Here is a 57671-nt window from a genome sequence, read left to right on the forward strand (position 1 = left end):
GATGTTACGCGGCAGACTCAGATCCATGAGTAGCAGCGCGTAGCCCGATGCGGCACACGCCTCGCGCGCTTGGCTCAACCCACCTGCCGTGATGACCGGCACTTCACTGCCCGTGGCCACGATCACCACGTCGGCCATCGCGGCTTCCACGTGTCGCGTTTCAAACGGCGCCGCCCGTCCACCGACAAACTTTGCGAGCTCCTTGGCCGTTTCGAACGTGCGGTTCACGATGACCAGATCGCGCGCGCCCAGCTTGTGCAGCTGCTTCGCCGCCCGCGCGCCAGTCTTGCCGGCACCGACCAGCAGACAACGCGCATTCTCGAGATTCCCGAAACGCTGATTCGCCGTGATCGCCGCCTCGGCTCCGACCGAATTGCGACCCGCGGTCAGCGATGTTTCCGTCTGTACGCGCTTCCCGGCGCGCAGTGCCGTCTCGAACAGGCGATGGAGGACCGGACCGGCCGAATGGCCGCGCGAGGCACGCTTGTATGCCGCCTTCAGCTGTCCGAGAATCTGTCCGTCACCAAGCACCTGCGATTCGAGCCCCGCCGCGATGCGCACCACGTGTCGGGCGGCGTCTTCACCCAGCCTTCGCGTAGCCGTCAGCAGTAACTCGGTACCTTCGCCGCGCGTGCGCATCCAACGGCGCGCCAGCGTCTGGACCGCACGGTCTACCACCTTCGGATCGTCGCTGTCCACCCACGCGTACAACTCGGTACGGTTGCAGGTGGAAATCAGCGCGGCTTCAGTGACGATCTCGCTGCGGGCCGTGCGGTACAACTGCGTGAGACGATCTTCCGATAAATGGAAGCGTTCACGAGTAGCGACGTCGGCCTGACGGAAATCGATCGCGATCGATATCAGCATCGGAGTGCGGACTCGGGGCTGGAGCTCACGCGGTCGCGAGACCGGTGAGATGCGCGAGATTCTTGAAGAAGATTCTCACGTGAGCGAGTGGCTTGGCCTTCACCAACTGCTTGTTCATGTAACCGTCGAAGGTGAGCTGCTGCACATCCCGATCGCGACAGATCGCGACAAAACGTTCGCGGCGGTTGTCGTTGCGATACCAGAACGTCTGCATGATGTCGAGCACGGCGAACACCGGTCCATGCATGCGCATGAAGCGCCGACGCGCCCCACGCAACGCCTTGGCATTGCCCGTCGCCAAGGCCGCCAACACGGCCTCTGCCGCGAACCGGCCGCCGGTCATCGCGTAGAATATCCCTTCGCCACTGGCTGGCGCTACCACGCCAGCCGCATCGCCCGCCAACACCACGTCGCGGCCGTTGTCCCACTGCGGCAGCGGCTTGATCGGGATCGGCGCGCCTTCCTTGCGGAGGGTCTCCACCTGATCGAGACCCGTCTCTTGACGCAGCTTCGCCACCGCATCCTTGAGGCCGAAGCCCTTCTGAAGCGTGCCGGTGCCGATGCTGGTGGTCGCGCCATGCGGGAACACCCACGCGTAGAAGTCCGGCGACAGCGGTGCCTGGTAATACACGTCGCACCGCGCCGCTCCGAAATTCTCCCCGCCGCCAGCCACCGGCGACTTCACGATCTCGTGATAGGCGAACACGTGCTTGGCTTTGTGCGAATTCGGGATGCACTGGCGTGCCACCGGGGAGAGCGCACCGTCGGCCCCGATGACCATCCGGGCGCGAACCTGACGCACCTCGCCACCGCGTGACTTGCCATCGGTGTAGCTGATCACGGGGATGCCGTCGGCACCACGCGCGAAGTTCGTGAACGTACCGACATGTCGCTCGGCGCCCGCTTGTGCGGCGCGTGTACGAAGCCATTCATCGAACACGTCGCGATCGACCATGCCGACGTATCCGTCACCCACGGGGATGTCCACCGTGCGCCAGGTCGGCGAAATGATGCGCGCCGTATCGATCCGCGCGACCATCAGGGATTCAGGCACGTTGAAGTCACGCAGCAGCTGCGGCGGAACGGCCCCGCCACACGGTTTCGTACGTCCCGCTCGATCCAGGAGCATCACCGAACGGCCCGCCATCGCGAGCTCGTGCGCCGCGGTCGCGCCGGCGGGGCCGCCACCGACGACAAGGACGTCATACACGTCGAGCTGTGGCACATCGTTCATATCAGATTTCTCCTGCGAAGAGACGCTCGCGGCGCATGCTCGCGCCTTGGACCTTGCTCATCACTGCAGCACCGCTGGTAACAGCGCTGCGCGCTCGCGGAACACGTCGTTGGCTCGCTCGCTCGATGCACTGCGCAGCGCGAGAAACGCGGACGCGGCGAACAGCACGGCCTCGACGCTGAAGACGGCCAGATACCCGCGCAGCGGGGAGTCGAGCACCACGGTCGCCGTGTCCACGCCGACCGCGCCCGCCATCGTCCCCGTCGCGTAGGCCAGCGCCTGCGCGGCGCCGAACACGCCCAGACGTAGCCCCGCACGCCCATCCGTCTTGTCACCCGTCAGGGCCATCATGGAGCCGATCGCCCCAATTGCGAACACCCCGTTCGCCAACCCAAGCAGCATCACGATGGCCGTGAACATCCGCACATCGCCCAGCACCGGCGAGGCCGCCAACGCGACGTAGGTGACGGCCGACGCCAGGCAGCCCGCCGCCGCCCAATGCCGAAGCTGGCCACGACGGGTGGCCAGTAGGGCCGTCACGATCATGCCGATCAGGACGCCACCATGGTGCATACCGGAGAGTCGGGTGCTCTCACCAGGTGTCATGCCGAAGGCGATCCCAGCAAATGGCTCGAGGATGAGATCCTGTGCGCTGTACGCGAACATCGCAACGAAGACGAAGCTGGCAAACAGTCGGGCGGCCCGCTCGTTCCACACGGTGCGCAGTCCCGCCGAAAATGACCCGCGCGATGCCTCATCGCTCGCCGAGACGGACGCGACGGGACGCGCGCCACGCTCAACGCCGTACGTAGCGACCGCCGCGACCAGAAATCCGACCGCGCCGATACCACCGGCGATCTGGATCAGTCGGGTATACGAGAAGGGATCCAGTAACGTGCCCGAGATCGCTGCCGTGATGATGATGCCGCCAATCATCAGGATCCACGTAATCGCGGCCGCCCCGGCGCGTTGGGTTGGATGCGCACGCTCACTCATGAGCGCGAGGAGCGGCGTGCCCGCCGCACTCACGCCCGCGCCCAGTACAACGCTAGCGATCGACGCCAGCGCGATGCCGAGCGCCACGTTGGTCGCCATCACGGGAATACTGGCCGCCACACCAACACCGCCCAACGCACAGACCGCGAGGCCGCCCAGAATCCACGGTGTACGGCGACCACTGCGATCGCTGCCGTGTCCCAACCGCGGACGCAAGATCAATTGCACGCCGAAATGCAGCGCTACGAGCAAACCCGGCACGGTGGCCGGCAACGACAGCTCGACGACTATCACCCGATTGATGGTGGTGGTCAACAGCACCACGACGGCCCCGATCGCGGCCTGTACCAGCCCGAGTCGCGAGAGCTGCCACCAGCTCACTTGCTGGCCTCGGCAATGATCGGCAGCGTGCGCACCGCGAAGGCGGCGACCATCATGCCACTCACATAGAACGGGACACCCAACGCGCTCAGCCACAGTGCGCGTTCACGAGGCAACTGTACGAAGCGCCACATCATGATCGCCTGGACCAACGAGAGCAGGCCGATCGCGAACGCGTGCCATGGCCGGTTCCACGACCCCAGCAACGCGATCACTGCAGCCTGCGCCAGCAGCATGATCAGCGAGGCCACCCGAGCGGCGCCGTCAGCGCCGAGCAACACGGGCAGCGAATTCACGCCCATGCGCTGATCGCCCTCCATCGCCTTGAAATCGTTCAGCGTCATGATGCCGTGGGCGCCGATGCTGTACAGAGTGGCGAGCAAAAGGAGTGGCACGGGCGGCACCTGGTTGCCGAGCATGATGCCGGCACCAGTCACCCAAGCCAGACCTTCGTACGTGAAGCCGACGGCAGTGTTGCCGATCCAGCCGTTGCGCTTGAAACGGAACGGTGGCGCGCTATAGCCCCACGAAAAGAGTAACGCGATACCGACGGCGGACACACCGAACACACCCAGCGGCAGCGCAACGAGCAGGCACAGCGCGGTCCAAAAGATGGCGATCGCGAGACCCCACTGACCGGGAACACGCCCCGACGGAATCGGGCGGTTCGGTTCGTTGATTGCGTCGACGTGCCGATCGAACCAGTCATTGACAGCCTGGCTGGACGCGCACACCAGCGGCCCCGTGATGGCGATGCCGAGCGCCAGCAGGGGGATGCGCTCGCTCAGTGGCACACCGGCGGAAATCGCACCGCACGTGAACGCCCACATCGGAGGGAACCACGTCACCGGCTTGAGCAACGTCAGGATCGCTTTGGGATCCGGGCGCGCTGGCGCAGACTGTACAGAAAAACTGACGCTCATAGGCGTCTAGTTTAGTTGACAGTACGCAATTGCGACAGAGCAAAGTTGAGTCAGCATCGAGGACCGATCCGTTCTCAGCTTACCGGGGGGTCTTCGCCGCCGCCGGGCGCCACCAGTCGGTGACGTCGGAGCTTCACGTAGAGGCTCTGTCGGCTCACCCCCAGCACCTCGGCGGCCGAGGTCCGGTTGTCATTCGTGAGCTCGAGTGCGGCCTCGATAAAATGGCGTTCCACCAGATCCACCGTGTCCCGCACCAGATCCCGAAGCGAGACTCGCCCAACCAACGTGGTGAGCTCTTCGACGGCGCGGGTGAGGTCCCGCGCCCCCTGCGGGGTGGCGGCCAGGCGCCGGCCGATGTCGCGTACGGTGAAGCCGACGCAGGGCTCCTCTCCCTCGGGTGCCCAAACGGCCGACACCTCGACCTCGCTCTGGTTGCCGTGGGTGCCACGTGCCGAGGTCGCCATGAGGCGGACCACGCCGTTCTTCTTGAGCATGCTCGTGAAGACCGGGAAGTCCGCGCCAGGGCGTCCTATGTAGGTGGCGAACAGCGTCCCGCGCACCTGCTCCTCGCTGGCCAGTCCGGCAATGTCAAGGAAGGCGCGATTGGCCGTGAGGACGTATCCGTCGAGGTCCGTGACCACGAACCCATCGGGCGAGCGTTCGATGAGGTCGATGACCCGCAGGGGCGAGTTGGCCGCTGCGCTGACGGTCGGTGCGACATCAGCGGTCGACAGGCGCACCAGCAGTAACGTGGCCGACTCTTGCCGGAAGCAGGACGCCGACGCGTGATACGATCTGCCGCCGGTGGCCATCGAAATCAGCACGTCGCCAGCCCGTCCTGCGCTCCGTGCGGTGACGGTGAGCTCTTCGAGCATGCGCGCCCCGGCGGTGTCCGTCCCGAACGGGAAAGCGCGACCGATCAGGCGGTCGGGGGAATCCCCGAAGACCTGTCCCGCCGCCGTGTTGGCATCGAGCACCTTGAGGGTGCTGGCGTCGATGACGAGAATGGCGTCGCTGGCGATCTGGAACAGCAACCGATAGCGCGTTTCCACGTGGCGGAGCCGCCAGTAGTCGCGCTCCATGGCCTGTTGCGCTTCAACCAATCGCTGCTGCAAGGCCGAGACGTGCCGCATGTCGCGGCCGACGGCCACCAAGCTACCGTCCCGGCCAAGCCGGAGCGCGGTATAGGAAACCGGCGCGTCGGCCCCATCGACCAGCAGGTGGTTGACCTGACGCCGCTTGGAGATCCCGGACAATTGGGCCTCCTTGAGGAGCGTGTCGATCTTGGCCCGGGTGTCGGGGGTGACGGTGTCGGTCCACGGCCGCCCAATCCACTCGGAGGCGGCGTCGAACTGGGTATCGGCACCGGCCAGCGCGACGTCACGAATGACGCCCGCGCTGTCCATCACGAGGGCGATGTCCCCCGCTACGGCGAGAAGCGAAGCCGCGGTCTTGGCGTCTATCTCGCCAAACGCGGCGTCACTCGCGTCGAAGGGCGTCACTGAACTGGCCATGATCGCCTAATGCCTCCCTGAGCGGTGCGTCGGACGCGGCGCGCTGCGCGGCGTCAAGCAGCCTGCGGGCGATCTGCGGCGCCTCACGGGCGTCGCCAGCGATGGCATTGGCGCCCACCTGGTCGGCAAGGGTCGGGTCGTCACTGAAGACCTGACCGCCGACCATGCACTGCAGGTGCGGATTGCGCGATGCCGACTTGAGCCGCCGGATATCGCGCTTCAACAGCGGAAGCCGGCTTTCGCTGCCGACGGAGAAGCCTATGACGTCGAACCACTCGGTACCCACCATCGTTAGCAGATCGCTTTCGGACCACGGCGCTCCCACCAGGACACGCCATCCGTCGCGCAACAGAAACTCGCCTACCATGATAATACCGAGCGTGTGCTGCTCACCGGGAATGCAGGTGAGCAGCACACTCCCCACCGGCTCGCTGCGCGTCGCATCGGCCAGAAACACCTGGGAAAGGTCGCGCAACATCCGCTGCATGCGGCCCAGCGAGACGGTCACCTCGACGAAATCGCACTCGTCGTTATCCCACATCTGTCCCAGCCGCCGCGCCGACGGGGCCAACAAGTCGAGATAGACCGCCTCAACGGTGGCGCCTTCAGCCAGAATATCGCGAAGAAACTGGACGGCCCTGGAGTCATCCAAGCTGCGCACCGCGGCGACGAAACCGTCCACATCGCGCTCGGACAACTCGCGGGCCATCGCCATGGAGAGCGCCGGCGGTACCGGCCCGGCGCGATGACTCGCCAGCAGACGCGGCACGAGCTCGTTTTCTATCGTACGCTCGAGGCGCTCGGATCGACGGGGGGCCGTAGGCGATTCCATCACGTCGTGGCTGGTGCCCAGGCGAGGCGACACCGATCGGTGGCCGGGCGCGGCGGGCTGGAGGGAAGCGCCGAACATTGCCGCGTAGTCTCCTGGGCGCAAGAACAAAAACGGGATCCCAGACCTGTTCGAGTGATCTGGTGAGCTCACCTGTCTATTGTGTTACGGTCCGAACGGATTGTCAAGAAAGGTTGACGTAAACTTTTCTTGACAACTTCTGCGCCATTCCCTAATCTCGTGGCATCTGGGAACGCGAACCCCCGGTAGAGACGGTCAGATGACTATGCCCACCAACGCCTCGGACGCGCCCATCGCGCCCGCCGGCTCCCGTTCCTCGTCGCCTCAGGCGCCGCGGACCGGATTGTATACGCCCGAAGAACGCCTGCGACGTGATGCCACGCCGTGGACGCTCGTTCAGGGCATCCTTGCGCCTGTCCAGTTTCTGGTCATGGCCGTGTCGGTTGCGCTGGTCCTCCGGTATCTCAATACCGGAAATGGACTCGCGGCCGCGAACATCTCCGTCGTCATCAAGACGTTCGTGCTTTATACCATTATGGTGACGGGCGCGATTTGGGAGAAAGTTGTCTTCGGCAAGTATCTCTTCGCCGAGGCGTTCTTCTGGGAAGATGTGGTCAGCATGGGCGTCATCGCCCTCCACACCGCGTATCTCGCCGGCCTCGTGCTGCACTGGCCTCCGCGCACGCTCATGGTGCTCGCCCTCGTCGCGTACGGCACCTATGCCGTGAACGCCATTCAGTTCGTGCTCAAGCTGCGGGCCGCCCGTCTGCAGGAAGCCGACTCTCTTCGCCGGGCCGCGCTCGCATGAACACCGTTTTGGAACTCCCGGTCATTCGCGAGCGTGGTCAGCGCGAAGTCTTCTGCGGCCTCACCGGCATCGTGTGGCTGCATCGGAAAATGCAGGACGCCTTCTTTCTCGTGGTCGGCTCGCGTACCTGTGCGCATCTGGTGCAGTCGGCCGCCGGCGTCATGATTTTTGCCGAGCCGCGCTTCGCCACGGCGATTCTCAGTGAACGTGATCTGGCCGGCCTCGCCGATGCCAACGACGAACTCGATCGCTGCGTGAAGCAGTTGCTCGAACGGCGCCCCGACATCTCGACGCTCTTCCTCGTGGGCTCGTGTCCGTCGGAAGTGATCAAGCTCGACCTGCAGCGCGCGGCCGAACGGCTCAATGAGCAATTGATGCCGCGTGTACGCATTCTGAACTACTCGGGCAGCGGTATCGAGACCACGTTCACGCAAGGCGAGGATGCCTGCTTGCGCTGCATGGTGCCGCATCTCCCCGAGTCGTCGAGCGCCACGGCCGAACTCATGGTCGTCGGTACGATCGCCGACGTGGTCGAAGATCAGTTTAAGCGCCTGTTCGCGAAGCTTGGTATCGGACCGGTGCACTTCTTCCCGCCGCGGATGGCGCGCGATCTGCCTCCCGTTGGACCGAACACGAAGCTGCTGCTCGCCCAGCCGTTCCTGGGCGAAACGGCGCGCGCGCTCATCGCGCGCGGCGCCACGCTGCTGTCGGCGCCGTATCCGTTCGGCGTGAACGGCACGACCGCATGGCTCAAGGCGGCCACCACCGAGTGGGGCGTCAGCGACGAGCTGTTCACCAGCGTCACGGCAGCGCCGGCCGAGCGTGCGCGCGTCGCGCTGTCGCGCTACCGTCCGTGGCTCACCGGCAAGCGCGTGTTCTTCTTCCCCGATTCGCAGCTCGAGATTCCGCTCGCGCGTTTTCTGTATGAGGAGTGCGGTGCGGAGTTGGTCGAAGTCGGTACGCCGTATCTCGACAAGCTGATGATCTCGGCCGAACTCGAACGGCTTCCGGCCACCGCGCAGATCAGCGAGGGGCAGGATGTCGAGAAGCAGCTCGATCGCTGTCGCGAGGCTCGCCCCGATCTCACCGTGTGCGGACTCGGGCTCGCCAATCCCCTCGAGGCCGAGGGGCTGCGCACCAAGTGGTCCATCGAACTCGTGTTCTCGCCGGTGCACGGCTACGAACAGGCCGGCGATCTGGCCGAACTTTTTGCGCGACCGCTCGATCGCGCTCAGCGACTCGCGGTCTGAGGATGACGGCATGGAACTGACGCTCTGGACGTACGAAGGCCCGCCGCACGTGGGCGCGATGCGTATCGCGACCTCGATGACGGGCGTGCATTACGTCTTGCATGCGCCGCAGGGCGACACGTATGCCGATCTGCTTTTCACGATGATCGAGCGCCGTGATAAGCGGCCGCCGGTCACGTACACCACATTTCAGGCGCGCGACCTCGGTGGCGATACGGCGGAGCTGGTGAAGTCGGCCGTCCGCGACGCGTACGAGCGCTTCAAGCCCGATGCCATGCTGGTCGGCGAGTCGTGCACGGCCGAACTCATTCAGGATCAACCGGGATCGCTCGCGATGGGGATGTCGCTGCCGATCCCCATCGTGCCGCTGGAACTGCCCGCGTACTCCAAAAAGGAGAACTGGGGCGCCAGCGAAACGTTCTATCACCTCGTGCGCACCCTGTTGCTGCCGCTCGCGCCCGCGCCAGGTTCACCGCCGCGCGAAAGCGTGACCGCGGCGGCCACCCGTGAGCAGCGTCGTCCGCGCTGTAACCTGCTGGGCGGCACCGCCCTCGGCTTCCGCAATCGCGATGACGTGCGGGAAATCACGCGGCTGCTGCAGGACATTGGCGTCGACGTACACGTGTGTGCGCCGCTAAACGCCACGGTGAAAGACATCCGGGCGATGCCGCACGCCGACTTCAACGTCGTGCTGTATCCCGAAGTGGCCGACACGACGGCACGCTGGCTCCAGAAAACCTTCGGACAGCCCACGGTGCGTACGGTGCCGATCGGCGTGCTCGCCACCCGCGAGTTCGTGGAGGAAGTGGGCAAGGTCGCCGGCGTCGATGTGTCGGCGTTGCTCGAGCGTGAACGCGCTGGCACCGCGCAGGTGGATGCCAGCCGTTCGCTGCTGCCGTGGTATTCGCGCTCGGTCGACTCGACGTATCTCACCGGGAAACGCGTGTTCGTGTTCGGCGACGCCACACACGTCCTGGCCGCCGCCCGCATGGCGAAAGACGAACTCGGGTTCACGGTGGTCGGCATCGGCACCTACTCGCGCGAGTATGCCCGGCCAATTCGTGACCTCGCCGCCGCACTCGGCGTGGAAGCGCTCATCAGCGACGACTACCTCGCCGTCGAGCAGCGTGTCACCGAGCTCGCGCCCGAGCTGGTGCTGGGCACGCAGATGGAACGCCACATCGCCAAGCGGCTCGGTGTGCCGTGCGCCGTAATTTCGGCGCCGATTCACGTGCAGGATGTGCCGGCCCGGCACTCCCCGCAGATGGGCTTCGAAGGCGCCAACGTGATCTTCGATACCTGGGTGCACCCGCTCATGATGGGACTCGAAGAACACCTCCTGCACATGTTCAAAGACGACTTCGAGTTCAGCGACGGCGCCACGCCGTCGCATCTGCACGCGTCGCCGTCGGCCACGGCCGGCGAGCGGCCGGCACGCGAGGAATCGATGGGCGGTCAGCGCGTGACCCCATTTACCTCACGCGCGGCAATCGAACTCGAAGCGCCCGAAGCCGCGAGTGCTGTTGGATTTGCCGAAGAGGAAGACGAGACTGATGCGCTCGTCGCGGTCGCGCCGATGACCACGACGTGGTTGGCGTCGGCCGAAGCGGAGCTCAAGAAGATCCCGTTCTTCGTGCGCGGCAAGGTTCGTCGAAATACCGAGAAGTACGCCCACGAGAACGGTATCGCCGAGATCACCGTGGACACTCTGTACGAGGCCAAGGCATTCTATGGCCGCTAACAGCGTGGCGAAGCCCATCCCGATCCGCGTCGCGATCACGACGCTCGACGCGCACCTCGCCGACGCCTTCGGGCGCGCTGGCGCCGCGCTCGTACGTGAGATCCCGGGCCTTACGATCACGATGCATGTGGCGGCCGACTTCGGGAGCGATCCGCTGGCCGCCGAGCGGGCGCGACAGGACATCGCGCAGGCCAATATCGTGGTCTGCACGCAGCTCTTTCAGGAAGAGTATGCGAATGCGGTATACGAGGCGGTACTGGCGCGTCGCGATGCGGCCGACGCGGTGCTCTGCGCGCTGTGTACGCCGGAGCTCGTGAAATGCACGAAGCTCGGCAAGTTCGATATGAGCGGTGGGGAGTCGCGGTCACCGCTCTCGCCCATCAATCTGCTGAAGAAGCTCCGCGGTTCGCGTGGCGACGGCAAGTCGAGTGGCGAGCGGCAGATGTCGGCGCTTCGCACCCTGCCGTCGATTCTCAAGTTCATTCCCGGCACGGCGCAGGATGTGCGTGCCTACCTGTTGCTGATCCAGTACTGGCTGGCCGGCACGGCGGAGAACATTGAGCAGATGGTGAAGTATGCCATCGATCGATACGCCGATGGCCCGCGAAAGGCGCTGCGCGGCAAGTTGAATCCGCAGCAACCGCAGGCATACCCCGAAGTCGGACTGTGGCATCCCGCACTGGCGAATCGCGGGATGACGGAGCGCATGGAGGAACTGCCGCGTCATCGTGGCGCGGACGCGGGCACGGTGGGCGTGCTCGTCGGTCGGTCGTATCTGCTGGCCGACAACGTGGCGCACTACGCGGCGGTGGTTCGGGCCCTCGAGTCGAAGGGATTGCGCGTGGTGCCGGCGTTCGCATCCGCGCTCGATGCGCGTCCGGCCGTCGAGAAGTACTTCACGAACGGCAAAGGGCAGGCGACGATCGACGCCATGATCAATCTCACGGGCTTCTCGCTCGTGGGAGGTCCGGCCTACAACAACTCCGAAGCAGCGCAAGACGTACTCAAGGGCCTCGACGTCCCCTACATCACGCTGCAGACGCTCGAATTTCAGACCATTCAGGAATGGCGGAACGACGCGCGTGGCCTGAATCCACTGCAGGCCACTCTGCAGATCGCGATTCCCGAACTCGATGGCGCCATCGTGCCCACCGTGTTCGGCGGCAAGGGTGAACCGCAGCCCGGGAAGGCGGCGGCGTCGGAGCCGATCCCCGAGCGCGTCGACCGGGTGGCCGAGCGCGTCGCAAAATTGGTGGTGCTGCGTCGAAAGGAGCGCGCGCAACGCAAGATTGCGCTGATCCTCTTCAACTTCCCGCCGAACGCCGGGAACACCGGCAGTGCGGCGTACCTCGCGGTGTTCCCCTCCATGCAGCGCGTCCTCGCGTCGCTCAAGGAACAGGGATACACGGTTGACCTGCCGTCGAGCGCCGACGACCTCCGCGAGCGCATCACCGGTGGCAATCGGGAGCGCTACGGTGCGCCGGCCAATGTGCACACCACGATTCGCACCGACGACCATGTGCGTCGTGAGCCGTATCTGGCGGAGATCGAGAAGACGTGGGGCCCGGCGCCCGGTCGGCAGCTGTCCGACGGCCAGTCCATCCAAGTCATGGGGCTGCAACTCGGCAACGTGTTCATCGGCGTGCAACCGTCATTCGGATGGGAAGGCGATCCGATGCGGCTCCTCTTCGAAGGCGGCTTCTCGCCCACGCACGCCTTCAGCGCCTTCTACCGCTGGCTGCGTGAAGACTTCGCGGCCGATGCGATTCTGCACTTCGGGACCCACGGCGCACTCGAGTTCATGCCGGGCAAGCAGTCGGGACTCGACGACCGCTGCTGGCCCGATCGTCTGATCGGCGATGCGCCGAACGTGTATCTCTACGCGTCGAACAACTCGTCCGAAGGCACGCTGGCCAAGCGCCGCGGCAACGCCACGCTGGTGTCGTATCTCACGCCGCCGGTGGCGAATGCCGGCTTGTATCGCGGCCTGCTCGATCTCAAGAGCACGCTCGATCGCTGGCGCGCGCTCGATCAGACGAAAGCCGGTGACGCCTCGTCCTTGCGCGAGCTGATCCAGCAGCAAGCGGCCGCCGTCGAATTGGCCGACGCCGAGCCAGCGTGGACGGCGAGCGAGACGGATGCGCGCGTCACGACGCTCCGTGACCGGTTGCTGGAGCTCGAGTACGAATTGATCCCGATGGGTCTGCACGTGGTCGGTGAACCGATGACGCCCGATGCGCGCGCCGGTGTATTGGTGGAGATGGCGCGATCGGGGCGTCCGGAGTTGGAGCTGCCGCCGATCGGTGATACCGTCGTGGCGGGGCAGAGCACGCGTGCCGCCTCGGACGACACCGTGCAGGTGGTCGATCAGCTGGTCCGCGCCACGGTGCGATCGCTCGTCGAGAGCAAAGACGTGCGTTCCGCGATGCGCGTCGCGTTGAGCGCAGCCAAGGCGCAAGGCCTGCGCATCGCCGACGAACGCGCGCTCAAGCAGCATCTCGAGGCGCTTGGCGGCTTCGATGCCATGCTCAGCGAGGATCGTGAAGTGGCCGGTATTCTCCGCGCGCTCGACGCGCGGTATGTGTCGCCGGCGCCGGGCGGTGACTTGCTACGCAATCCGCAGGTGCTCCCCACGGGACGCAACATCTACGGCTTCGATCCGTACCGCGTACCGAGCGCGGTGGCCATGCTCGAAGGGCGCGTGCGCGCGGAGCAGCTCTTGGCGCGCTACGTGGCTGACAACGGCGCGCTGCCGGAGTCGGTGGCGGTCGTGCTCTGGGGCACCGACAACATGAAGAGCGAGGGCACACCGCTGGCGCAGGTGATGTCGCTGATGGGCGTGGTGCCGCGTTTCGACGCCGTCGGACGACTCACGGGCGCCCGACTGCTGCCGCTCACGTCACTTGGGCGTCCTCGCGTCGACGTGGTCGTCACGCTGTCGGGCATCTTCCGCGACCTGTTGCCGCTGCAGGTGAAGCTCTTGGCCGAGGCGGCGCTCATCTGCGCGCAGGCCGATGAAGACCCGTCGCAGAATTTCATTCGCAAGCACGCGCTCGAGACGATGCAGGAGACCGGGTGCGATCTCGCCACCGCCGCGCTACGAGTGTTCTCCAACGCCGACGGCGCGTACGGCTCGAACGTCAACTTGCTGATCGACACCGGCAAGTGGGAGAAGGAAGACGAGTTAGCCGATTTGTTCGTGCAGCGGAAGGGCTTTGCGTACGGCACCGACGGCCGTCCGTCGTGCCAGCCGGCGCTGATGAAGCGGGCGCTGGGGCAGGCGACCTTGTCATTCCAAGGGCTCGACTCCGTTGACCTCGGCGCCACCGATATCGATCAGTACGTGGAATCGCTGGGTGGCATGACGCGCGTGATCGCGCAGCAGCGTGGCGGCGAAGCGCCGGCCGTGTACGTGGGCGACTACAACAACGCGCAGGGCAAGGTTCGCACGCTGACCGAGCAGGTCGAGCTCGAGTCGCGCACCAAGCTGCTCAATCCGCGATGGTACGAGAGCCAGCTGGAGTACGGCTACGAAGGCGCCCGCAACATCGCCGGCCACGTGATCACCACCTTTGGATGGTCGGCCACGGGCGGGAAGGGCGCCGTGCCGGAATGGGTGTACGCCGAAGCGACGAAGACCTTTGTGCTCGATGATGCCATGCGCGAGCGTCTCGCCCAGGCGAATCCGGATGCCGCGTCAGGGCTCGCGCAGCGTCTGCTCGAAGCGAACGACCGAGGATTTTGGTCCCCCGATGAAGCGACGCTCGAGGCGCTGCGCAATGCGGCAGCGGACCTCGAAGACCGTCTGGAGGGGGTGTACGCATGATCTGCCATACGACCGGAGTAACACGATGACCGCGACACGACTGCCGATTCTCGACGCCGTAGGTGACGGCGAGGGTAGCCTGCAAGTGCACCTGGACGAGAACGCCAAGATAGACGGTGCGTTGGTCATTGCCGTGTACGGCAAGGGCGGCATCGGAAAGAGTACCACCTCATCGAATCTGTCGGCCGCGTTCTCGCGCCTGGGCAAGCGGGTGCTGCAGATTGGCTGCGACCCGAAGCACGACTCCACGTTCACGCTCACCAAGAAAATGGTGCCGACCGTGATCGATGTGCTCGAATCGGTCGACTTCCATTCTGAAGAGCTGCGCCCCGAAGACTTCATGTTCGAGGGCTACAACGGCGTGCAGTGTATCGAGGCCGGCGGTCCGCCAGCGGGCACCGGCTGCGGCGGCTACGTGACCGGTCAGACGGTGAAGCTGCTGAAGGAACATCACCTGCTCGAAGACACCGATGTGGTGATCTTCGACGTGCTCGGCGACGTCGTGTGCGGTGGCTTTGCCGCGCCGCTACAGCATGCGCACTACTGCCTGATCGTGACGGCCAACGATTTCGACTCCATCTTCGCGATGAACCGCATCATCGCCGCCATTCAGGCGAAGTCGAAGAACTACAAGGTGCGGCTGGGCGGCGTGGTTGCGAACCGTTCGAAGGACACCAACGAGATCGACCGCTTCAACGCGGCGGTGGGCCTCAAAACGATGGCGCACTTCCAGGACATCGATGCGATCCGCCGGAGCCGCCTGAAGAAGTGCACGATTTTCGAGATGGAAGATTCACCGGAAGTGATCGCGGCACAGGAGCAGTACATGCTGCTCGCCTCGCGCATGCTCGATGATGTGGTACCGTTGCCCGCGAATCCACTCAAGGATCGCGAGATCTTCGACCTCTTGGGGTTGGACTGATGGCCACTCGCCTCTCTCCTGAGGTTTCCACGAATCCGGGTCCGTCGTTCGACGGAGCGTCACCTGGGGGTTCGCACGCCACATCGGTGTCGTACCTCGAGCGGCGGGCCTGGATCGGGGAATATTTTGACCGCACGGCGGCCACCGCGTGGAAGACACTCACCTCCGATGCGCCGGTCTCCAAGATCCGGGCGTCGGTGCGCGCCGGTCGCGATCAGATGCGGCACACCCTGCTGGCCTGGTTGAGTCCCGACCTGCATGGCGTGCGCATCCTCGATGCGGGCTGCGGCACGGGTACGCTGGCGATCGACCTGGCCAAGCGGGGCGCCGAGGTGGTGGCGATCGACTTGTCGCCCACGCTGGTCACACATGCGCAGGAGCGTGCGGAAGCCGAAGGCGTCGACATCGATTTTCGAAGCGGCGATATGCTCGATCCTTCGCTCGGCACCTTCGATCACTTGGTGGCGATGGACTCCCTGATCCACTACGATCTGCCGGAAATGATCGCCGCACTCGGCACGCTGGCCCCGCGAGTTCGCGAGCGCATGCTGATCACCGTGGTGCCCGGTACGCCGTTGCTGGTGGCCCTGCGGGCGGTCGGGCGGCTGTTTCCGCGGGCCGACCGGGCGCCGGCGATCGTGCCGGTGTCGGAACGGGCGTTCCGGACGGGCCTTCTGGGCTCGCCCGTCCTCGATACATGGGGTATGGTTGGGACACGGCTGGTGGAGCGTGGATTTTATCGTTCGATGGCCATCGCGTTGCACCACAGTTCGTTGGGCGGCTCACACGCCCCGCGGCGCTGACGACATCTGGTTTCGAGGGAACGACGTGATCGACGGTTTCGGTTGGATACTGGCAGGGATCGGCGCGGCATCGGCCGGCGCGTGGTTCGTGATGCAGCGCAAGGTGGAGGTGGCGTGTACGATCGATCTCGAGTCGACCCACGATCATTTCCACGCCCATGTCGATCTGGACGGCGTAGAGGTCGATCCGGGAGATGAAGTGCTGGTCCACAATACGCCGACGCGCATTCCGTTCGGAACGCAGCGCACGTATGCCTCGCGGGCCACCGTGCATCGGGCCAGTTGGTTGCGTCGGCAGTTCGTGAAGCTGACCGGCGGCACCGAGCTCTACGAACTGTACGACGTCGGCTTCGAAGGCTGAGGAAACAGACCCACTTATGTACCCTACCGCCACCGAGTTGCCCGTTCGCGCGTATGACAACGTGAACGAGAGCACCAAGAACGCCCAGCAGGACGCGATCCTCAGTCCGAGGTTTTACACCACGGATTTCGCGAAGATCGACGCCCTCAAGATCAAGACCGAACACCAGCAGATGTGGGACGACATCCTCGCGGAGTTCCGTCGGGATCCCAACAAGAATCACTTCAAGCGCAACGAAGAATTCGACGTCGATCTCTCGGCCATGGATCCCGAACTGCGCGAGCAGTTCGTGGAATTCCTCGTGTCGTCGGTGACGGCGGAATTCAGCGGGTGCATTCTGTATGCCGAGATCAAGAAGCGCATCAAGAATCCGGAAGTGCGCGAGCTGTTCGGCTTTATGAGCCGTGACGAGGGACGTCACGCCGGTTTCATCAATCACACGCTGAACGATTTCGACGTGGCCGTCGATCTCAGCTTCCTCACGAAGGCGAAGAAGTACACGTTCTTCCAGCCGAAGTTCATCTACTATGCGACGTACCTCTCCGAGAAGATCGGGTACGCGCGCTATGTGACGATCTTCCGGAATTTTGAGAAGCAGCCGGACAAGCGGTTCCACCCCATCTTCAAGTGGTTCGAGAACTGGTGCCTCGATGAGTTCCGTCACGGAGAAGCCTTTGCCGTGCTGATGCGCTCCAATCCGGAACTGCTGGAAGGGCGCAACAAGCTCTGGATCCGCTTCTTCCTGCTGGCCGTGTTCTGCACGATGTACGTGCGTGACCACGCGCGCGCGCCGTTCTTCAAGCACATGGGCATCGATGTCGATGACTACGATCGTCGCGTCATCACGCTCACGAACCAGATCAGCCGTCAGGTGTTTCCCGATACGGTGGATACCGAGAGCGAGGCCTTCTGGGCCCTGATGGACCGGATGTGGCGCAATACGGATGCCATGCGAAAGGCCGAGGCGGCAGGCGGATTCTTGTCCAAGGTCAAGGTGGTGCTGCTCAAGGGGGCGAATGCGCTGACCTTCGTGCAGCTGTATCTGCGCCCGCCTCATCGGCAGGCGTTGCCCGCCGACGTGCGCATGCAGCCCGTCTGGTAAGGCGCGAGGACACCATATGGCCCGTCCAGCAGATGTCTTCGTCAAAGGGTTATCGAGCCTCTCGTCTCGATTCATGCCGTTTGCCGATGTCGCCACCGCCGAGGTGCCATTGTCGCGCCTCATGCGACTGGCGCTGTTTCAGCTGTCGGTCGGCATGGTCCAGACGCTCTTCGTCGGGACGCTCAATCGCGTCATGATCCTCGAGCTCAACGTACCCGCGTCGTTGGTGGCGATGATGCTCGCCATCCCGCTGCTCGTGGCGCCGTTGCGCGCGCTGGTCGGATTCCGCTCCGATACGCATCGCAGCATCCTCGGGTGGAAGCGCGTGCCGTACCTCTGGCTCGGCACCCAGTTGCAGTTCGGTGGCCTGGCCATCATGCCGTTCGCGCTGCTCGTGCTGTCCGAGAATGGTGGACGGGGGCCGGCCTGGATTGGATACGCCGGTACGGCGTTGGCCTTTCTGCTCGTCGGCGCTGGTGCCCACACCACGCAAACGGCCGGCCTCGCGCTGGCGACCGATGTCGTGCGCGAGGACAAACGGCCCCGCGTGATCGCGCTCATGTATCTCATGATGCTGCTGGGCACGCTGATCTCGGCGCTTGTCCTTGAGCAGTTCCTGCGCGACTTCACGCCCCTCAAGCTGATTCAGGTGATCCAGGGGACCGCGGTCTTCACCGTGATCTGCAACGCGGTCTCCCTGTGGAAACAGGAAGCGCGGGTGAAAGGCGTCGTGGAATACACGAAGGACGAGATCCGGCCCCGCTTCCGGGATGCGTGGCGTACCTTCGCTGGTGGCGGGCAGGCGGTGCGTTTGTTGGTGGCGTCCGGCATCGGCTTCTTCGCCTTCAATCTGCAGGACGTGCTGCTGGAGCCGTACGGCGGTGAGATCCTGAAGTTGACGGTGTCGCAAACCACGATGCTCACCGCCATCATGGCGGCGGGGGCCGTGGCGGCCTTCGCCCTGTCGGCCGAGCTGCTGCGTCGGCGGCGCGATCCGATCCGGTTGGCGGCACTCGGTGCATTGGCAGGCATCATTGGATTTGCGATGATCGTCTTCGCGAGTCCGCTCGACTCACCGATGTTGTTTCGCGGTGGCACGGCGATGATCGGCTTCGGCGAAGGGTTGTTCGGTGTCGGCACGTTGTCGTTCGCGATGCAACTGAAGGACGCATCGCAGCACGGCATCGCGCTCGGCGCGTGGGGCGCGGTGTTCGCCACCGCGGAAGGTCTGTCGTTCGCCCTCAGTGGGCTCCTCAAAGATTGGCTATCGCATCTCGTGGAGCGGGGCGCGTTGGGACCGGGGATGAGTGTTGCCTCGGTGCCGTACTCGGTGGTGTATCACCTTGAGATTTTCTCGCTGTTCGCGACACTCGTCGCACTCGGGCCGTTGGTTGCTCGTCGGAGGGCCGGTCGCGCCTCGACGGATGCGACGCCGCGGTCCTTCGGGCTCGCCGATTTACCGGCCTGACCGTCACCATTCGTACCGGAGCCGACCTATGGAATACATCGATGGCGCGCAGATCGCACTGTATGCGTTCTGGCTGTTCTTCTTCGGGTTGATCATCTACATCCGTCGGGAAGACAAGCGCGAAGGGTATCCGCTCGAATCGCCTCAGGGTCCGCGTGAAGGTTGGCCGGCGATGCCTGAAAAGAAGACGTACATTCATCGTCCGAGCAGCGGCGAGGGGACGCACTGATGTCCGACATCAAGGCTGTTCCAGCGGATAGCTACAACGGGTCGGCGCTCATTCCGACGGGCGACCCGATGATCGACGGCGTTGGTCCGGCGTCGTGGGCCAATCGGTCCGACACGCCCGACATGACGTTCCATAACACGGCCAAGATCGTGCCGATGCGTCTCGATCCGACGTACTCGATCGCCAAGGGCGATCCGGATCCGCGCGGGCTCCCGGTGGTGGCGGCCGATAAGCTGGTGGCCGGCACGGTCATCGAGCTGTGGGTCAATCGCGCCGAGCCGCAGGTGACGTATTACGAAGTGCAGCTCACGGGAAGCGAGAAGCGCGTGATGCTCCCCGCCGGGTTCGTGCAGTGGCCGAACTTCGGCCTCTGGGGCAACGACAAGTTGCTCGTCAAGGCGATCACGGCCGCACAATTCGCCAACGTGCCCGCCATCAAGCGCGACGATCAGATCACGCTGCTCGAAGAGGATATGGTCTGCGCCTATTACGCCGGCGGTCATCTCTACGCCATGGCCGAACGGAGCGAGCCGATCATATGAGTCCCGGCGCCGACGGCACGCCGCAGTACATCCGTGGCGTGCCGCACGCGCTGCCGGAGGGAGAGCATATCCTTTGGCAGGGCGCGCCCGAGGCCATGCTGATCGCCAAGCACGTGTTCCACTGGCGTCTCCTCGTGGCCTACTTCGCTGTGATGACCGTGGTGTGGGCCGCGTCGACCGCATTGGCGTTCAACTCGCAGGAATTCCTGGTGGCGCTGCTGGTTCGTGCGGGGCTGTCCGCGCTCGTCCTCGCCATCGTCTTCGTGATGGCGGGTGTCGTCGCCCGGACATCGTGGTACGCCATCACCTCCCAGCGACTCGTCCTGCGACTGGGCATGGTCTTCGAGATGTCGATCAACGTGCCGTTCACGATCCTCGATTCGGCCGGCGTTGGCGCCTTCAAGGACGGCACGGGGCAGGTGGTACTTACGCTGACGAAACCGAATCGACTCGCCTATATCGCGCTGTGGCCGCACTGCCGCGTGTTCTCGATCAATCACCCGCAGCCTGTGCTGCGCGGACTGCGTGACCCGCAGCGTATCGGCACCTTGTTGGCGCAGGCGGTGGCCGATGCGTCAGAGGGTGCGACGCGAGCGCCATCCGATTCCGCTCGCGCAACGGCGAGCGATCCACACTTGGCACCGCAGCCCGTATGAACGCGCCTATCCACTTCGAGCAGGAACCGGGCGCACGCCCTGGAGCCCGACCACTGACGGTGCCCCGGTCGGCACTGATCATGGCGGCGGCATTGGTGGTGTTCGTGTTCGGGCTCGCCATCTCGGCGAAGATTTTCGGCTTCGGGGCGTTTCGTGAAGTGCCGACGGCTGTGCTGGCTGAGCGCTCCTTGCGCTTCGTCGATGTCCCCGGCGGCGCGATTACGGTGATGGACGCGACCACCAATACGGTGGCGGCCGAACTCGGCCCCGGCACCAATAATTTTCTGCGCGGTGCCATGCGCGCACTCACGCGGGAACGACGTGCCGCGAGCATCGGCCCCGAAGTGCCGTTCCGTCTCGTGCGCTATGTCGACGGACGGCTCGTGCTTCACGACCCCGCCACGAAGCAGAGTGTGACCGTGACCAGCTTCGGGCCGACGCAGGTCGAATCGTTCGATCGATTGCTGGTGCAGTCGAAGTAGTCGTCGGGACCGTGTGACGACAGGCCAGCGCTAGGACTCGCGCTGGCCTTCTGCTTTTACGGTGACCGTGCAGGCCAGATCGGCGCCACTGCGCATGCGACGGAAGAACACAATGTTCACCGTGAGCGCCAGCGAGCCATTGGCCCGGAACTGACCGGTGAGTCGCGTGGTGAGCGCCGTGCTGGTGCGGGCCTGATCGGGCACAATGCGAAAGGTCGACGCGAAGAAGCCGTCTGGATCGACGTTACTGGGAAAGTTGTCCCCTGCGTCGAAGGCCAGTGTGAGCGTATCCGCGCCCGGCGCGTGGCGCACGATGGCGCGATCCACCGCATCAGGCGCGCGGGTCCACACCGACGCGCATTCGGTGGAGCCCACCGCCACCGGCGCCGCATAGCGGATGCGATAGAATCCGCCCACGCCGCGCGCGCGCAACCCCGCGTTGGTGGCGGCGGTGACCACGGCGCGCGAGCGTGGCGGGCCGCCGGCACTGCGCACCGCGTTCGCGCGGAAGCGCACGGGCGTCCCGAATTCCGTGATGATTTCGTTGATCGATTCCTTGCGCAGCTCGTGACGCAGCCCGGTGCGCAAATCGCGAAAGATCACCGCACCCGCCCGCACGATTTCCACGCGGCCGCGCATCGTAGTGCCGTCTTCGAGATGTACTTCATCGTAGGTCGCCTGTGACGCCACGAGCGGAATGTTGGCCTGACGCGAATCGCCGACCGCACGACGCGCGGGATCCACGAACAGCATACGCGCGCTATCAGCGCCCGTCGGCAGCATGGACCGTGTAATCGAGGGGACCCCGGGATTCGCCGGTGCGTTGATGGTCACGCCACCGGTGAGACTCGGCGGCACCACGCGATTCGAGATGGTGGGCACCTTCGCGTTGGGCGCACCTGATCGAGCATTGGCGGCTGAGGGGGCGACCGGCAGTGTCGCGACGCGCTCCGTCGGCACCGTCGTTGCATTCCGCGCGCCGACGGCGGCTTGCACGATCACGCCCAGTCCCATGAGTCCGAGCACGCCTACCATGCCGCGAGCGATCCACGGATTCATGGCGGGTCCCGCGACCCGCGCACGCGGGTTGTAGGGCGCGTACGGCGTGCTCGGCGCGGCACTACGTCCTGGCCCCGGCGCCGTGCTACGGGCCGGCGCGGCCCTCGAGGGCCCGCGCGGGTTCGCGCGGGGCGCAGCCGCAATCTGGAGCCCCGCGCGTCGGGCGGCCTGTACACCACTGGTGGCGGCCGTCGCGTTCAATCGCGCGGCCAGGGCGGCCATCGGTTCACGCTTGGACGGCGGCGCGATGCGGAGCTGCTCGGGTTGAATTGCACGGAGTGCGTAGCCCCAGCACTCCACCGCCCAGCGCGCCATGTCCGGCTGCACGAACCGCTCGGCCGACCATTGCATCACGAACGGCGCCACCAGTGCGTCCCAGCGCGCCGACTCCATCGCGCCGTCAGGTAGTCGCTCTCGGAAGCCGCGACGCAGCGCCTCGACGAGCAGTTCGGCCAGGGGACGTGCGTCACTGCCGGTGAAATCCAGCAGTCGGTTGCGCAGAATCAGCAACGAAGGCCGATCCCACGAGGTGGGTTCCTGCTCCACGAGCTGACGCAGCGCATCGCGCATGCGCACGCGCGGATCGACGAACGCCGTCATGTCAGGCGCTCACTCGGGGAGACGGATTGCGCTCAAGTCGGCGGTCACCACACACGACTGCGTACGACCCCAGCGAAGAATCGCCTGCGTGTACGTCTCCGTCTCGCCGATGAAGCCGTTGGACACAAAGCGACCGCGCATCCGGAATTGCCAGGGAATGTTGTTTGTGGTCCCCGACAGGGGCCCGGCGACAAAGCGCCCCTCGGAGTCGAGCGTTCCCGCCACGCCGCGCGAATCGAGGCGAAACGCGGCGCGACCCGGCACGTGCGTGATACGCTCTTCGGTTTCGCGCCCCACGCCAAGCGCGCTCGCCACCGATTCGCAGCTGGAGCTCCCGTCGACGGAGCGGATGCGCTGGGTCACGCGGTATCGGCCCGCCACACCGGCCAGCATCGGCGAGACGAACGGGGCATTGGGTGCGGTGGCCGACTCTGCGGCGCCGGTGAACGGCTCGTGCGGGGCCGCCGCAGGCGTGTCAGGGCCCGATCGTGCCGGTGATGCATTGGTGGAGGGTCGCGGTGTGATCGTGGCTGCACGGGGCACTGAGGCCGCCGGCAAAGACGACAGGGCCGGCTCGGCCGCCCCGGCCGCTGATGGCGTCCGATTGCCCAGCGCCCGCCACATCGAGATCGAGACCACCACCAACAATCCGGCCAACACCATGCCGGCCATTCGCTCCACCGACGAATACTTCGGACCTTGCACGCGGGATGCGCCGGGCACGAGTCGTCCGCTGTTGGCCAGCGCCGAACGCGCGCCCGGCTTTACAATGGCGCCCACGCCGAACGACGCTGGCCCGCCGGCCCACGATGGGGCATTCGGGCGCGCCGGTGTCGGCGCACTGGGCAGCGGTGGCAGGGTCCCGAAGCGCGCGGTGGCGCGGGCCAATGTTGCTTTCGCCGTGGCCGCCGCCGCGCTGGCGGTACCCGTGGCCGCGGCAGCGGGCACGATCTCCGTGGTCCGCAACTGAGGTGAGGCAATCCGCTCACGCGCTCCCGGCGCCGGTGACACCCCGAGCGCCCGGCCCCACACATCGACCGCCCAACGCGCCACATCGGGCTGCAGATATCTCGTCGACACGATCTGATGCACTAACGGCGCACGCGCCGTGTCCCACGCCGATGCCGAGAGCGGCGTGGGCGCGATGCGTTGCAGCGCGGGGCGCACGTTGTGTCCCAGGTCGAGCAGGAGATCGACCAGCGGACGATGATCACTGCCCGTGTCGTCGAGCAGGCGATTGCGCTGTTGCGTCGACGTCGAGGCGTGGTCACCGGCGTTCGGGTCCAGCGACCACTGTAGCCAGTTCGCGATCAGGGCGCGGCCTACACGCTGGAACGCGTCGGACTCGTGCACGACCGACGAGCCAAGCGGCGGGACAGGCGGTGTCATGAGACGCGGAGACGAGATCGAGTCCGATGTCGGAATCAGCCCACGTGGCTGAATCGCAGCACGCGCGCCGGGAGCGCATCGCCGATACGCAGCGAGAGCCCGCCCACGCACTCCACCGACGCGTTGCGGCCAATGGCCGCGCCGCCCTCTATGTACCACGGCGTGTCGCTGGTGTTCACCAGCCACCACTTCCCGCCGTGCTGCGCCACGTAGCCACGCGGGGTGCGATCGGCGCGCTCGTCCGGCAGTGTGCCGAGACAGAGATGCCAGTCGTGCAGCATGAGGTGATGCCAGAGCACGAGCTGATCCTTCTCGTCCACCATGCCGCGATCGGTGTCACGCCAGAGCTCCGTGATCAGCGGCGTGCCCGCCAGTCGCTCGTCGCCACGCAACGACGTATTCGGCAAGCCGGCACCGACAATCGTCCACTTGCCCGACGGCAACGGGTGCATGCGCTGCATCGTGCGATACAACGCCAGCTCCCACTCGGCCGCGTCGGCGCGCTTCGACGGCGTATGCAATCCATCCACGAACGTGCGCGTGAAGCATTGGGCCAAAGCGGAACCCAGTCGCATGTACGGCACGTCGATCTGCTTCACGGAAGGATTTCGGCGATCGGTGGGGTGCTCCACAAACAACGCCTGCGCGCCCATGGAAAGCGTCTCGTCTTCCTCGGCGGACCGCGCGCTGTTCACCTTCTTGCCCTGCAGCGGGTGGCGTTCGAGTAACAGCTCGTACAACAAGACCGCCAGCGCATGCTTGTCGGTGGCGATGGAGGGCTGCGCCTTGTTGGCCAACACTTCCGGCGCGATGTAGCCGGGTGTGCCGAGCACTGATGGCGGGGCGACGCCAGGAACTACGAGCGAGTCGATATCGATGATGCAGGCGTCGCCGCCCTTCGGATCGACCAGCACGTTCTTGTTGGAGAGGTCGGCGTGCGCGAGCCCGGCCATGTGCAAGCGACGCACGGCTCGGGCGAGGCGCACGGCGATCTGTAGGCGCGTGAGCAGTGATCCCGCTTCCGCCTGCGGCACGAACTTCGAGGCCTTGCCGCCGGTGAACCATCGCACCTCTTTCTCCTGCTTCGTGCCGAACCGATCGGCGAAGTAGAAGTTGGGGCGATAGGTCGGCGTGACGACACCGAGTGGTGGCCACACCAGCTGCTGCTTGCGTACGAAGTCCACGGGAACGGCGTGCTCGCCGTCGACCATGCCCACCGGCCACGAGTAGTACGGCGTCCAGTAGGCGCCGTTGGCGGCGAGGGTGGGATTGTAGTTGGTCAGAATACGCGTGAGCCGATCGACGCGCTCACGGCGATCGCTCAGCGACCCGTAGTAGAAGCCCACGGCATACAGCCGATCACGCGTAAGGAACACCCGCTTCTCGGCGCCGGTGCCCACGGGTTCGTCTTCGAGCTGCAATACGCGCCCATCGGTCAGGCGACAGCTTACGGTGCCCATGTTACGCCGTCCTGGCGGATCACGCACAGCGTCCGATCGTCGTTCTCGCCGCGCTTCTCGAAGGCCAGCCACTCGATGAGCGCATGCACCGGATCGGGGGCGCTCAACACTGGCGCATGATGCGACGACGTCACGCCGCCGGCGCTCACGGCGTCGTTCACGCCGTGCAGCAGTTGGGTGTAGAGCGGGCCCGCATGCCGCGTGAACGGATACCACGGATCTTCCACGCCGTCGGTGGCGAGAATGAGGGCCGCGCAGGGCGCCGCATCGCGGATCACCAACGACTGCACCAGGTGCTCGATGGCGCCATCGTCGGGAAGGAAGTGTGCCACTTCGCCCGAGAACTCGGTGATCGCCCCGCTGAGTGGTTGGGAGACGGTGCCATCGGCGTTGAGCCACGCCGACGCGCCATCGCCTACCTGCAGTAGGCCGATTCGGCCGCCATGATGCGCGGCGACGAGCAACGTGGTACGCAGATCGCGCAGCGCGAGCCCACACTTCGCGGCGAAGTCACGTAGCGCACGATTGGCCGCCGTGGCGCCGTCCTCGAGGGCGCGCCCCAAGAGCGCCGGTTGCGCGGTGTCGGCGTGTCCGTGCTGCAAGGCCTCCCGTACGGTGTGCGTCGCCACGTGCGTGGCAATCGCGGCGCCGAGGCGACTGTAGGTGGCTGAGCCGGCGCCATCGGCGACTGCGGCGCACCAGCCGTGATCGAACAGCAGCAGCTGACCGGCATCTTCACGATGATCGCCACGATGCGCGTGCAGTCGGCCGCGTCGCGAGGCCACCAGCAACGACCAGCCGTCGCGGGCCGCGCGCGTACCAGTGGCTTCGGCTAGCGGGCCGTGCGCGTCGGGGCGCAGGAGCCCTGGAGCGACGGCGTCGAGATGGGCACTCCACTCCGCAGGGCACCACAGCGATATCGGCGGGGTGACCGTCCAGATGGCGCGCGCGGGCTCCGCGGCTACAGGTGCTGCCACCGGGACCTCGGGCAGCAGCGTATCGGGTGTCTCCGATTCCGAAGTTTCGTCGGGCACGCGTTTACGGTACGATCGTGATGCCGGGCGGCGGAGGCGGCAGCGTAATGCCACCGCCGTCGGCCATCGCACCCACCTTCGCGCTCGTCTGTTTCACCGACGCCGACACGAAGCGGAAGAACGCCTTGAACGCGTCGGGCGACATGTCCTGCATCTGAATCACGATCTCGGTGACCTGCTTGAGCGCCTCGACATCGGCCTGGTCGCCGCACGCCACGGCGATGATGTTGGCCGGGCGCCGTTCGCGGAGCTGCTGCGCATAGACGGGCCAGTCGACATCGGTGGGCGCGCCGTCGGAGAGAATAAAGACCAACGGACGCCAGTCGCCCTTCTGATCGGCGGTCGTGCGCACCAACTCGCGCTCGAAGACCTCGAGCAACAGGCGCAGCCCATCCCCGAAGTTCGTCTGTCCGCTCGCCTGCAACTCCGGCGGGTTGAATATTGCGACTTCCGTGAGCGGCACGATCTGCTGCGCGGCGTTGGAGAAGGTGAGCACCGACAGATACGCGCTCTCGATCGCCTGCGGGTCACCGAGCAGATCACGATGGAGTTGCCGGATCCCGGACTTCACGGACTCAATGGGGGTACCCTGCATCGAGCCGGAAACGTCGGCGAGGATGTAAACGGGAAGGCGACGGGTGGACACGGGAAGCTCGCTCGGAGGGCGGAAAGGGGACGGCCGGTGAACCGGCACTCGCGAGATGAATGCGGACGGGGCGACGGAGGTTTCGTGGACGACGACGTCACGCGCGGATCTAGGAACGCTACGTCGGTGCGTCACGATCCGGATGCCTGCCGCACGCCGCCGAAACGCGAAACCCCGTAGTACCGAGTCGGCACTACGGGGTCGATCGCGCGGTGGGCCAGGGGCCCTGTGCGCGGAAGCGCGGTGCTGCTCCTACTTCGGCGTGTTCGGGCTGCCCACGGCACCGCCAAGCACGGTCGGCGTCGGCACGGTCCGCGCACTGCTGCGCTTCACGGCCGGCACTGGTGCGGCGGCTGGAGCGGCCGGAGCCGCGGCGGCAGACGTGGTGTCCACCGTCGGCGTGAGGCCCTTGAAGGGCACGCCGTTCCAATCCGCGCGACCCCAGAGGGCAGGGTAGTCCTTCACCATCTGCGCACCATACAGCGGCTTGTAGTTGCCGTTGTGGCACGTCACGCACTGCGCCTTCGGCGCATCGCCCTGCGTGCCGAGTCGCACCGACGGATAGACCGGCTGCAGCGGCGACAGGTAGTTCTGGTTCACGTCACGCAGCATGAGAATGCCATGGTATGCGGTGACACGAGCCGGCGGTGCTTCCTTCCAGCTGGCGAACTGACGGCTGTTGTGACAGTACGTGCAGTTCACGCCCAACGAGCGGGACTGCGAAATCATGAGTGCGTACGTCCATTCCGTCTGCTTCACCGAGCTGCGATTCCCGTTCGACGGCGCCACATCTCGTGAAACGACACGCGCGCCATCACGATCGAGATAGTGCCGTAGATAGTCCGTCTGGCTCGAGTAGAACCACAGACCGTTCGGCAGCGGCTTGCCCATGTGACAGGTGTAGCAGGTGACGCCGGTGTTCTTCACGTGCTGCGAGTACTGGCCGTTGATCTGGCGGGTCATCTGCAGCATGCGTCGCGCCACGAGCTTCGTGTACAGTGGCTTGCCGTTGGGCAGCGTGTCAGCAGCGAGGTTCGCGATGTTGTGGCAGTAGGCACAGTTGCCGGTGCCGGCCACCCAGGTGCTCATGGCCACCATCGTCCGGTTGAACTCACCGACCGAGATGTCGTTCAGCACCTGCACGTTCTGCCACGGGAGGGGACCCGGCGGCGACTCGCCTGCCGGAGGAAGTGGCGTGGGGATCTTGATCTGCGCGAACTGTTTCTTCAGGTCACCGTGATCGTAGTTCTGCTCCATGCCGGTGCCGCGATACCCGACCTGCACCGAATCGGTTGCCGTGTCACCGCATGCGCCCAGGGAGAGCAGCGCAAGCGGGGCCACGAGGCCGATGGAACGTCGAAGGATGCTCATGGCGTCTTCCCTCCGACGGACGGAGCAGGCGGCTTGACCGTGGCCGGAGCGGCCGCGGCAGGCGTGGACGGTGCCGCCACAGAATCCACCTTGGTCGAATCGGCCGTCATCGAATCCGCCGGAGCCATCATGGCGGTCGAATCGAGCATCATCGCGGGCTGCGGAGCGACATACGACGGAAACGAATCCGGAGCGGTGCCCTGATATCGACCACGCAGCAGCTGCTGCTGTTCTTCCGTCAGGGTGTTCTGCGCCGGGTACGGGGCCACGAGGCCGTGCTTCACGCCCCAGAGGTACCAGTTGTCGACCACAGTGCCCGTGAGCAGGATGCCGATACCGCCGCTGAACGTCGTCAGCACGGCAAACCACCACGACCAGCGGTGAATCGATTCCATCGTGGCGTTGAAGCCCATGGTCCAGCGCCAGAACAGCATGGAACGTTCGGCGGCGGTACCACGATCGGTGATCTGTTCGATTTCGCGTTCACCGCCCAACCGGGCCACCGCCAGAATGGTGGCGCCGTGCATCGCGAACAACACGGCGGAGCCGTACAGGAAGGCGATGGAGAGGGCGTGGAACGGATTGTAGTACAGGTTGCCGTAGCGAATCGAGAACGCCGACGTCCAGTCCAAGTGCGGGAAGATGCCGAAGGGCACCATCTCGCTCCAGCTGCCCACGAGCAGCGGCTGGAAGAAGAACGTGGAGTACAGGAAGATCGCGCTGGCGAAGGCCCACGGGAGGTGCGTGCCCATGTTCAGGGCGCGGGCCCGGCGATACACGCGAACCCACCAGAGCAGGATGCTGATCGTCAGGAAGAATCCGGCCATCAGATACCAGCCACCCTGCGCGAGTGGCGGGACCCGCAGTCCGTACTGCGGTGGTGGCGGTTCGAGGGCGAGCCACGGAAGCTGCCGGATGAACTCCACCGGGTCCCAGCCCACCGAGGCCCACATGTTGAGACCGATGATCTCGAAGGCCATGAAGCCGAAGATGAGCGACAGGACGCCTGCCCATCCGAGATAGATCGGTCCGATCTGCGCGTCGCCGAACTTGCCGGCGAGATACGAGAAGGTCCCGGTGCCGTAGCGCGTGCCGGTCGATTCGTCGATCTCGATGCCGGCTTCGGGAAGTGTCCGGACCTGGACGCGCGTGAAGAGGTTCTGGTATTCGAGCATGTGCCCTCGCCTCAGCGCCAGATCGGAAGATTGAGCCACCAATTCCACCACTCAGGCCAGCCCTTGGTCCAGAAGGGGCCGGAAATCACGATGCAGATCGCACTCCAAACCGCTGCGCCGACCGCGAGGAACAGGCCGAGACGGTGGATGCCGATCGCGCCGATCGAGTAGCCGAGCAGGTCGCGGAAGAAAACGTTTTCAGTTTCACTGGTCCCGACGGGCGTGCCTTTCTTCGGATTCGTCACCGACAGGATCAGGGATCCGTGCATCGCCAGGGCGAGGCAGTTGGTGAAGAAGAAGGTCACGGCGATCATGTGCGCCGGATTGTAGTGGAAGTGGAGGTACTGGTACCCCACGTTCGACACCCAATCCAAGTGCGAGAAGATCCCGTACGGAAAGCCGTGTCCCCATGCGCCAAGGAGCATCGGTCGGATCACGACGAGTGTTGCGTAGGCGAGCACGGCACCGCCGTACGCCCACGGGATGTGCATGCCCATGCCGAGCTTTCGACTGATCTCGGCTTGACGCAGCGCCCAACTACCAAAGGCGCCAAGTGCACACAAAGTGATGATCTGCCACAGCCCGCCTTCACGGAGCGGGGCAAGCCCCAAACCGTACTTGAGATCGGGTGGGGCAATACTGATCTGCCAGAGGTTCCACGTCGGTCCCATCGCCGCGCCCCACACGCACAAGAGCGTGCCGAGTGTGACGAAGAAAATCGTCGTGACCCCAAAGAAGCCCACGTAGAACGGACCGAACCAGAAATCGAACAGATCTCCGCCGATCAGCGTACCACCGCGGACACGGTACTTCTTTTCAAAACTCAGCATCGCCATGGGCGATCTCTCCGGACGCGCAGAGATGGACGAACGGGGGGGAGGGTACCACTCGCTGGCGTCGGCCGGGGATGGCGTCGCACTGACACGTGCGAGGCGCCATCCCGGCTACGACGCGCGACGAATTATCGGCCTGGCGGAAGCGGCGACATTTCTGCCGCAGCGGCTGGCGCCGATGCCCCGACGGGCGCCTGGGCAGCTGACAGCGTACCATTCTCGATCCACGAATAGCGCTGCGAGCTGAGCAGGATGAAGTGAATGACCAGCGCGAGCACGGCGAGGAAGCCAACCATGGCGACCATCACGCGTCGTGGGTCAAACATCAACCAAATGCGGTGCATAACAAAACCTCGAGAGAAGGTGTAGGAGCCCTTCCACCATGACGGCGGCTACCGTCACGCAGCAGGGGTCAGGCTGACAAAAAGGTCAGCGGACCGCTGTCGGAGGCGTCTGCGCGTTGTACTGCGCCTTCTTGTACTTCGGCCAACCCGTAATCGAGTAAGCCCACATATGGATGATCAGCGCCATGCCAGCCAGGAAAAATCCGAGGCCGCTCATGATGATCTGTGGATCCATGCCCTGCCAGATTCTGTGCATCAGTTGTGCTCCGAATCAGAGGGTTAGAACCACGGACGCCACTGCCACGCAAGGAAATGCGCGACTGCAGCAACGATGATGTAGCCGAGGGTACCGGTCACGAAGTATCCGTGAAAACGCCGGGCCTCGTCCTCAGTCATTCCGCCTTTTTCCATCATGCCTCCGAAAAATGCGAGTTGCCGCGCTCAACCCGCGCGGCGGGGGTGCCGAGCTCTCACAGCCTCGGCCAACTAGCTTCAGTTGACGGGTGTAAACTGTGCCTTACACTCAAAAGCGTCAAGAAGAATTTACGCTTTTCGGTAATATTCCTGTACGCGGCGCATACCACTCCGATTTAGCACTCGATAACATCGTGTCGTCCCTTTTTGAACCACCTCAGAGCTGGCCACACCGAGCACACTCCCGATTTCTCGAGCTCGACGGCATTCGCTGGCACTTCCAGCAGCTCGGCACCGGCCCGGTGGTGCTCCTCGTCCACGGCACGGGCGGCAGTACGCACTCCTGGGCCGACTGCGCCGCCGCACTTTCAGAGAAGTTTACGGTCATTGCGACCGATTTGCCCGGTCACGGCTTCACCGCGGTGCCTCCGGCAGTGGCGCGCGCGCGAAATGTCTACACCATCGATGGCATGGCCCGCGCCCTTCAGCAGCTGCTCCACGCGCTGCAGGTGCAGCCGGTGATTGCCGCCGCACAATCGGCCGGGGTGCCGGTGCTGCTGCGCATGGCCCTGCAGCGCAGCATCGCGCCGGCGCGGATCGTGGGGCTCTGCGCAGCCGTGGTGGCCCCGCCAGCGTGGTATGTGCGCTTTATCGCGCCAATCATCGGATCGGTGGTCGAAAGCGATGCGGTGGCGCTCAGTGCCGCCAAACTGGCCGCCGGCACACGCATCATCCGCGCGATGCTCGACAGCACGGGGAGCACGCTCACCCCGGCACAACTGGCGCAGTATGAGCTGCTGTGCGGGATGCCCACGCACGTGCACGCGGCGCTGGCCATGATGGCGCGGTGGGATCTGCCCACCCTCATGCGTGATCTGGCCACGCTGGAGACGCCGCTCGATGTGATCGCGGGGCGGCGGGACCGGTGGGTGCCGGAAGCGCAACTGCGGCGCGCGGTGGCGAGCGTGCGAGGGGCGACGTACAGGGTGGAGGAAGGAGGACACCTGCTTATGGAAGAGCGGGGGGAAGAGGTGGCGCGATGGATAGGTGGGGAGACTGCTTGAACGGCGCCAAGAGTCAACGGCGCTAAGAATCAACAGCGCGAAGAATTAGGGGCGCTAAGAATTAGGGGCGTACAGAAAAGAGAAAGCGGGACGGCAAACTTCGTTTGCGTCCCGCTTTCTGCGTGTACGACGTGGTGGGGCTCGATCAGCTCACGCCGACGAGGCCTCGGCGGGAGGCCAGGACGTGATCGCGGGTGACGATAGCGTCGCCTAGGTCGCGGGCATCCTTTTCACACAGATCGCGCAGGCGCTTGGCGGCGCTGATGCGGATCAGGATGGGATACGTCTCCACGATCTCATCAAACGCGCTCTTCGCCTCATCGTCCCACGGTAGTTCCTTGTGCATGCGCGCGGGGGTGGCGTCGATCTTGTCCATGTCCGTGCCCAACGGCAGGATGTGAAACAGCGCATCGAACAGCTGGTTGCACACTTCCTGAATCAAGTACGTCGCGCCGGAGTACCCCATGAACGGCGTGCCCAGATGGCGTCGGATGATCGCTCCGGGGAACGATGCCGGGATGTACATCGATCGTGCGCCGGTTTCCGCCAGATACATGCGCTCGTTGTAGCTGCCGAACATCATGAGCGGCGGCGTGGTGCGGATCGCTTCGCGTACGGCCTGATTGTCGGGCTTCACACCCGGACGACGTGAGAACGCGAACGTGCAGGGCAGCCCCATCTCCGTCTCCAGGAAATGGCGCACACCGCGGGCATACGTTTCATTGGCCACGATCGCGAAGCTGGCGGTGCCGAAAAAGTCCTGCGTGACGCTGCGCCAGAGATCCCACAACGGCTTGATCGTCGTGTGCTTCTCCTTCTCGATGAACGGCTCGGGGTCGAGCCCCAGCATCTCGCCCAGTGTTCGCAAGAATTTCGTCGTGCTATGCAACCCGATCGGCGCCTGCAAATACGGACGCTCCAGCGCTTCGCACAGCATGCGGCCGAACTCGCGATACATGCACACGTTCACGTCGGCATCGACCAAGCGCGGCACTTCTTCCAGGTGGCTGCCCATCGGGAACACCATGTTCACTTCGGCGCCGATGCCTTCCACCAACCGACGGATCTCGGCGAGATCGCTGGCTGAGTTGAAGTAGCCGTAAATCGTGCCCACGATGTTCACGCGGGGCTTGTCGCCTTCCTTCTTCTCGCGACGCTTCGGCGCGATCCCTTTCTTCAGGCCATACTCGGTCCACAGCCAGTACAACGCCCGTTCGGCGGCCTGCCACTGATCTTCATCAATGGTGCGCGGCAGAAAGCGCTGGATATTCGTGCCTTCCGGCGTGACGCCACCGCCGATCATCTCGGCGATCGACCCCGTCACGACCACGGCCGGGAGTTCGGGGTCGAGCGTCTTGTGCGCGCGGCGCATGGCGCCTTCGGTGCCGTTCCGTCCGAGTTCGTCTTCGCCGAGTCCGGTCACGACGATCGGGAGCTCGTGCGGCGGCAGGGCATCGGTGTAGTGCAGCACCGAGGTGACCGGCAGATTCTCGCACCCCACCGGTCCGTCGATGACGACCTGCAGGCCTTTGATCGCGGTGAACACGTACACCGCGCCCCAATAGCCACCAGCGCGATCATGATCGAGCACCAGCATCAGACCATCTCCTGCGCCTTGCGCGCCTTGGCCAGCTTGGCCAGATGGCGCTTGTAGTGATCACGGAACTCGGGATGATCTTGCGGCACATTTTCCCACACCCCGCTCGCGAAGCCGGTGCCGACGCCCTCGAAGAACGCCGTCATGGTATCGAAGCGCGCCTTGTTGCCCAGCGCGGCATTCACGACGGTGGCCAACGAGCCCGCACCGGCGGGACCCATCAACGGACGGGCCGAGATCAGGTTCGTGAAGTACAGCGACGGGATCGACATCTCCTTTGCCTTCTGCACGACCGGCGTGGTGCCGATGGCGAGATCGGGCTTGAACTCGTGCAGCGCCGCGAGGTCCTGTTCCAGCGACGCACGATACTGCACGTGAATGCCACGCGCGGCGAGCCATTCGCGATCGACTTCGCTGTATGGGGTGCGCGGGCAGGCGGTGCCCACATAGCGCACATCGGCGCCGCTTTCCACCAACAGTCGCGCCACGAGCAGCTCCGAGCCTTCGTAGCCCGACATCGTGATGCGTCCCGTGATCGGCATCTTCGCCAGCGCGCCCTTGATCATCGGCAAGAACTTGTTCTTGGCGGCATCAATGTGATCACGCGACACGCCCGCCATCTGACCGATGGCTTCGAGCCAGCTTTCAGTGCCGTCGTAGCCGACCGGAGCCGAGCCCACGATGGGGCGTCCGGCCGCCGTGAATTCACGATACGACGCGGTATAGAACGGGTGAATCGCCGCCACACCCACGCAGTCGAGTGCCGCGTACAGCTCGCGCCACTCGCGCGTGGGGACCACGGGGCCAGCGGCCAATCCCATCGGCTCGAGCATCATCGCGATGCCGATTGGGTCGACCGGGAACATCTCACCGACCAACGTGACCGTGGGCTTCTCGCTCACACCACCGCGCGGCGCAGCGACTGGACCGAGTTCGGCCTCCGTGCGTGCATAGCGCAGCATCGCACCGGCGAGCACGTCCTTGGCTTCGGCATGCGTGGGCACGCCAAAGCCCGGCACGTCGATGCCGATAATGCGGACGCCGTTGATTTCCTTGGGCAGCAACTGCAGCGGCACACCGGATGCCGTCGGCACACACAGATTGGTGATCACGATGGCGTCATACAGCGCCGGATCGGCCATCTTGAACACTGCATCGCGGATGTCTTCGAACAGCTGTCCCGTGACGAGACTCTCGGAGTTGAACGGCACGTAGCCCACCGTGCGTCGCGCCCCGTAGAAGTGCGACGTAAAGGTGAGTCCGTACACGCAACACGCGGAGCCCGACAGGATCGTCGCCGTGCGGCGCATGCGCAGTCCCACGCGCAGTGATCCGAACGCGGGGCACATGCTCTGCGGCTGATCGTGCGGTCCCTTCGGATAGTCGGCGGCGTAGCGGTCGAGCGTTTCGCTCTTTCCCGCCGCTTTCGCGGCCGCCAACATTTCGTCGGCACCGGCGTGACATCCGAGTCCGTCGGCCGCCGTTGCGGCGGTGTTGATCGCGTTGCCGTCGATCACGGGCAACGCGCGTGATGAAGGCTGATCGGCGTCGTTGGCCGTGGGCGTGCTGCCCGCGCCGTCGTAGACGACCTCGCGTAGCCCTTCACCGTTGTTGATGTTGCTGCTCATGTCGGTCTCGTGATCAAACGGTGTCGTACACGACTTCGAGCGACGGCTTGGTGACGTCTTCGCGACCAACGAGGTCGAACATTGTGGCTGGCTCGAGCACCACGTTGCCGCCGACCTGGCTTGCGGCAAAGAGGCCAAGCAGTTCGTCCTGCGTGAGCGGCTTCGGGCGGACGGGCGGTGCGTCGGCCACGGCCTGCGCGAGTTCACCGAACAAGGGGCCCCACTCACCACCGGGGAAGCCGATGATCTCGTAGTTCGCGCTCTTCTTGCGGATGTCGTCGTTGGCCGGAACCTTCGCCAGAATCGGGATGCCCGCTTTGGCCGCGAATGCTTCGGCTTCGCCGGTACCGTCGTCCTTGTTGATCAGGATACCGGCCACGCCCACATTGCCGCCGAGCTTGCGGAAGTATTCCACCGCCGAGCAGACGTTGTTGGCGACGTACAGCGACTGCAGATCGTTCGACCCGACCACGATCACCTTCTGACACATGTCGCGGGCGATCGGCAAGCCGAATCCGCCGCACACCACGTCGCCCAAGAAGTCGAGCAGCACGAAGTCGAAGCCCCATTCATGGAAGCCCAGCTTCTCGAGAATTTCGAATCCGTGGATGATACCGCGTCCGCCGCAGCCGCGGCCCACTTCGGGGCCGCCGAGCTCCATGGCGAACACGCCGTCGCGCTTGAAGCAGACGTCGCTGATGGAGACTTGCTGGCCGGCGAGCTTGAGGCGGGACGATACTTCGATGATCGTGGGGCAGGCGCGGCCACCGAAGAGCAACGAGGTCGTGTCGCTCTTGGGGTCACAGCCGATGAGCAGCACCTTCTTGCCCTGCTGCGCCATCATGTACGAGAGATTGGCCAGCGAGAAACTCTTGCCGATGCCGCCCTTGCCGTAGATCGCGATGATCTGCGTCTCCTTCGTGACCGGGCCGGTGTGCACCGCATCGGGGGCAGTAGCGGCTTCATCGCGCACACTCGAGTGCAGCTGATGCAGGGCGCCGTTGGCGGAGCTGGTACCGTCTTCACTCATGCAGCCGTTCTCCAGTCGAGGATCATCTTGACGCAGTGGGAATCGCCGAACGCGGTCGAGTAGGCGTCGGCGGCACGGGATACCGCTTCGCGATGCGTGATCAACCCGTCGAGCGCGAGCGCTCCCGAGTTCGCCAGCGCCGCAATGGTCTGCAGGTCGGACTCCTTCCACTGCGCCGCGATGCGAAAGCGTGCCTGTCGCATGAACGCCGGCGGAAAGGTGAAGCTCACGGGCTCACTGTAGAAGCCCGCCAGGCAGATCTCACCACCGGGGGCCAGGCGCGCCACCAGCGAGTCGATCAGGCCGTTGGCGCCGCTCACTTCACAGATCGTGCGATAGTCGCGGCGGGTGTCGGTATGCGGGTGGATGACGTCATAGCCACGCGCGCCATCCATGCGCACCGGGTTGATCTCCCACACCGTCGGCCGCTTGCCGCCGTACAGCACCACCAAGCGCGCGATGAGCCGACCCAATGCCCCATGGCCGACAATCAGCTCCGGCAACAGCTCCGGCACGTCGCGGGGCGACACGCCGGGAGCCGCTGCACAAAGGGCGTTGTGGGCCGTGGCGGCCAACGCAAACAAGGCGCCCCGTTCACCGAGCCGAGGGTCGAGCACCACCGTCTTGGTGCCGGGGACCACCACCAACGAGGCCTGTCCGCCAAAAAGCCCGAGCGCGTCGGTGAATCCGCGAGATCCCGCGATATAGACCAAGTCGCCGACCGATCGGCCCGATTCCGAGCCGGCGTCGAGAATCTCGCCGACGCCCTCATAGCCGGGCACGAGCGGATACCCGAGCCCCGGAAAGGGGGGCATAGTGCCGGTCCAGAGCATGCGCTCCGTGCCGGTGGAGATGCCAGACCAGCGCATCTGTACCAGCACGTCGGCGTCGGTGGCGGGCACGAGGGTCAGCTCGCGCACGGAGAGCTGTTGAGGCTGTTCGAAAACGACGGCGGTGGTCTTCACAAGTGTAACGTGTTGTTGACACCTGATACTGTCAACATTGGAAGAGTGACTTTATCGGGATTCGCGCGAAGGGCCCGGCGACCGCTTGGTCGCGTGCGGCGTCAGACTTCGGCCACGATCAGTCCCGTCTGGATCGGAAAGCGGGTGGAGACCTCGCGGCTGCGCCGGAAACCCGCCGCCTGCAGCATCTGATGCAGCTCGGACGCCCGTCGCGCGCGGCCTTTCCCCATCGCCATCAGATAGAAGGAGAAGTAGGCGTCGCCCACCGTCTCCGCGCCGCGGACACCGGCCATCGCTTCGGCGATCAGCAGCACGCCGCCACTGGGCAGCGCGGCCCGCACCCGCTTGAGCAGGCGCAGTACCGACTCGTCGTCGTGGTCGAGCAACACGCGCACGAGCGAAATCACGTCGGCGCCGGTGGGCAGGGCATCGGCGTGAAAGTTGCCGCCATGACAGTCCACTCGACCGGCGAAGCCGGCCTGACCGAGTCGCGTTTTCGCCCGTGCCGCGACCGCGGGGAGATCGAACAGCCGCAGCTGCAGGGTGGGGTGCTTCTGGCCCACCAGCGACAGGAACACGCCTTCGCCTCCGCCTACGTCGAGCAGGCACTGATGCTTCGAGAGGTCGTAGGCGTCGAGCACGTCGTGGGCAACGGGCGGGAGCGTATCGGCCATGATCTCCGAGTACGCCGCTACGCGGGCGTCGTCGATCTGCTGCGGTCGCGGGGCATCGGCATATGACCAGTAGCGCGAGAGCTCCGTGCGGAAATCGGCGCCCTGCCGCAGCAGCGCCACCGGGTCGCTGAGATCCTGATACGCCATCCGGTGGTGCCGAATGAGCGCCAACACGCCCGTGTTTCCGACGAGCGGGGCGCCGAGCGCACCGAGCGCGTAACGTCCGTGTCGCCGCTTCATGAGCAGGCGGAGGGACACCGCCGCATTCAAGAGCCGCTCCGTACTGGCCCGCGCCAGGTTCGTGTGCTCGGCAATCTCGTCCACCGTGCGCGCGCCTCCCGCCAGATAGGCAAACAGGTCGAGCTCCACGCAGGCCAGCAGGGTCTGGGTGTAGACGAAGCCGGACACAATGTCGAACAGCGCTCGGGACCGGCGCATAGTGACCGCTCGGGTGAGCGGGAATCGCGCGCTCCAGCGCTGGAACTTGTCGGTCGCGACGAGGGCGTTCCATCGATCGCGCACACGCTCATGCCACGCGATCGGCGGCGCGACCGCCGCGGGGCTCAGTCCGCTCGTGGACTGGGCGGTGCTTGGCGTTTTGGCGCGCTCGGTCGCCATGGCCGGTGCCTGCGGGGCCGTCAGGGCCTGTTCGGGAGGGTTCACGGGCCGACGTTAAGCAGCGGAAACGAGAGTGTCAAGAAAAGTGTACACATAGGGTGTAAAGCTCTTGCGACGCCGAGTCCCCGATCCTATCGTCGGGGACGGTGGATTGGCCCGGACGTGGCCGCACCACGAACCTTTTTGAGTCCGCATGCGACCGGTATTTCCGTTCAGCGCGATCGTTGGCCAGGACGAGATGAAGCTGGCGTTGTTGCTGGTGGCCGTCGACCCGACCATCGGTGGCGTCATGGTCTTTGGCGATCGCGGCACCGGCAAGTCGACGGCGGTCCGCGCCCTCGCCGGGCTGTTGCCCCCCATGAAGGTGGTGGCCGGCTGCCGCTACGGCTGTGACCCCCAGTCCAATGGGGCCCGATGCGACGAGTGTCAGGCCCGGGCGGTCGCTGGGGGCCACGTGAAGTCGGTGTTGGCACCGGTGCCGGTGGTGGATCTTCCGCTCGGGGCGACCGAGGATCGGGTCGTCGGTGCCCTCGACCTCGAGAAGGCCCTGACCACGGGTGAGAAGGCATTCGAGCCCGGCCTGTTGGCCCGCGCCCATCGCGGCTTTTTGTATGTCGACGAAGTGAACCTGCTGGAAGATCACTTGGTCGACCTCTTGCTCGACGCCGCCGCGACCGGCGAGAACGTCGTGGAGCGCGAGGGCGTGAGCATACGCCATCCGTCGCGCTTTGTGCTGGTGGGCAGCGGCAATCCAGAGGAGGGGGAGCTGCGACCGCAGCTGCTCGACCGTTTCGGACTCGCGGTCGATGTACGCACGCCGACGGTGATTGCCACGCGCATTGAGGTGATCAAGCGCCGCGATGCGTTCGATCGCGATCCCGTGGCGTTCATGACGCACTGGCACAAGGCCGACGCGAAAGTGCGTCGTCATCTCGAAAAGGCGCGCACGCGACTCGACGCGCTGGTCGTCTCCGACGCCGTGCTCGAGCGGGCGGCGACGCTCTGTTCGCAGCTGGGCACCGACGGTCTGCGCGGCGAGCTGACGCTGCTGCGCACGTCGCGCGCGATGGCAGCGTACGAGGGTGACGACGAAGTGACGCTCGCCCACCTGCGTCGGATCGCACCGATGGCGCTCCGTCATCGCCTGCGCCGGAACGTGCTCGACGACGCCGGGTCGACCACCCGTGTGGAGCGTGCCATCGCGGAACTGTGGGGCGATGTCGTCGCCAACCGTTGACCTGCCGCGCGGTGGTCCCGCGCTGACGGCGTTGTTGCTGGCGGTTGATGCGCGCGGACTCGGTGGCGCGATGCTCGATCATCCGCTGCACGAGCAGGCGCGCGCGTTTTCGTTGCTCGTGCAGCGCGCGCTCCCCGATGGCGCGCCGCTGCGTCGCGTGCCGTCGAGTGTGACGCCCGATCGCTTGTATGGGGGCGTGGATCTCGCCGCCACGCTCTCAACCGGCCGGCTCGTGTCGGAACGCGGCGTGCTGGCGGCGGCCGACGGCGGGGTGGTCGTGGTCCCGATGGCCGAACGCCTGTCGATCGCGGCGCGCACGGCGTTGTGCGAAGTGCTCGATCACGCCGAGGTGCAGGTCGCGCGCGACGGCATCGGTGAACAGCACGCGGCACGCGTCTGCGCCATCATCATGGACGAGTCGATCGACGACGAGTCGGTACACGACGCACTGCGTGAACGACTGGCCTTCATGGTGCGCATGAGCGGCTCGGCCGCCGAAGCGCTGCTTGATGACACCGACGAGCGCGCGGTGGCGTCGTGGGAACGTCAGGCGCGTGACGCGCGCCATCGGCTCATGTCGGTGAGTGTGGACGAATCGTGGATCGTGGCGATCTGTGAAACCGCCGACGCGTTCGGGATCGACTCGGTGCGGGCGCCACTCCTGGCACTGCGCTGTGCCCGCGCGCATGCGGCGTTGCACGGACGGCTCATGATTACCGAGGCCGATGCGGAAGTCGCGGCGGCGCTCGTGCTGGCGCCGCGCGCGACGCGACTGCCGCCGCCGCCCGAGGAGCCGGCCAACGACAACGCGCAGCCGGGTGAGCCGCCACCGTCGCCGCCGGCTTCGCCACCGGAGCCGCCTTCGGCGACCGATGGCGACGCGGCCGACGCGCCCGAGCCTCCGACGCCGCCCGACACGGAGTCGCCCGACACCGACGCCGACGAGTCGGAGCAGAACGACGATGCGCCGTCGCCGCCGTCAAGCAGCACCGACGTACTGCGGGAAGCGGTGACGTCAGCGCTCCCGCCGGGCATGCTCGCGCAACTCCTGGAGAAGGTGAACGGTGGCTCGATGCAAGGGCGCGTTGGCGCGGAGAAGCAGAACATGCTACGCGGCCGTCCACGCGGGTCGCGCAGTGGACTGCCCCGCGGTGGATCGCGCTTGCATTTGCTGGAGACGCTGCGCGCGGCCGCACCGTGGCAGCGCGCACGACTCCAGCAGACCGCATCGGATGCGCTCGTGTCGATGGCGCCGGCGACGAAGGCGCGACCGACAACGGTGCGACCGCGCGTGAACATCCGTCGCGAAGACTTCCGCATTCGTCGCTTTATCGAAAAGACCGGTACGACCGTGCTGTTCGTCGTCGACGCCTCGGGTTCGTCGGCAGTGAATCGGCTTGCCGAGGCAAAAGGTGCTGTCGAGATGCTGCTGGCCGAGAGCTACGCGCGTCGTGATCGGGTGAGCTTGATCGCCTTCAGAGGGCAGGGCACCGAGTTGCTGCTGCCCCCCACACGTGCCCTTGCTCGCGCCAAGAAAGTGTTAGCGGCGTTGCCCGGCGGTGGCGGCACGCCGCTGGCGCACGCCATCGAAGCCGCGCTCGAGCAAGCTCTGGCCGCCAAGCGCGGCGGAAGCGCGCCGCTGGTGGTGATGCTGACCGATGGTCGCGCGAACATTGCGCGAGATGGCACGCCGGGGCGTCCCGGTGCCGAACGTGATGCGTTGGCGGCCAGCGCGCGCTTCGCCCAACAGAACATTCCCGCGCTGTTCGTGGATACTTCATCGCGCGGTGAGCCGGTCGCGCGTCGCGTCGCCGACGCGATGCGGGCGCGGTATGTGCTGCTCCCAGCGGCGAATGCGAAGGCGCTCGGAGGCCTCGTGCGTACCGCGATGCAAATGGCCGAGGGATCCGACCGTGCATGAAACGCCGGTGGCACCGCGAACCCTGTGGCCTTGGCAGTCGCTGGTCCGCGTGCGACATCCGTCGATGTTGTACGACACCGACATCGCGACCCGTGAAACGTCGGTCCGCGTGGCGCTGCGCTCGCTTGTGGTCGTCGTGTTCTTTTGGTGGGCCGCGACCGGGCTGATTTTCGCGCTCGAACGGTCGACGGGCACGCGAGTGCTCGGTCTGGTGCTGGCGAGTGCGATGGCGGTGTGGGGGGCGTGGCTGCTGTATCTCGAACGTGATCGTGGAACGCCCTCGGGCGCACGGCGCAGCTTCCTTGGCGCGGCATTCCTGTGGACGTGGGTCCAGGTGGCTTTCTACGGGGGATGGTTGGTGGGACCGTCGTCATTGATGGTACCGATTCCCGCAGAGTCGCCGAGTTGGTCGTTGGCGGTGCGTTCCGTGCTGTCCATGTTTTGGTATCAGCTTGCCATGCTGGCCGTGCTCGCCATTACGGGATATCTCACGGCGCGCCGTGCGAATCGCGCGGGCTGGTGGGCGCTCGTGCTCTTCTGGGCAACGCACCAAGCAGCCAGTATCAATATTTTCTTCGGTGTCGAGAATCCCGGCCGCGGATTTTTCCCGGAGCCGCTCACCTATCTCGAGTCATACTTCGGCCCGCAGCGCAACAGTTGGCTGCTCCCGATCACGGTGGCGGTGCTGCTCGCCTTTACTCTGCGTACGATCATCCATGCGCTGCGCGACCCCTCGCCGCTGCGACGTCAGGGCATGATGCTACTGTCGGTCCTGGGCGTGCTTGGCGTGCTCGAACTCGCGGTGCTCGGCACACCGGTGTCGTTGCCGCTCTGGGAAGCGTTCCTCGCCGTGCGCGGGTACTGAGCGCACGGGCTACTCGTGGCGCAATGATTCGATGGGGTCCAGCCTTGCCGCACGGCGGGCTGGCACCAGACCGAAGATGATGCCGATGCCGACCGACACCACGACGGCAATCACCGTGAGCGACACGGGCACGGGCGCCGAGATGTCGAGCGCAAACGAGGCCACGCGACCGAGCGCGAGACCCACGATGATGCCGATCAGCCCGCCGATGCCCGTGAGCGTGCAGGCCTCGATGAGAAACTGGAGCAGAATGTCGTTGCGCGTGGCGCCCAGCGCTTTGCGCACGCCGATCTCCCGTGTGCGGCTGGTGACCGACACCGTCATGATCGCCATCACCCCGATGCCGCCCACCAGCAAGGCGACGCCCGACAGCACGATCATCACCAGAAAGAAAACACTCGTAATACCATTGAACGTATCAAGGATCTGGTCCTGCGTGACGAGGTCGAAGCTGTTCGTGCTGCCCGGTCGAAGGCCGCGCATCTCGCGAATCGCCATCACCGCCGCGCCCTGCGCATCCGCCACGCTTACACCGGCCCGTGGCTTGACCGGGATCCAGAGCGCGTTCGTCTTGTCGATCGGGTAGCTGCGCTCCATGAACTTGTACGGCACGACCGCGCCAACGGCCTGCCCGGGAGGCGCGAAGATATTGCCCGGCTCCTGCCAGAGACCGATCACCACGAGCGGACGTCCGCCCACTTGGACTTGCCGGCCCAGCATGCGCTCGCGGCCGAACAGACTTCGCGCCGTTTCGTCCTGCAGGACCACGACCGGCGCTCCCGAATTGAGCTCGTTGCGCGTGAACCATCGGCCTTCCACGAGTTCGCCGCCTTGAATGCGCGTAAACCCGTCATCGGCTCCGAAGATGGCCATCGACTGCGACCGCACGCCTTCCGATTCGATGCGCGCCAGCGTTTGTGCCCACAGTGATGCGTACGCGATCTCCGGCAGGCGGCGCAGCGCCTCTGCCTCGGTCTCCGAGAGATCAGGGCGAATGCGCACTTCCTTCGGCAGGTTATCCGGGTTGAGCGGCGTCTGCGAGAACTTCTTCATCACGTAGAACGTGGTGGGCCCCGCGACCTCGATCGTGGTGACGATCTGTGAGCGGATCCCTTCCACGATGGCGGCCATCGCCATGACGGTCGCCACGCCGATCACGACACCTAGAATGGTCAGCGACGAGCGCAGCTTGTTCACGCGGATCGCATCGAACGCCATGAGCACGTTCTCGCCGAACGCGCCGACTCTGAGGCCCATCGCTCAGGTCTCCGCGCGCATGGCGGTGATCGGATCGAGCTTGGCCGCGCGCGATGCGGGATACACGCCGAACAGCACCCCGACGCCCGCGCCCAGTGACAGCGCGAGTCCAACACTCCACAACGACACGCGGGCAGGCAGGGGAGAAAACGCCGCGATGGCGGCCGCCAGCCCCCATCCCGCGGCGACGCCCAGCAGGCCACCACAGATCGCCAGCGCGACCGCCTCGGCGAGGAACTGACGGCGCACGTCGGCGGCGGTCGCACCCACCGCTTTCCGCAGCCCGATCTCGTGCGTGCGTTCGGTGACGCCCATGAGCATGATGTTCATGATCACGATGCCGCCCACCAGAATCCCGATCGCGACCACGGCCGGGACGACGGCGAAGAGCACTTTGGTGAGCTGCTTCCAGAAATCGACCAGCGCGTCGGCGGTACCGACATCGAAGTTGTCACGATCGGATGGCCGCAACCGGCGCGCGAGTCGCATCGCCTCCTGCGCCCGCGCCATCGCCGGGCCGACTTCGGAGGCCTCGTGCATCTTGATCGAGATCGTCGTGTTCTGACGACGGCCGTAGATCGCTTCGAACGCCGAGATCGGCATCAGGGCAAAGCCGTCGAACGATTGGCCCAACACGCGGCCTTTGCGGGCCACCACGCCGACGATCGTATAACGCTGCCCCATCACGCGCACATCTTTGTCGATGGCGGAAGCGCCCTGAAAGAGTTTCTGTGCGACATCGGCACCGACCACGATCACGTTGCGCCGCTCACGCACATCGATGTCGCTGAGTGGCTGTCCTTCGGTGAAGCGATAGTCCTGGACCACCTGATAGCCGGCGGTGACGCCGAAGATCTGCACACTGCCGAGCGTGCGGTCTCGCCAGACGACATCGGCCTGCGGGGTGGGCCACCCGGACTGCAGCGAGATCGCGAGCGCGTCGGGGAGGGCGTCGCGAACGGCGTCCGCGTCGCGTTCGTCCACGCGCGGCCGTCGCTGCAACAGACGGAACTGGTCGTCGGTGAAGAGCCCCAGACTGATGGGCAGCCGACGGACTTGAAAGGTGTTCATGCCGATCATCGCATCGGCGATGTTCTCCTTCACATACGCGTTCATCCCCTGAATGATCGCCACCACCGCCACCAGAAAACCGACCGACACCACGATGCCCAACAGGGTGAACGCCGTTCTCAGGGGGTTCACGCGTAGCTGTAGGAGCGACAAGCGGATGACGTCGGAGAAGCGCATGGTGAGCGGCTACTCGTGCCGGAGCGCCTCCACGGGGTCCAGGCGCGACGCGCGCATGGCCGGGAGCATGCCGAAGGCGACACCGGTGACGGCGCTGGCGATCAATGCCGTGGCCACGATGCTGCCGGGAAGCGTGGCGGGAATCGACGTGTTCGAGCGAATGACCCACGCCAGCAGCGCGCCAAGCCCGAGGCCGACGAAGGCCCCGATGCTGGTCATGGTGGCGGCTTCGACGAGGAACTGCCAACGAATCGTGCCCGACGTAGCACCAAGCGCCTTGCGCACACCAATCTCACGGGTGCGCTCGGTGACCGAGATCATCATGATCGCGACGACGCCGACACCGCCGACCAACAACGCCACGGCCGACAGCGCCAACCCAACGGCGAAGATCGCGCCGAAGAGCTGATTGAACGTATCCATCAGGCGATCCTGCTCGACCAGGTAGAACGTCGCGCGATCGCCCGGTCGCAACCCGCGGCGCGCGCGCATGGATGCCAGTACCTCGTCCATCACTTCGCCCTGTGTCACGATCTTCGACGGACGCACCAACAGGCTGAGATTGTTACGCCATACATCGAGACTGCGCACCGCCGCTTGAATGGGAATGATTGCCCGCGGGGTGTCAGGACCCTTTCCCTCGAGCGACTTCAGGAAGCCAGCCTTCGGCGCGTAGATGCCAATCACGGTGAACTGTCGACCGTTGATCATGATCTGCTTGCCGATCGCTTCCGACTCGCCGAACAGCTGCGCCTTGAGGGTGTCGTTGACGAGCACCACCGGCTGACCGGCGTCGTACTCCATGCGCGTAAAGTTGCGTCCCGGAAAGATGTCGGAGGCATCCACCGACGGCCATTCCACGCTGTACGCGTCATAGCCCACGTTGTCCACGCGGCTATTCCGGTAGGCGAAGTTGCCTTGGCCGCCGAGCACCCCGATGACATTCTCGACGCCCGGAATGCGCTTGATCATCTCCCATTCGGCAAACGAAATCGGCGGGTTGCTCCGGTCCGGGCACTTCTCGTCGGTACCGTCGCACCCGCTGATGCCCGAACTCCGTCGTTGCACGATGAACGTGGTCGCGCCGATCTGTTCGAGGTCCTGCTGAAACGACGCACGAATGCCATTGACGACGGCGCCCATCGCAACCACCACGAAAACCCCGATGGCGACGCCGGCGATGGTCAGGGCAGCGCGCACCTTGTTCGAGCGGATGGACTCGAGCGCCATCCCGACGCCTTCGAAGACCAGTAAGAATCGATTCATGCGACTACTCCTGGCGTAGCGCCGTGATGGGATCCAGACGCGACGCCCGACTCGCGGGGTACAGCCCGGCCGCAATGCCAACACCCGCTCCCGTCACCAAGGCCGCGGCAATTGACCACGGGGCGACGGCAGCGGGCAGCGGCGTCAGCGCGGCGATAATCTCCGCCAGACCGATGCCCAATCCGATGCCGATCGCGGCACCGAGCGTACTCAGGGTGGCCGCCTCGACGAGGAACTGCGACATGATATCGGCCCGCTTGGCGCCGAGCGCCTTTCGCACGCCAATCTCACGCGTGCGCTCGGCGACGGCGACCAGCATGATGTTCATGATTACCATGGCGCCGACGACCAAGCTGATCGCCGGTAGCGCGGTACCGAAGAGCACCAACCGGCCTTTGAGTTGCTTGATGAAGCCAAACGCGGCGTCTTGTGTGATGAGTCCGAAATCGTCCGGCTCGCCCGCGCGGAGGCCGCGGAGTGAGCGGAGCGCACCGCGCGCCGCTTCCATGCCGTCGGGGAGATCGGCCTGCGCTGGGGCCTGCACGATGAGCGACGAGATGTCACGCGCCGGACGAATGATGCGCCCCATCGGCGAGGTGTACGGCGCGATGGCATTGCGGTCGAGTGAGAATCCAAACACCGAGCCCTGCTTCTCGATGACGCCGATCACGGTAAATGGCACGCCGGCCACGCGCAGCTGGCGCCCTTCCGGATTGAGTCCCGGAAAAAAGTGCTCCGCGACCTCCGTGCCGATCACGATCACACGCGCGCCGGCGCGAACTTCCTGATCGGTAAAGGCCCGGCCAACGGTCACCGGAAAGTTCTTGATGTCGAAATAGTTCGCGTCGGTCGCCACGGCCTGCACTTGTCGCGGGCGCGCACCTGGCGCGGATGCGTACTTGAACGTCTCGCTCGCGATGCTGGACTTCATCGTGGCCGGGATCGCGGCCCGAACTGCATCGACATCCGGCATGCGGATCAACGGTCGCCGCTGGGCGGAACGCGCATCGAAGCCGCGATTCCCGCCGGGCCCCACATTGCTGAACCGTCGCAACGTGAAGGTGTTGCTGCCGATCAGGCGCGCGGCGAAATCCTCTTCGACGTATTTCCCCATTCCTTCGACGATGGATACGACGGCGATGAGGAACATGACGCCAATGGTCACCCCAAGCAGGGTAAAGGCGCTCTTGAGTTTTTGAACTCGGATCTGGGTCAGTGCCAGACCGATGGCGTCTCGTGTTTTCACCCAAGAATAATAGCCACCCCCTACTATTCGTGCCGAAGCGCTTCCACCGGATCGAGGCGAGAGGCGCGCAGTGCGGGCAGCATGCCGAAGATGACGCCGGTGGCGATACTGGCCGCAATCGCCGTGATGATCGCAGAAGCTGGAATGGACGTGGGAACCGGCGTGTTGGTCCGCACGATCCACGCGAGGATGCTGCCGATAATGAGCCCCACCGACGCGCCGATCGAGGTGAGCGTGGCCGCCTCGACCAGGAATTGCCACAGGATCGTGGCGCGGGTGGCTCCCAAAGCCTTCCGGACCCCGATTTCACGGGTTCGTTCGGTCACGGAGATCATCATGATCGCGATCACCCCCACCCCGCCGACCAGCAGCCCTACGGCCGACAGCGCCAGCCCCACCATGAAGATGGCGCCGAACAGCTGGTCAAACGTCTCCATCATCCGGTCTTGGGCGACCAACGCAAAGTTGTTGATCTGCCCCGGCTTAAGTCCGCGACGCGAACGCAGCAACTCCGTCACGTTGTCCATCACCTGCGCCTGCGCCACCTCGCCGCGTGGCTTTACCATCATCATGAGTCCCCGACGCCAGACGTCGAGGTGCCGGTAGGCCGTCATCATGGGCAGGATCGCGCGCGGCTTGTCGGGTCCGCGGCCATCCATGGTTTTCAGGAAGCCGGCTTTCGTGTGGAATACGCCGATCACCGTGAACTGCTTCCCCTCGATGGCAATCTGCTTGCCGATCGGGTCGGAGTCGCCGAACAACCGATTCTTCAGCGTGTCATTCACCAGCACCACCTGAGCGCCGGCGTCATGCTCTGATGCGGAGAAGCTCCGACCCGGCGAAATGTCGGCCACGTCGGTCTTGATCCAGTCCGTGCTCTGCGCGTCGTAGCCGACGTTGGTCACGTGGCGATCGCGGTAATCGAAGTTGCTCTGACCCGACAACCAGGCGGTGGCAGTCTCCACATCGGGGAGGGCGGCGATGGCGCGCCATTCCACGAGCGAAATGGCCGGATTTCGCCGCTCCGGACAGCTGTCGTCGGAGCCGTCACAGGTGTTGATGCCAACGCCGCGCCGTCGTACCTGGAACGACGTCGCCCCGAACTCGTCGAGGTCCGACTGGAAGCTCTGCTTGATACCATGCACCGTGGCGCCCATGGCGACCACCACGAAAACACCGATCGCGACGCCGGCAATCGTGAGACCGGCGCGCACCTTGTTCGCCCGGATGGCATCGAGCGCCATGCCGATCCCTTCCAACGCGAGGAGAATACGATCCATGAGGCGCATCGCTATTCCTGCCGCAGCGCGGTGATGGGATCGAGTCGGGCCGCCCGACTCGCTGGATAGATACCGGCGCCGATGCCGACGCCCGCGCCGACTACAAGCGCTGCCACGATCGACCACGGTGCGACGGCCGCGGGCAGCGGCGTCAGCGCGGCGATGGTCGCCGCCAAGCCAATCCCGAGCCCGATACCGACCGCGGCGCCCACGACGCTCAGCGTGGCCGACTCGACCAGAAACTGCGACATGATGTCACGGCGCCGCGCACCGAGTGCTTTGCGTACACCGATCTCACGCGTCCGCTCGGCAACCGCCACCAGCATGATGTTCATGATCACCATCGCGCCCACCACGAGGCCGATCGCCGGAAGCGCGGTGCCGAAGATGACCATCTTCGACTTGATGCCATCGAAGAAGGCCATCGCCTCGTCCTGCGTTTCCAGTGCGAAATTATCAGGCTTTCCCGGTGGCATTCTTCGCGAGGCCCGCAAGGCTTCACGCGCCGCGTCCATACCATCGGACACCAGATCCTTGGTCGGGGCCTGCACGATCATCGCTTCGATGTCTCCTCGCGGCCGGATCGCGCGGTGGAGGGGACTCGTGTACGGGGCGATCGCGAGTCGGTCGAGCGAGAACCCGAACACCGACCCCTGCTTCTCGATCACTCCGATCACCTCGTAGGGCACGCCGTTCATGCGCAGCTCGCGGCCGATCGGATCGAGACCTTTGAAGAAGTGCTCGGCCACGTCCACGCCGATCACAAGCACGCGCGCACCGATGTTCACTTCCTGCGGACCGAAGGCACGGCCAAGGGTGACGTTGAACTTCTTGATCGTGAAGTACGCGGCTTCGGTCGCGACGGCTTGCACCTGCCGCGGACGGGCGAAGGGCGAGTTCGCGTTCATGAACGTTTCGTTCGTGATCGCCGATGATGATCCCGGTGGAAGCACGGAGCGTACCAAGTCGGCATCGTACGCGAACAACCGGGGACGGCGCTGGATCTCGCGCCAGTCGAGGTTGTCATCGGTGTTGAAGTCGTTCCACCGACGCAGCGTGAACGTGTTCACACCGAACAGCTTGCCGGCGAAATCGTTCTCGACATATCGACTCATGCCTTCCACGATCGAGACCACGGCGATGAGGAACATCACGCCGATCGTGACGCCGATGAGCGTAAAGAAGCTCTTGAGCTTCTGTACGCGAATCGTGGCGAGGGCCAAGCGGACAGCTTCCATGAAGGGCATGTGGTCTCCGATTACTCGTAGCGGAGCGCTTCGACGGGATCGAGACGCGCCGCGCGACTGGCGGGCAGCATGCCGAAGAGGATACCGGTCACCGCGCTGGCGCCGAGCGCCACGACCACGGCCATCGGTGGGATACTCGCCTGAATGGGCGTGAAGCTGCGGATACCGAGCGCGCCAAGCCAACCCACGAACAGACCGATGGCGCCGCCGATACCGGTGAGCGTGGCCGCCTCCACCAGGAACTGCCAGAGAATCGTGGCCTTGGTCGCGCCGAGCGCTTTGCGCACCCCGATCTCCCGGGTCCGCTCGGTGACGGAGATCATCATGATCGCCACGACGCCAACGCCGCCGACAATCAGGCCGACCGCCGACAACGCGATCATGACCAGAAAGAACATGCCGAAGATGCTGTTGTATGTATCGAGCAGCTTGTCCTGCGTGATGATGGCGAACGACGACTCGCCGCCCGGCCGCGTGCCGCGCATCCCGCGCAATGTGGCCGTCACGTCATCGAGCGCGATATCGCGCTCAACGCCCTCGCGCGGCTTGATCGCCAGCGAGATCCCGCTGGACCGCGCGCCCACATAGCGAATGAGCGACTGCACGGGAATCACCGCCTTCGGGCGTTCACCACCTGATAGGAAGCTGCTGTTGTCCTTGTACACACCGATCACCTCGAACGGCACCCCGTTCAATGTCACGGACTTGCCGATGGGGTCGGAACCATCGAACAGTCGCGTGGCCATGAGCGTCGTGATCACCGCGACGCGCGCGCCCGTGCGTGCTTCGGCGCTCGTGAAGGCCCGACCCGGATACACCTCGGGAGCGCCGATCGTGGTCCATTCAGCGCTGTAGCCTTCGATGCTCGCCGACGGCAACTCGCGCTCGCGATACTTGACCTTCGTGCCCCAGTCCAGTCGCTCGCCCACCGCTTCCACGCTCGGCAGGCGCCTCAGACTTTCGATCTCGTTCGGACGGATCGGGGGATTGCGCAGCCACGTGCAGGTGCCGTCGGACCCATCGCAATTTTCGAAGCTGATCGGATACCGGGATACGAAAAACGTGGTCGGCCCGGTACTCGCAAAGTCCTTCGCGACCGACTGATTAATGCCGTGAATCGCGGCCGAGATGGCGACGACCACGAACACACCGACGGCGATGCCGAGAATCGTGAGACCGGCGCGGACCTTGTTCGCGCGGACGGCATCGAGTGCGATGCGCACGCCCTCGGCGACGGCAGACAGGCGCGTGGTAAAGGCAGACATATGCTATTCCTGTCGGAGAGCCGTGATCGGATCCAGCCGCGAGGCGCGGCTGGCGGGGTACACACCGGACACGACCCCGACGCCGGCACCAAGCGCGATACCGACCACGATGGACCACGGCGCCACGCTGGCCGGCAACGGAGAGAACGCCGAAATCCCCTCGGCCAGCCCGATCCCCAGCGCCACGCCGATCGCCGAGCCGACAATGCCAAGGGTCGAGGCCTCGATCAGGAACTGCATGAGAATGTCCCGACGCTTGGCACCGAGCGCTTTGCGCACGCCGATCTCCCGCGTGCGTTCGGAGACGGCGACGAGCATGATGTTCATGATCACGATGGCACCGACTACGAGTCCGATCGCGGGGAGCGCGATGCCGGCAAGCACCAGGTAGCTCTTGATCTTGTTCCAGAACTCCAGCGCCGAGTCGGCGGTCTGTAGCGCGAAGTTGTCCTTCTGCGCCGGCCGGAGATGTCGTTGCGCGCGCATGACGGACCGCACGATTTCCATCGTCTCGGTCATCGCTTCGGGACTCGGCGACTGAATCGCCACCGCATCGACAATGTTGGGCCGCGAGTTGAGCAGCCGGCGCGCCGGTGAACGCCACGACGTCACGATGAAATTGTCGAACGACATACCAAAGGCTTTGCCCTGCGACTCCGCCACACCGACCACGCGATAGGGAACACCACCCATTTTGAGCTCGCGGCCAAGCGGGTCGAGTCCGGGAAAGAGTCGCTCGGCGGCATCGATGCCGATCACCACCGACTTCTCACCACGTGAAAGTTCCTGCTCGGAGAGAATGCGGCCGGCGGTCACGCCGAGATTCTTCACGTCGAAGTACTGACCATCCACCGCGAAGACCCGTGTGGTGCGCGGCTTGCCGCTGGTCGCGGAGGTGATGGCGACCTGATCTTCGCTGGTGATATACCACTTGGCGTCGGCCGGCAGGGCGTTGGTTACCGGTGCGACATCGAGTAGCTCGAGCCGTGGCCGGCGCCGGTACTCTTCCCAGGTGGCCTCATCCATGTCGCCGATGTTGATGTTGGGGCGACTGCGCAACTCGAACGTATTGACGCCGATCAGTTTGCCGATCAGGTCCTCTTCCATGTACCGCCCCATCCCCTCCACGATCGAGACGACGGAAATCAGGAACATCACACCGATGCAGACGCCGAGCAGCGTGAACGCGCTCTTGAGCTTCTGCACACGGATGGTGTTGAGGGCCAATCGAATGGCTTCGAAAAACTGCATAGGGGGAGCGCCTCGCGCCGCGTGGGGTCTGCGAGGATTTACGGCGGGCGACGGTCAGAGTTTCGCCGTCGTACAATGACCACGAGGCGCCCGGATACCGAGCGCCTCGTGGTCACTATGTAGTGTGTCCGAACGACTCGCCGGATGCGCTAGTGCACGCGCTCACCGGTAATCTTGAGGGCGTACTGGGCCCGCGTTTCGTCGCTTGAAATGACGCCGTCGCGCAACACGATGATGCGCTTGGCGTGCACGGCGATGTCCGGTTCGTGCGTGACCATGACGACGGTCTGCCCCTGCGTCGCAAGCTCTTCGAACACGCGCATGATCTCTTCCGAGGTCTGCGAGTCGAGGTTACCAGTCGGTTCGTCGGCGAGCAGAATGGACGGACGATTCACGAGGGCGCGCGCGATGGCGACGCGCTGACGCTGACCACCGGAGAGTTCGTTGGGCCGGTGATGCATGCGCTGACCAAGCTGCACACGCTCCAGTGCCTCGGTGGCGCGCTTCTTCCGTTCGTCGGCCGAGATGCCGGCGTACACGAGCGGGAGTTCGACGTTCTGCAGCGCCGACGCGCGGGGCAGAAGGTTGAACGTCTGAAACACGAAACCGATTTCCTTGTTGCGCACGCGGGCCAGTGCATCGTCGGACATCGTGCTGACCAGCATGCCGTTCAGCCAGTACTCGCCTTCGTTCGGCGTATCGAGACAGCCGATGAGATTCATGAGCGTTGACTTGCCCGAGCCCGACGGACCCATGATCGCGACATACTCGTTGCGCCGGATGGCCAGATCGACGCCACGCAACGCGCGGACAATTTCGCCGCCCATGTCGTACTGTCGCTTGAGCTGACGGGTCACGATAACCCAGTCCTGCCCGGGGGCGGCGCCGGCGGCGGTCGTGACCGCCTGGCGTTCCCCGGTGGTGCTGAGTCCGATGTCATCGAGAGTCTTGCTCACGGCTTCTTTCCGGTTGCCGGCGCCTTCTTGTCTTCCACGATCGCCGTCTTGATCATGGCGCCATCCTTGAGTTCGCGGATCGCCTGATACGTGCCGGCCACGATGGTCTCGCCGCTCTTCAGTCCGTCGAGCACTTCGAAATGACGCTCGCCGGCGATCCCGACCTTTACGGGACGGAAGCTGACTTTGTTGTCGGTGCCTACCACGAACACGCCTTCCACGTCGCGCTTGCCGACTTCCTTCGTCGGCTGACGGCCGACGGTGACCGCCGAGTCGCCGTTCGGGAGGTCTTCGTTCTCACGGACCGTGAGGGCGATGATCGGGATGCTGAGCACCTTGGTCCGCGACGCCGTCACGATCTTCGCGGTGGCCGAGAAGTCGGGGCGGGTGTCCTGCGGCGGGTTCACGAGCTCGACACGCACTTCGTAATCGATGGCCTGGTCGCCGGTGTTGGCGGCGGCCGACTTCGTGACCGAGCTGTTCGAGATTTCGACGACGCGGCCCACGAACGTGGTATCGGGGAAGGCGTCGATCTGGATGAGCGCCGAGTCACCGACGCTGATGCGCGCGACATCGGTTTCGTCGACCTTGACCTTCGTTTCGAGCACACTCATATCGCTGATCGTCATGAGCGTCGCCGCATCCTTGTTCAGCGTCCCCATGATGGCTGTTTCGCCCTCTTCGACGTTCAGGCGAGTGATCTTGCCGCTCATCGGCGCGACGATCGTGGTGCGATTGAGCGCCTGACGCGCGTCACGCACCGAGGCCACGGCCTGATCCACGCTGAAGCTGGCGGCCGCCGCCAATTCCTTGTTCACGTCAGCCTGCGTCTTGAGCTGTTCGAGCTGTTCGTCGCTGATCAGCGCCGGTGACTGCTGCTTGATTTGCAGCGAGCGCTCGTAGTTGCGCTGCGCCTGCAGCAGGCTGGCCCGCGACTGCGCGGCCTGGGCCCGCGACGAGGCAAGGAACGCTTCCGAGCGCTGTAAGGCCGCGGTGACCTGCTCCGGGTCGATCTGCAGCAGGAACTGTCCCTTCTTCACGAAGTCGCCCTCTTTCACGGAGAGGCGCACGATCTTGCCCGTCACGTCGGCCGATACGTCGACCTTCGTACGCGGCTGAATCTGTCCGCTGGCCGTCACCGAGGCCACGAGATCTCGTGCTTCTACGGCTTCGGTACGCACTTCCACCGGCTTCGTGCTGTTCTTCTTCGCGCTGATTACTGCAAGGGCAGCAACGGCGATCACTACGACGCCGCCGATCCCGAACTTTACGCCTTTCGTCATGACTGGTCTCTGTTAGCGGATGGGACGGCCGACGGCATTTTCAAGCGCCGCGAATGCCCGTTGTACATCGTAGACAGCGGTGATACGGTCGGTCTCGGCGCGCTCGTAGTCGCCACGGGCCTGCACGAGGTCCACGATGCTGATGGCGCCCACACGATAGCGTTCCTGGGCCAGCGAGAGCGCGGTGCGCGCCGTGCGGACGTTCTGTTCCTGCAGCACGACGGTTTGCTGGGCCGTGCTCAGCGAGAGGTACGCCGCCGTCACGTCGGCCGTGACGCGCAGTTCCTGACCACGCACATCGTTCTGCGCATTCCGACGTTGCACACTGGCCTGCTCGACCTGCTGCTCGCGGCGCCATCCGTTGAAAACCGGCAGCGAGAAGGTGGCAGACAGCGAGTACGGGTTGCGCGTGAAGTCCAAGGGGTACTTGCCCTGCGCGTCGCGTATCGCGGCTTCCTGTGCTGGCGTGAAGGCGATGGCGTTGCATTGAGCGAGGCTGTTCGGCAGGCCGATACGGTCGCGCACTTCTTCGCTGCGAATGCAATTGGCTTTCGCCGACAGGGTACTTGCTTGGCTCTGGCTAATGAGTAGCCCAGTGTTCGTAAGGCGAAAGCTTTGTCCCGAGACACCGGCCTGCAGCGACAGCGACGGGAAGTAGGCACCGCGGGCCGAGGCCTGCGAACGACGGGCCGACTCTTCACGGGCACGGAATGAGCCGAGGGCCGGATTGGTGCGGCGGGCCATGTCGAGAATGGTGGCGAGCTCGATAGCCGGCGGTGCCGCGAGGTTGGCGTCGAGCTTGGCGTTGGGCGTCGCGTCGATTCCGATCGTCTGAAACAGACGGACGATTTCAATGGCGGCCTGATTGCGCGCGTTCAACGACGCCACGCGCTGCTGTCCATCGGCGACTTCGGCGCGCTGCACGTCGAGCTGCGTGCCGGAACCGACCTGGAGCCGCGCGCGGGCCAACTGGAGCTGCGTCTGCGTGGTCGCCTGGAGTGTGTCCTGCAGCGACGCCCGAGCCTGCGCCTGCAGGGCCGTGAGGTACTGGTTGGTGACATCGTTTCGCACGCGCTGCTCGGCGGCGGCGATGTCGGCTTCGGTCGCGTTCTGATTGGCCTGCGCCGCGCGGCGGTCATTGAGCGTGGCGAGCGACAGCTGGAGGCTGGCATTCACCGAGGCGTCCGTGTTCAGCTGATCGTTCGTGGCACCGAAGGCCTGACCCTGGAAGAACGTGGGACGTCCTTCTCGATAGCCTCCGCCGAAACTGCTGTTGACACTGGGAATGAACGCGCCGGTCGCGGAGCGGACCGCCGCGGCGGCCGTGCGTCGGGCGTTGGTGGAGGACTGGAGCGCGGGATTATTCCGGCGCGCGAGTGCGAGGGCGTCCGTCAACGTGATGACAGCCCCCGGAGCAGGGGCGGTCTGTGCTGCGGCGAGCACCGGAACGGTCCCGACAACGGCCAGGCCGAGCGCGAGCGCGAAAGCGTGAATTCTCATGGGGACGAAGCGGGTGGAGGACATAGTCAGGGGGGCGTACGCACCCTGCGCCGGGATGGTTTCAGCGGGTGAGACCAAAGAGTCCAGACGACGGCTCGTTGCGCCAGCCGACGGCGTCAACGCGGCACGTCGTCTCGGAGGGCCTCGAGGTTCCGCGCGGGAATCGAGAGTCGGAGCAGGCGCCCTTCGGTGTCGGCCCAGACCAGCCGCAGGTCGCCGCTGCTGGCGGTCACTCGCCACCGACGAGCCTCGCGCCGCACACCGGCCACGACAATCGTATCGCGGCTCGTCTCGAGCACGACACGGACCGCGCCCTGGCTGTTGGCGATCGGGGTCAGGCTGGGGAGCGTGATCCCGGTGCCGTCGGCCAGCGTGCGGTCGCGCACCAGCAGCGCGTATTGCACGATGCCGTCGTCCTCGATCACGACCGCTCCGGGCCGTAACAGGTACTCGCGTGCCGCTTCGCCGGTCGAACTGCGGGCCAGCGTCGCGAAGCGGCCGCGTACCCGTTGACCGCCCAGACGCAGGGTGACGTCGGCACCGCGCCGTTCCTCGACGGAATAGCGAACCGGGGAACCGAGCGAATCGGTCTCGAGGCGCATGGCGACCCGGCGATCGCCGATCGCGGATTCTGATCGCGCTTCGAGCGTGCCGCCGTCCTGCGACGTGACCCGTTGCACGGAGAACTGCTCGCGTCCGGCCCGCTGCCCATTGACGAGCAGCGTGAAGCTGCCGACGTCGAGCCGCGCCTGCGCCGGCGGTTGCGCGCCGAATCCCGCGCGCGCTGGCGCTCGCCACCCTGCCGCCAGCAGGGGGGTGAAGAACAGCATGGCGACGAGCGGCAATACCACGGGGGGAAGTCGCCGGAGTCGGCGAAACAGGGCCATACCGGAATGATAACCGGGCAAGGCCCGCCCCTTCGCCATGGTGGGGTTCGCGGGGTATTGTGGGGCCATGCTCTCATCACCCCGCGCGGCGCGCGCCGATTCGTGG

Annotated in this window: 51 protein-coding genes and 1 pseudogene (2 of these 52 cut by a window edge); 18 read left to right on the forward strand and 34 right to left on the reverse strand. The window is 65.2% G+C overall.

The annotated features are described in order from the left end of the window. From hemA to RMP10_RS00305, 6 genes are all read right to left on the reverse strand, one after another. Nucleotides 1–867 carry the 5' portion of a glutamyl-tRNA reductase gene (hemA, locus tag RMP10_RS00280; protein WP_310568533.1) on the reverse strand. The gene continues 522 nt to the left of window position 1, outside the view, so the window shows 867 of its 1389 coding nt (coding positions 1–867); it begins with the start codon at nt 865–867; the stop codon falls past the left edge of the window. Nucleotides 868–892: 25 nt separating this feature from the next. After that, the gene (locus RMP10_RS00285) at nt 893–2101 is read right to left on the reverse strand and encodes a geranylgeranyl diphosphate reductase (protein ID WP_310568534.1); all 1209 of its coding nucleotides are present in this window, start codon (nt 2099–2101) and stop codon (nt 893–895) included. A gap of 60 nt (nt 2102–2161) precedes the next feature. Next, nucleotides 2162–3478, reverse strand: a complete 1317-nt coding sequence (locus RMP10_RS00290; protein WP_310568535.1) for a BCD family MFS transporter — start codon at nt 3476–3478, stop codon at nt 2162–2164. Then, nucleotides 3475–4401 (reverse strand): chlorophyll synthase ChlG, encoded by a 927-nt coding sequence (gene chlG / locus RMP10_RS00295; RefSeq protein WP_310568536.1) that lies wholly within the window; start codon nt 4399–4401, stop codon nt 3475–3477. Before chlG ends, RMP10_RS00290 begins: the two co-directional genes overlap by 4 nt. Nucleotides 4402–4475: 74 nt before the next feature. Continuing rightward, complete coding sequence (ppsR, locus tag RMP10_RS00300) at nt 4476–5915, reverse strand: transcriptional regulator PpsR (protein WP_309673093.1); 1440 nt, start codon at nt 5913–5915, stop codon at nt 4476–4478. Then, nucleotides 5881–6825 (reverse strand): cobalamin B12-binding domain-containing protein, encoded by a 945-nt coding sequence (locus RMP10_RS00305; protein WP_310568537.1) that lies wholly within the window; start codon nt 6823–6825, stop codon nt 5881–5883. The genes ppsR and RMP10_RS00305 overlap by 35 nt, the downstream gene beginning before the upstream one ends. 199 nt (nt 6826–7024) lie before the next feature. Here RMP10_RS00305 and bchF point away from each other — a divergent pair, with 199 nt between their 5' ends. The 13 genes from bchF to puhC are packed head-to-tail and all read left to right on the forward strand — an operon-like array spanning nt 7025 to nt 20955. Next, complete coding sequence (gene bchF / locus RMP10_RS00310) at nt 7025–7573, forward strand: 2-vinyl bacteriochlorophyllide hydratase (protein ID WP_310568538.1); 549 nt, start codon at nt 7025–7027, stop codon at nt 7571–7573. Further along, on the forward strand, nt 7570–8823 hold the full coding sequence (locus tag RMP10_RS00315; protein WP_310568539.1) for a ferredoxin:protochlorophyllide reductase (ATP-dependent) subunit N: 1254 nt from the start codon (nt 7570–7572) through the stop codon (nt 8821–8823). The genes bchF and RMP10_RS00315 overlap by 4 nt, the downstream gene beginning before the upstream one ends. Before the next feature lie 10 nt (nt 8824–8833). After that, entirely contained in the window at nt 8834–10564 is a 1731-nt protein-coding gene (gene bchB / locus RMP10_RS00320) for a ferredoxin:protochlorophyllide reductase (ATP-dependent) subunit B (RefSeq protein WP_310568540.1), read from the forward strand. After that, the gene (locus RMP10_RS00325; protein WP_310568541.1) at nt 10554–14390 is read left to right on the forward strand and encodes a magnesium chelatase subunit H; all 3837 of its coding nucleotides are present in this window, start codon (nt 10554–10556) and stop codon (nt 14388–14390) included. The genes bchB and RMP10_RS00325 overlap by 11 nt, the downstream gene beginning before the upstream one ends. Before the next feature lie 25 nt (nt 14391–14415). Beyond that, nucleotides 14416–15312, forward strand: a complete 897-nt coding sequence (gene bchL, locus RMP10_RS00330; RefSeq protein ID WP_310568542.1) for a ferredoxin:protochlorophyllide reductase (ATP-dependent) iron-sulfur ATP-binding protein — start codon at nt 14416–14418, stop codon at nt 15310–15312. Beyond that, nucleotides 15312–16115: a magnesium protoporphyrin IX methyltransferase gene (gene bchM, locus RMP10_RS00335; protein WP_310568543.1), complete on the forward strand. Its 804-nt coding sequence runs from the start codon at nt 15312–15314 to the stop codon at nt 16113–16115. Before bchL ends, bchM begins: the two co-directional genes overlap by 1 nt. Nucleotides 16116–16140: 25 nt before the next feature. After that, entirely contained in the window at nt 16141–16476 is a 336-nt protein-coding gene (locus RMP10_RS00340) for a hypothetical protein (RefSeq protein WP_309673101.1), read from the forward strand. 16 nt (nt 16477–16492) lie between these two features. Beyond that, nucleotides 16493–17578: a magnesium-protoporphyrin IX monomethyl ester (oxidative) cyclase gene (acsF, locus tag RMP10_RS00345; RefSeq protein WP_310568544.1), complete on the forward strand. Its 1086-nt coding sequence runs from the start codon at nt 16493–16495 to the stop codon at nt 17576–17578. A 16-nt stretch (nt 17579–17594) separates the two neighbouring features. Then, the gene (locus tag RMP10_RS00350; RefSeq protein WP_310568545.1) at nt 17595–19046 is read left to right on the forward strand and encodes a BCD family MFS transporter; all 1452 of its coding nucleotides are present in this window, start codon (nt 17595–17597) and stop codon (nt 19044–19046) included. A gap of 28 nt (nt 19047–19074) precedes the next feature. Beyond that, nucleotides 19075–19275, forward strand: a complete 201-nt coding sequence (locus RMP10_RS00355; RefSeq protein WP_309673104.1) for a hypothetical protein — start codon at nt 19075–19077, stop codon at nt 19273–19275. Next, nucleotides 19275–19817, forward strand: a complete 543-nt coding sequence (gene puhA, locus RMP10_RS00360) for a photosynthetic reaction center subunit H (RefSeq protein ID WP_310568546.1) — start codon at nt 19275–19277, stop codon at nt 19815–19817. Before RMP10_RS00355 ends, puhA begins: the two co-directional genes overlap by 1 nt. After that, the gene (puhB, locus tag RMP10_RS00365) at nt 19814–20473 is read left to right on the forward strand and encodes a photosynthetic complex putative assembly protein PuhB (RefSeq protein ID WP_310568547.1); all 660 of its coding nucleotides are present in this window, start codon (nt 19814–19816) and stop codon (nt 20471–20473) included. Before puhA ends, puhB begins: the two co-directional genes overlap by 4 nt. Before the next feature lie 59 nt (nt 20474–20532). Next, a complete protein-coding gene (gene puhC, locus RMP10_RS00370; RefSeq protein ID WP_310568548.1) occupies nt 20533–20955 on the forward strand; it encodes a photosynthetic complex assembly protein PuhC in 423 nt (140 codons plus the stop codon). 30 nt (nt 20956–20985) lie between these two features. Here puhC and RMP10_RS00375 read toward each other — a convergent pair whose 3' ends face one another. The 11 genes and pseudogenes from RMP10_RS00375 to pufB form a co-directional block, all read right to left on the reverse strand. Beyond that, complete coding sequence (locus RMP10_RS00375) at nt 20986–22614, reverse strand: hypothetical protein (RefSeq protein WP_310568549.1); 1629 nt, start codon at nt 22612–22614, stop codon at nt 20986–20988. Nucleotides 22615–22623: 9 nt separating this feature from the next. Further along, nucleotides 22624–24003, reverse strand: a complete 1380-nt coding sequence (locus RMP10_RS00380) for a hypothetical protein (RefSeq protein WP_310568550.1) — start codon at nt 24001–24003, stop codon at nt 22624–22626. A gap of 35 nt (nt 24004–24038) precedes the next feature. Continuing rightward, nucleotides 24039–25463 carry a lipopolysaccharide kinase InaA family protein gene (locus tag RMP10_RS00385; RefSeq protein WP_310568551.1) on the reverse strand — a complete coding sequence of 475 codons (1425 nt, stop codon included), beginning with the start codon at nt 25461–25463 and terminating at the stop codon, nt 24039–24041. Continuing rightward, complete coding sequence (locus RMP10_RS00390; RefSeq protein ID WP_310568552.1) at nt 25451–26497, reverse strand: PP2C family serine/threonine-protein phosphatase; 1047 nt, start codon at nt 26495–26497, stop codon at nt 25451–25453. Before RMP10_RS00390 ends, RMP10_RS00385 begins: the two co-directional genes overlap by 13 nt. A gap of 4 nt (nt 26498–26501) precedes the next feature. After that, on the reverse strand, nt 26502–27143 hold the full coding sequence (locus RMP10_RS00395) for a VWA domain-containing protein (protein WP_310568553.1): 642 nt from the start codon (nt 27141–27143) through the stop codon (nt 26502–26504). A 252-nt stretch (nt 27144–27395) separates the two neighbouring features. After that, a complete protein-coding gene (pufC, locus tag RMP10_RS00400) occupies nt 27396–28514 on the reverse strand; it encodes a photosynthetic reaction center cytochrome PufC (protein WP_310568554.1) in 1119 nt (372 codons plus the stop codon). A 269-nt stretch (nt 28515–28783) separates the two neighbouring features. After that, nucleotides 28784–29689, reverse strand: a pseudogene (gene pufM, locus RMP10_RS00405) (photosynthetic reaction center subunit M); the annotation flags it as partial. Between the two features lie 11 nt (nt 29690–29700). Beyond that, nucleotides 29701–30525 carry a photosynthetic reaction center subunit L gene (pufL, locus tag RMP10_RS00410; protein WP_171225031.1) on the reverse strand — a complete coding sequence of 275 codons (825 nt, stop codon included), beginning with the start codon at nt 30523–30525 and terminating at the stop codon, nt 29701–29703. A gap of 125 nt (nt 30526–30650) precedes the next feature. Beyond that, nucleotides 30651–30866 carry a light-harvesting antenna LH1, alpha subunit gene (gene pufA / locus RMP10_RS00415; RefSeq protein WP_171225030.1) on the reverse strand — a complete coding sequence of 72 codons (216 nt, stop codon included), beginning with the start codon at nt 30864–30866 and terminating at the stop codon, nt 30651–30653. A gap of 85 nt (nt 30867–30951) precedes the next feature. Beyond that, nucleotides 30952–31122, reverse strand: a complete 171-nt coding sequence (locus tag RMP10_RS00420; RefSeq protein ID WP_309673412.1) for a light-harvesting protein — start codon at nt 31120–31122, stop codon at nt 30952–30954. Nucleotides 31123–31145: 23 nt separating this feature from the next. Beyond that, nucleotides 31146–31280, reverse strand: coding sequence for a light-harvesting antenna LH1, beta subunit (pufB, locus tag RMP10_RS00425; RefSeq protein ID WP_171225028.1), 135 nt, complete (start codon nt 31278–31280; stop codon nt 31146–31148). A gap of 194 nt (nt 31281–31474) precedes the next feature. Between pufB and bchO the strand changes: the two genes are divergently transcribed. Continuing rightward, nucleotides 31475–32344 (forward strand): alpha/beta fold hydrolase BchO, encoded by an 870-nt coding sequence (gene bchO / locus RMP10_RS00430; protein ID WP_310568555.1) that lies wholly within the window; start codon nt 31475–31477, stop codon nt 32342–32344. 145 nt (nt 32345–32489) lie between these two features. On the opposite strand, the gene bchZ is transcribed toward bchO, so the two are convergent. The 5 genes from bchZ to RMP10_RS00455 form a co-directional block, all read right to left on the reverse strand. Then, on the reverse strand, nt 32490–33941 hold the full coding sequence (gene bchZ, locus RMP10_RS00435) for a chlorophyllide a reductase subunit Z (protein WP_310568556.1): 1452 nt from the start codon (nt 33939–33941) through the stop codon (nt 32490–32492). Continuing rightward, nucleotides 33941–35569 (reverse strand): chlorophyllide a reductase subunit Y, encoded by a 1629-nt coding sequence (bchY, locus tag RMP10_RS00440; protein WP_310568557.1) that lies wholly within the window; start codon nt 35567–35569, stop codon nt 33941–33943. Before bchY ends, bchZ begins: the two co-directional genes overlap by 1 nt. Before the next feature lie 13 nt (nt 35570–35582). Then, nucleotides 35583–36599, reverse strand: coding sequence for a chlorophyllide a reductase iron protein subunit X (locus RMP10_RS00445; RefSeq protein ID WP_309673205.1), 1017 nt, complete (start codon nt 36597–36599; stop codon nt 35583–35585). Next, on the reverse strand, nt 36596–37564 hold the full coding sequence (gene bchC / locus RMP10_RS00450) for a chlorophyll synthesis pathway protein BchC (RefSeq protein ID WP_310568558.1): 969 nt from the start codon (nt 37562–37564) through the stop codon (nt 36596–36598). Before bchC ends, RMP10_RS00445 begins: the two co-directional genes overlap by 4 nt. Before the next feature lie 101 nt (nt 37565–37665). Then, on the reverse strand, nt 37666–38901 hold the full coding sequence (locus tag RMP10_RS00455; RefSeq protein WP_310568559.1) for a methyltransferase: 1236 nt from the start codon (nt 38899–38901) through the stop codon (nt 37666–37668). Nucleotides 38902–39049: 148 nt separating this feature from the next. Here RMP10_RS00455 and bchI point away from each other — a divergent pair, with 148 nt between their 5' ends. From bchI to RMP10_RS00470, 3 genes are read left to right on the forward strand one after another with little or no spacing between them, the layout of a single operon-like run. Continuing rightward, complete coding sequence (gene bchI, locus RMP10_RS00460; RefSeq protein ID WP_309673208.1) at nt 39050–40093, forward strand: magnesium chelatase ATPase subunit I; 1044 nt, start codon at nt 39050–39052, stop codon at nt 40091–40093. Then, nucleotides 40074–42014, forward strand: coding sequence for a magnesium chelatase subunit D (locus RMP10_RS00465; protein ID WP_310568560.1), 1941 nt, complete (start codon nt 40074–40076; stop codon nt 42012–42014). Before bchI ends, RMP10_RS00465 begins: the two co-directional genes overlap by 20 nt. Continuing rightward, entirely contained in the window at nt 42007–42879 is an 873-nt protein-coding gene (locus RMP10_RS00470; RefSeq protein WP_310568561.1) for a DUF3623 family protein, read from the forward strand. The genes RMP10_RS00465 and RMP10_RS00470 overlap by 8 nt, the downstream gene beginning before the upstream one ends. Nucleotides 42880–42888: 9 nt before the next feature. Here RMP10_RS00470 and RMP10_RS00475 read toward each other — a convergent pair whose 3' ends face one another. The 12 genes from RMP10_RS00475 to RMP10_RS00530 all read right to left on the reverse strand — a co-directional run bounded on the left by RMP10_RS00475 (nt 42889) and on the right by RMP10_RS00530 (nt 57565). Next, nucleotides 42889–44136 carry an ABC transporter permease gene (locus RMP10_RS00475; RefSeq protein WP_310568562.1) on the reverse strand — a complete coding sequence of 416 codons (1248 nt, stop codon included), beginning with the start codon at nt 44134–44136 and terminating at the stop codon, nt 42889–42891. Nucleotides 44137–44139: 3 nt separating this feature from the next. Beyond that, on the reverse strand, nt 44140–45384 hold the full coding sequence (locus tag RMP10_RS00480) for an ABC transporter permease (RefSeq protein ID WP_310568563.1): 1245 nt from the start codon (nt 45382–45384) through the stop codon (nt 44140–44142). Nucleotides 45385–45393: 9 nt separating this feature from the next. Beyond that, nucleotides 45394–46650: an ABC transporter permease gene (locus RMP10_RS00485; RefSeq protein WP_310568564.1), complete on the reverse strand. Its 1257-nt coding sequence runs from the start codon at nt 46648–46650 to the stop codon at nt 45394–45396. Between the two features lie 4 nt (nt 46651–46654). Further along, nucleotides 46655–47896, reverse strand: coding sequence for an ABC transporter permease (locus RMP10_RS00490; protein ID WP_310568565.1), 1242 nt, complete (start codon nt 47894–47896; stop codon nt 46655–46657). A gap of 23 nt (nt 47897–47919) precedes the next feature. Beyond that, nucleotides 47920–49176: an ABC transporter permease gene (locus RMP10_RS00495; protein WP_309673217.1), complete on the reverse strand. Its 1257-nt coding sequence runs from the start codon at nt 49174–49176 to the stop codon at nt 47920–47922. 11 nt (nt 49177–49187) lie between these two features. Continuing rightward, nucleotides 49188–50423 (reverse strand): ABC transporter permease, encoded by a 1236-nt coding sequence (locus tag RMP10_RS00500; protein ID WP_310568566.1) that lies wholly within the window; start codon nt 50421–50423, stop codon nt 49188–49190. A gap of 11 nt (nt 50424–50434) precedes the next feature. Continuing rightward, a complete protein-coding gene (locus tag RMP10_RS00505; protein ID WP_309673219.1) occupies nt 50435–51688 on the reverse strand; it encodes an ABC transporter permease in 1254 nt (417 codons plus the stop codon). A 3-nt stretch (nt 51689–51691) separates the two neighbouring features. Beyond that, a complete protein-coding gene (locus tag RMP10_RS00510; RefSeq protein ID WP_310568567.1) occupies nt 51692–52939 on the reverse strand; it encodes an ABC transporter permease in 1248 nt (415 codons plus the stop codon). A gap of 149 nt (nt 52940–53088) precedes the next feature. Continuing rightward, nucleotides 53089–53766 carry an ABC transporter ATP-binding protein gene (locus RMP10_RS00515; protein WP_345785762.1) on the reverse strand — a complete coding sequence of 226 codons (678 nt, stop codon included), beginning with the start codon at nt 53764–53766 and terminating at the stop codon, nt 53089–53091. A gap of 125 nt (nt 53767–53891) precedes the next feature. After that, entirely contained in the window at nt 53892–55178 is a 1287-nt protein-coding gene (locus RMP10_RS00520) for an efflux RND transporter periplasmic adaptor subunit (RefSeq protein WP_309673223.1), read from the reverse strand. Between the two features lie 12 nt (nt 55179–55190). Further along, on the reverse strand, nt 55191–56678 hold the full coding sequence (locus RMP10_RS00525) for a TolC family protein (protein ID WP_310568568.1): 1488 nt from the start codon (nt 56676–56678) through the stop codon (nt 55191–55193). 116 nt (nt 56679–56794) lie between these two features. Continuing rightward, complete coding sequence (locus RMP10_RS00530) at nt 56795–57565, reverse strand: hypothetical protein (protein ID WP_310568569.1); 771 nt, start codon at nt 57563–57565, stop codon at nt 56795–56797. Nucleotides 57566–57632: 67 nt separating this feature from the next. On the opposite strand from RMP10_RS00530, the gene RMP10_RS00535 reads away from it, so the two are divergent. Further along, nucleotides 57633–57671, forward strand: the start of a protein-coding gene (locus RMP10_RS00535) for an ATP-binding protein (RefSeq protein ID WP_310568570.1). 4026 nt of this gene lie beyond the right edge of the window; only the first 39 of its 4065 coding nucleotides appear in the window; its start codon is at nt 57633–57635; its stop codon lies off the right edge, out of view.

Origin of the sequence: Gemmatimonas sp., from assembly GCF_031426495.1 — a bacterium.
In the GTDB taxonomy this organism is placed as follows: Bacteria; Gemmatimonadota; Gemmatimonadetes; order Gemmatimonadales; family Gemmatimonadaceae; genus Gemmatimonas.

Excerpts from the sequence above, each read along its gene's own strand:
- RMP10_RS00385 (WP_310568551.1), bottom strand. The coding sequence starts at position 25,463 with ATGGGCACCGTAAGCTGTCGCCTGACCGATGGGCGCGTATTGCAGCTC.
- chlG (WP_310568536.1), bottom strand. The coding sequence starts at position 4,401 with ATGAGCGTCAGTTTTTCTGTACAGTCTGCGCCAGCGCGCCCGGATCCC.
- RMP10_RS00445 (WP_309673205.1), bottom strand. The coding sequence starts at position 36,599 with ATGAGTGAAGACGGTACCAGCTCCGCCAACGGCGCCCTGCATCAGCTG.
- pufL (WP_171225031.1), bottom strand. The coding sequence starts at position 30,525 with ATGGCGATGCTGAGTTTTGAAAAGAAGTACCGTGTCCGCGGTGGTACG.
- RMP10_RS00475 (WP_310568562.1), bottom strand. The coding sequence starts at position 44,136 with ATGGGCCTCAGAGTCGGCGCGTTCGGCGAGAACGTGCTCATGGCGTTC.
- RMP10_RS00350 (WP_310568545.1), top strand. The coding sequence starts at position 17,595 with ATGGCCCGTCCAGCAGATGTCTTCGTCAAAGGGTTATCGAGCCTCTCG.
- bchI (WP_309673208.1), top strand. The coding sequence starts at position 39,050 with ATGCGACCGGTATTTCCGTTCAGCGCGATCGTTGGCCAGGACGAGATG.
- pufB (WP_171225028.1), bottom strand. The coding sequence starts at position 31,280 with ATGATGGAAAAAGGCGGAATGACTGAGGACGAGGCCCGGCGTTTTCAC.
- RMP10_RS00380 (WP_310568550.1), bottom strand. The coding sequence starts at position 24,003 with ATGACACCGCCTGTCCCGCCGCTTGGCTCGTCGGTCGTGCACGAGTCC.
- RMP10_RS00495 (WP_309673217.1), bottom strand. The coding sequence starts at position 49,176 with ATGGATCGTATTCTCCTCGCGTTGGAAGGGATCGGCATGGCGCTCGAT.
- RMP10_RS00375 (WP_310568549.1), bottom strand. The coding sequence starts at position 22,614 with ATGACGGCGTTCGTCGATCCGCGCGTGCGCATGCGCGATGCGCTGCGT.
- RMP10_RS00530 (WP_310568569.1), bottom strand. The coding sequence starts at position 57,565 with ATGGCCCTGTTTCGCCGACTCCGGCGACTTCCCCCCGTGGTATTGCCG.
- bchB (WP_310568540.1), top strand. The coding sequence starts at position 8,834 with ATGGAACTGACGCTCTGGACGTACGAAGGCCCGCCGCACGTGGGCGCG.
- pufC (WP_310568554.1), bottom strand. The coding sequence starts at position 28,514 with ATGAGCATCCTTCGACGTTCCATCGGCCTCGTGGCCCCGCTTGCGCTG.
- RMP10_RS00305 (WP_310568537.1), bottom strand. The coding sequence starts at position 6,825 with ATGTTCGGCGCTTCCCTCCAGCCCGCCGCGCCCGGCCACCGATCGGTG.
- RMP10_RS00505 (WP_309673219.1), bottom strand. The coding sequence starts at position 51,688 with ATGTCTGCCTTTACCACGCGCCTGTCTGCCGTCGCCGAGGGCGTGCGC.
- RMP10_RS00515 (WP_345785762.1), bottom strand. The coding sequence starts at position 53,766 with ATGGGCGGCGAAATTGTCCGCGCGTTGCGTGGCGTCGATCTGGCCATC.
- RMP10_RS00480 (WP_310568563.1), bottom strand. The coding sequence starts at position 45,384 with ATGCGCTTCTCCGACGTCATCCGCTTGTCGCTCCTACAGCTACGCGTG.
- bchY (WP_310568557.1), bottom strand. The coding sequence starts at position 35,569 with ATGAGCAGCAACATCAACAACGGTGAAGGGCTACGCGAGGTCGTCTAC.
- bchM (WP_310568543.1), top strand. The coding sequence starts at position 15,312 with ATGGCCACTCGCCTCTCTCCTGAGGTTTCCACGAATCCGGGTCCGTCG.
- RMP10_RS00525 (WP_310568568.1), bottom strand. The coding sequence starts at position 56,678 with ATGAGAATTCACGCTTTCGCGCTCGCGCTCGGCCTGGCCGTTGTCGGG.
- acsF (WP_310568544.1), top strand. The coding sequence starts at position 16,493 with ATGTACCCTACCGCCACCGAGTTGCCCGTTCGCGCGTATGACAACGTG.
- bchZ (WP_310568556.1), bottom strand. The coding sequence starts at position 33,941 with ATGCTGGTGCTCGATCATGATCGCGCTGGTGGCTATTGGGGCGCGGTG.
- RMP10_RS00315 (WP_310568539.1), top strand. The coding sequence starts at position 7,570 with ATGAACACCGTTTTGGAACTCCCGGTCATTCGCGAGCGTGGTCAGCGC.
- puhA (WP_310568546.1), top strand. The coding sequence starts at position 19,275 with ATGTCCGACATCAAGGCTGTTCCAGCGGATAGCTACAACGGGTCGGCG.
- pufA (WP_171225030.1), bottom strand. The coding sequence starts at position 30,866 with ATGCACCGCATTTGGTTGATGTTTGACCCACGACGCGTGATGGTCGCC.
- RMP10_RS00510 (WP_310568567.1), bottom strand. The coding sequence starts at position 52,939 with ATGCAGTTTTTCGAAGCCATTCGATTGGCCCTCAACACCATCCGTGTG.
- ppsR (WP_309673093.1), bottom strand. The coding sequence starts at position 5,915 with ATGGCCAGTTCAGTGACGCCCTTCGACGCGAGTGACGCCGCGTTTGGC.
- RMP10_RS00500 (WP_310568566.1), bottom strand. The coding sequence starts at position 50,423 with ATGCCCTTCATGGAAGCTGTCCGCTTGGCCCTCGCCACGATTCGCGTA.
- puhB (WP_310568547.1), top strand. The coding sequence starts at position 19,814 with ATGAGTCCCGGCGCCGACGGCACGCCGCAGTACATCCGTGGCGTGCCG.
- RMP10_RS00485 (WP_310568564.1), bottom strand. The coding sequence starts at position 46,650 with ATGAATCGATTCTTACTGGTCTTCGAAGGCGTCGGGATGGCGCTCGAG.
- RMP10_RS00520 (WP_309673223.1), bottom strand. The coding sequence starts at position 55,178 with ATGACGAAAGGCGTAAAGTTCGGGATCGGCGGCGTCGTAGTGATCGCC.
- RMP10_RS00325 (WP_310568541.1), top strand. The coding sequence starts at position 10,554 with ATGGCCGCTAACAGCGTGGCGAAGCCCATCCCGATCCGCGTCGCGATC.
- bchL (WP_310568542.1), top strand. The coding sequence starts at position 14,416 with ATGACCGCGACACGACTGCCGATTCTCGACGCCGTAGGTGACGGCGAG.
- bchF (WP_310568538.1), top strand. The coding sequence starts at position 7,025 with ATGACTATGCCCACCAACGCCTCGGACGCGCCCATCGCGCCCGCCGGC.
- RMP10_RS00355 (WP_309673104.1), top strand. The coding sequence starts at position 19,075 with ATGGAATACATCGATGGCGCGCAGATCGCACTGTATGCGTTCTGGCTG.
- RMP10_RS00285 (WP_310568534.1), bottom strand. The coding sequence starts at position 2,101 with ATGAACGATGTGCCACAGCTCGACGTGTATGACGTCCTTGTCGTCGGT.
- RMP10_RS00465 (WP_310568560.1), top strand. The coding sequence starts at position 40,074 with ATGTCGTCGCCAACCGTTGACCTGCCGCGCGGTGGTCCCGCGCTGACG.
- RMP10_RS00420 (WP_309673412.1), bottom strand. The coding sequence starts at position 31,122 with ATGCACAGAATCTGGCAGGGCATGGATCCACAGATCATCATGAGCGGC.